The sequence below is a fragment of the Thalassospira australica genome (assembly GCF_000763295.1).
Taxonomy (GTDB): domain Bacteria; phylum Pseudomonadota; class Alphaproteobacteria; order Rhodospirillales; family Thalassospiraceae; genus Thalassospira; species Thalassospira australica.
In genome coordinates this window covers 230,009-287,679 of sequence record NZ_JRJE01000032.1, presented here as the reverse complement: position 1 = coordinate 287,679, position 57,671 = coordinate 230,009, and the positions used below count along the sequence as shown (strand labels likewise).

52 protein-coding genes and 1 riboswitch (2 of these 53 running past the window's edge) are annotated in these 57,671 nt (G+C 54.5%); of the genes, 25 read left to right on the top strand and 27 right to left on the bottom strand.

Annotation, left to right across the window (positions count from 1 at the left end):
• The 8 genes from infB to JF44_RS0117390 all read left to right on the top strand — a co-directional run.
• Positions 1-2,303: the 3' portion of a translation initiation factor IF-2 gene (gene infB, locus JF44_RS0117425; protein ID WP_033070637.1), read on the top strand. It extends 379 nt beyond the left edge of the window; only the last 2,303 of its 2,682 coding nucleotides appear in the window; its start codon lies off the left edge, out of view; its stop codon occupies positions 2,301-2,303.
• Positions 2,304-2,320: 17 nt separating this feature from the next.
• Complete coding sequence (gene rbfA, locus JF44_RS0117420; protein ID WP_033070237.1) at positions 2,321-2,740, top strand: 30S ribosome-binding factor RbfA; 420 nt, start codon at positions 2,321-2,323, stop codon at positions 2,738-2,740.
• Complete coding sequence (gene truB, locus JF44_RS0117415; protein ID WP_033070236.1) at positions 2,740-3,666, top strand: tRNA pseudouridine(55) synthase TruB; 927 nt, start codon at positions 2,740-2,742, stop codon at positions 3,664-3,666. The genes rbfA and truB overlap by 1 nt, the downstream gene beginning before the upstream one ends.
• A gap of 17 nt (positions 3,667-3,683) precedes the next feature.
• Positions 3,684-3,953 carry a 30S ribosomal protein S15 gene (gene rpsO, locus JF44_RS0117410; protein WP_033070235.1) on the top strand — a complete coding sequence of 90 codons (270 nt, stop codon included), beginning with the start codon at positions 3,684-3,686 and terminating at the stop codon, positions 3,951-3,953.
• A gap of 214 nt (positions 3,954-4,167) precedes the next feature.
• A complete protein-coding gene (pnp, locus tag JF44_RS0117405) occupies positions 4,168-6,291 on the top strand; it encodes a polyribonucleotide nucleotidyltransferase (protein WP_033070234.1) in 2,124 nt (707 codons plus the stop codon).
• 98 nt (positions 6,292-6,389) lie between these two features.
• A complete protein-coding gene (locus tag JF44_RS0117400) occupies positions 6,390-7,784 on the top strand; it encodes an NAD(P)H-dependent flavin oxidoreductase (protein ID WP_033070636.1) in 1,395 nt (464 codons plus the stop codon).
• A 180-nt stretch (positions 7,785-7,964) separates the two neighbouring features.
• Positions 7,965-8,405: an iron response transcriptional regulator IrrA gene (irrA, locus tag JF44_RS0117395; RefSeq protein ID WP_033070233.1), complete on the top strand. Its 441-nt coding sequence runs from the start codon at positions 7,965-7,967 to the stop codon at positions 8,403-8,405.
• A 214-nt stretch (positions 8,406-8,619) separates the two neighbouring features.
• Complete coding sequence (locus JF44_RS0117390) at positions 8,620-9,048, top strand: rubrerythrin family protein (protein ID WP_033070232.1); 429 nt, start codon at positions 8,620-8,622, stop codon at positions 9,046-9,048.
• Between the two features lie 125 nt (positions 9,049-9,173).
• Here JF44_RS0117390 and JF44_RS0117385 read toward each other — a convergent pair whose 3' ends face one another.
• The 5 genes from JF44_RS0117385 to JF44_RS0117365 form a co-directional block, all read right to left on the bottom strand.
• Complete coding sequence (locus JF44_RS0117385) at positions 9,174-10,160, bottom strand: TRAP transporter substrate-binding protein (RefSeq protein WP_081944492.1); 987 nt, start codon at positions 10,158-10,160, stop codon at positions 9,174-9,176.
• Positions 10,161-10,180: 20 nt separating this feature from the next.
• On the bottom strand, positions 10,181-11,521 hold the full coding sequence (locus JF44_RS0117380) for a TRAP transporter large permease (RefSeq protein ID WP_033070231.1): 1,341 nt from the start codon (positions 11,519-11,521) through the stop codon (positions 10,181-10,183).
• A 14-nt stretch (positions 11,522-11,535) separates the two neighbouring features.
• On the bottom strand, positions 11,536-12,066 hold the full coding sequence (locus JF44_RS0117375) for a TRAP transporter small permease subunit (RefSeq protein ID WP_052066016.1): 531 nt from the start codon (positions 12,064-12,066) through the stop codon (positions 11,536-11,538).
• A complete protein-coding gene (locus JF44_RS0117370) occupies positions 12,063-12,800 on the bottom strand; it encodes an HpcH/HpaI aldolase family protein (protein WP_033070230.1) in 738 nt (245 codons plus the stop codon). The genes JF44_RS0117375 and JF44_RS0117370 overlap by 4 nt, the downstream gene beginning before the upstream one ends.
• Positions 12,801-12,880: 80 nt before the next feature.
• Complete coding sequence (locus JF44_RS0117365; RefSeq protein WP_033070229.1) at positions 12,881-13,705, bottom strand: carbon-nitrogen hydrolase family protein; 825 nt, start codon at positions 13,703-13,705, stop codon at positions 12,881-12,883.
• Positions 13,706-13,831: 126 nt separating this feature from the next.
• On the opposite strand from JF44_RS0117365, the gene JF44_RS0117360 reads away from it, so the two are divergent.
• Positions 13,832-14,509, top strand: a complete 678-nt coding sequence (locus tag JF44_RS0117360; protein ID WP_033070228.1) for a GntR family transcriptional regulator — start codon at positions 13,832-13,834, stop codon at positions 14,507-14,509.
• A 26-nt stretch (positions 14,510-14,535) separates the two neighbouring features.
• On the opposite strand, the gene JF44_RS0117355 is transcribed toward JF44_RS0117360, so the two are convergent.
• Genes JF44_RS0117355 through JF44_RS0117345 form a run of 3 tightly spaced genes read right to left on the bottom strand, consistent with a single transcriptional unit; the run spans position 14,536 to position 17,545 of the window.
• Entirely contained in the window at positions 14,536-15,360 is an 825-nt protein-coding gene (locus tag JF44_RS0117355) for an ABC transporter ATP-binding protein (protein WP_033070227.1), read from the bottom strand.
• Complete coding sequence (locus JF44_RS0117350) at positions 15,354-16,415, bottom strand: FecCD family ABC transporter permease (RefSeq protein ID WP_052066015.1); 1,062 nt, start codon at positions 16,413-16,415, stop codon at positions 15,354-15,356. The genes JF44_RS0117355 and JF44_RS0117350 overlap by 7 nt, the downstream gene beginning before the upstream one ends.
• Positions 16,415-17,545, bottom strand: a complete 1,131-nt coding sequence (locus tag JF44_RS0117345; RefSeq protein WP_033070226.1) for an ABC transporter substrate-binding protein — start codon at positions 17,543-17,545, stop codon at positions 16,415-16,417. Before JF44_RS0117345 ends, JF44_RS0117350 begins: the two co-directional genes overlap by 1 nt.
• 182 nt (positions 17,546-17,727) lie before the next feature.
• On the opposite strand from JF44_RS0117345, the gene JF44_RS0117340 reads away from it, so the two are divergent.
• A complete protein-coding gene (locus JF44_RS0117340) occupies positions 17,728-18,522 on the top strand; it encodes a class I SAM-dependent methyltransferase (RefSeq protein WP_033070225.1) in 795 nt (264 codons plus the stop codon).
• A gap of 3 nt (positions 18,523-18,525) precedes the next feature.
• Here the strand turns inward: JF44_RS0117340 and JF44_RS0117335 are convergent, their stop codons facing one another.
• The 3 genes from JF44_RS0117335 to JF44_RS0117325 form a co-directional block, all read right to left on the bottom strand.
• A complete protein-coding gene (locus tag JF44_RS0117335) occupies positions 18,526-18,984 on the bottom strand; it encodes an OsmC family protein (RefSeq protein ID WP_033070224.1) in 459 nt (152 codons plus the stop codon).
• A gap of 40 nt (positions 18,985-19,024) precedes the next feature.
• Positions 19,025-19,633 carry a GntR family transcriptional regulator gene (locus JF44_RS0117330; protein ID WP_238318488.1) on the bottom strand — a complete coding sequence of 203 codons (609 nt, stop codon included), beginning with the start codon at positions 19,631-19,633 and terminating at the stop codon, positions 19,025-19,027.
• Positions 19,634-19,764: 131 nt separating this feature from the next.
• Positions 19,765-22,116: an alpha/beta hydrolase gene (locus tag JF44_RS0117325; protein ID WP_033070222.1), complete on the bottom strand. Its 2,352-nt coding sequence runs from the start codon at positions 22,114-22,116 to the stop codon at positions 19,765-19,767.
• A 288-nt stretch (positions 22,117-22,404) separates the two neighbouring features.
• Between JF44_RS0117325 and JF44_RS0117320 the strand changes: the two genes are divergently transcribed.
• Together JF44_RS0117320 and JF44_RS0117315 are read left to right on the top strand one after the other, a co-directional pair.
• Entirely contained in the window at positions 22,405-23,700 is a 1,296-nt protein-coding gene (locus tag JF44_RS0117320) for an MFS transporter (RefSeq protein WP_420340868.1), read from the top strand.
• Between the two features lie 27 nt (positions 23,701-23,727).
• On the top strand, positions 23,728-24,330 hold the full coding sequence (locus tag JF44_RS0117315) for a CHAP domain-containing protein (protein ID WP_238318487.1): 603 nt from the start codon (positions 23,728-23,730) through the stop codon (positions 24,328-24,330).
• A 477-nt stretch (positions 24,331-24,807) separates the two neighbouring features.
• Here the strand turns inward: JF44_RS0117315 and JF44_RS0117310 are convergent, their stop codons facing one another.
• From JF44_RS0117310 to JF44_RS0117260, 11 genes are all read right to left on the bottom strand, one after another.
• Complete coding sequence (locus tag JF44_RS0117310; protein WP_033070220.1) at positions 24,808-25,461, bottom strand: GntR family transcriptional regulator; 654 nt, start codon at positions 25,459-25,461, stop codon at positions 24,808-24,810.
• Between the two features lie 171 nt (positions 25,462-25,632).
• A complete protein-coding gene (locus JF44_RS0117305; RefSeq protein ID WP_033070219.1) occupies positions 25,633-26,385 on the bottom strand; it encodes a proteasome-type protease in 753 nt (250 codons plus the stop codon).
• A gap of 15 nt (positions 26,386-26,400) precedes the next feature.
• Entirely contained in the window at positions 26,401-27,219 is an 819-nt protein-coding gene (locus tag JF44_RS0117300) for a transglutaminase family protein (RefSeq protein ID WP_033070218.1), read from the bottom strand.
• A 1-nt stretch (position 27,220) separates the two neighbouring features.
• The gene (locus tag JF44_RS0117295; RefSeq protein ID WP_033070217.1) at positions 27,221-28,168 is read right to left on the bottom strand and encodes an alpha-E domain-containing protein; all 948 of its coding nucleotides are present in this window, start codon (positions 28,166-28,168) and stop codon (positions 27,221-27,223) included.
• A 17-nt stretch (positions 28,169-28,185) separates the two neighbouring features.
• The gene (locus tag JF44_RS0117290; protein ID WP_033070216.1) at positions 28,186-29,589 is read right to left on the bottom strand and encodes a circularly permuted type 2 ATP-grasp protein; all 1,404 of its coding nucleotides are present in this window, start codon (positions 29,587-29,589) and stop codon (positions 28,186-28,188) included.
• A gap of 176 nt (positions 29,590-29,765) precedes the next feature.
• A complete protein-coding gene (cobM, locus tag JF44_RS0117285; RefSeq protein WP_033070215.1) occupies positions 29,766-30,527 on the bottom strand; it encodes a precorrin-4 C(11)-methyltransferase in 762 nt (253 codons plus the stop codon).
• Positions 30,527-32,491 carry a precorrin-3B C(17)-methyltransferase gene (gene cobJ / locus JF44_RS0117280; protein ID WP_337587910.1) on the bottom strand — a complete coding sequence of 655 codons (1,965 nt, stop codon included), beginning with the start codon at positions 32,489-32,491 and terminating at the stop codon, positions 30,527-30,529. The genes cobM and cobJ overlap by 1 nt, the downstream gene beginning before the upstream one ends.
• The gene (gene cobI / locus JF44_RS0117275) at positions 32,488-33,225 is read right to left on the bottom strand and encodes a precorrin-2 C(20)-methyltransferase (RefSeq protein ID WP_052066014.1); all 738 of its coding nucleotides are present in this window, start codon (positions 33,223-33,225) and stop codon (positions 32,488-32,490) included. Before cobI ends, cobJ begins: the two co-directional genes overlap by 4 nt.
• Complete coding sequence (locus JF44_RS0117270; RefSeq protein WP_033070213.1) at positions 33,222-34,475, bottom strand: bifunctional cobalt-precorrin-7 (C(5))-methyltransferase/cobalt-precorrin-6B (C(15))-methyltransferase; 1,254 nt, start codon at positions 34,473-34,475, stop codon at positions 33,222-33,224. The genes cobI and JF44_RS0117270 overlap by 4 nt, the downstream gene beginning before the upstream one ends.
• A complete protein-coding gene (locus tag JF44_RS0117265; RefSeq protein WP_033070212.1) occupies positions 34,472-35,155 on the bottom strand; it encodes a precorrin-8X methylmutase in 684 nt (227 codons plus the stop codon). The genes JF44_RS0117270 and JF44_RS0117265 overlap by 4 nt, the downstream gene beginning before the upstream one ends.
• Before the next feature lie 33 nt (positions 35,156-35,188).
• A complete protein-coding gene (locus JF44_RS0117260) occupies positions 35,189-36,187 on the bottom strand; it encodes a sirohydrochlorin chelatase (protein ID WP_033070211.1) in 999 nt (332 codons plus the stop codon).
• A gap of 407 nt (positions 36,188-36,594) precedes the next feature.
• Here JF44_RS0117260 and cbiB point away from each other — a divergent pair, with 407 nt between their 5' ends.
• Positions 36,595-37,635, top strand: coding sequence for an adenosylcobinamide-phosphate synthase CbiB (gene cbiB / locus JF44_RS0117255; RefSeq protein ID WP_238318486.1), 1,041 nt, complete (start codon positions 36,595-36,597; stop codon positions 37,633-37,635).
• Positions 37,632-38,249, top strand: a complete 618-nt coding sequence (locus JF44_RS0117250; RefSeq protein ID WP_052066013.1) for a nucleotidyltransferase family protein — start codon at positions 37,632-37,634, stop codon at positions 38,247-38,249. The genes cbiB and JF44_RS0117250 overlap by 4 nt, the downstream gene beginning before the upstream one ends.
• Before the next feature lie 37 nt (positions 38,250-38,286).
• Here JF44_RS0117250 and rfaE1 read toward each other — a convergent pair whose 3' ends face one another.
• Together rfaE1 and JF44_RS0117240 are read right to left on the bottom strand one after the other, a co-directional pair.
• Complete coding sequence (gene rfaE1, locus JF44_RS0117245; protein WP_033070210.1) at positions 38,287-39,759, bottom strand: D-glycero-beta-D-manno-heptose-7-phosphate kinase; 1,473 nt, start codon at positions 39,757-39,759, stop codon at positions 38,287-38,289.
• Positions 39,760-39,813: 54 nt separating this feature from the next.
• Positions 39,814-40,398 (bottom strand): D-sedoheptulose 7-phosphate isomerase, encoded by a 585-nt coding sequence (locus JF44_RS0117240; RefSeq protein WP_033070209.1) that lies wholly within the window; start codon positions 40,396-40,398, stop codon positions 39,814-39,816.
• 360 nt (positions 40,399-40,758) lie between these two features.
• Between JF44_RS0117240 and JF44_RS0117235 the strand changes: the two genes are divergently transcribed.
• Positions 40,759-41,988 (top strand): EAL domain-containing protein, encoded by a 1,230-nt coding sequence (locus JF44_RS0117235; RefSeq protein ID WP_033070628.1) that lies wholly within the window; start codon positions 40,759-40,761, stop codon positions 41,986-41,988.
• A gap of 52 nt (positions 41,989-42,040) precedes the next feature.
• Here the strand turns inward: JF44_RS0117235 and cobT are convergent, their stop codons facing one another.
• The gene (cobT, locus tag JF44_RS0117230; protein WP_033070627.1) at positions 42,041-43,075 is read right to left on the bottom strand and encodes a nicotinate-nucleotide--dimethylbenzimidazole phosphoribosyltransferase; all 1,035 of its coding nucleotides are present in this window, start codon (positions 43,073-43,075) and stop codon (positions 42,041-42,043) included.
• A gap of 231 nt (positions 43,076-43,306) precedes the next feature.
• Between cobT and cobS the strand changes: the two genes are divergently transcribed.
• Both cobS and JF44_RS0117220 read left to right on the top strand, forming a co-directional pair.
• Positions 43,307-44,149, top strand: coding sequence for an adenosylcobinamide-GDP ribazoletransferase (gene cobS / locus JF44_RS0117225; RefSeq protein WP_052066068.1), 843 nt, complete (start codon positions 43,307-43,309; stop codon positions 44,147-44,149).
• Between the two features lie 37 nt (positions 44,150-44,186).
• Entirely contained in the window at positions 44,187-44,789 is a 603-nt protein-coding gene (locus JF44_RS0117220; RefSeq protein WP_033070208.1) for a histidine phosphatase family protein, read from the top strand.
• Positions 44,790-44,827: 38 nt separating this feature from the next.
• Here JF44_RS0117220 and JF44_RS0117215 read toward each other — a convergent pair whose 3' ends face one another.
• The gene (locus JF44_RS0117215) at positions 44,828-45,427 is read right to left on the bottom strand and encodes a hypothetical protein (RefSeq protein ID WP_238318484.1); all 600 of its coding nucleotides are present in this window, start codon (positions 45,425-45,427) and stop codon (positions 44,828-44,830) included.
• Positions 45,428-45,781: 354 nt separating this feature from the next.
• Positions 45,782-45,972, top strand: a riboswitch (cobalamin riboswitch).
• Positions 45,973-46,031: 59 nt separating this feature from the next.
• Here JF44_RS0117215 and cobU point away from each other — a divergent pair.
• From cobU to JF44_RS0117175, 8 genes are all read left to right on the top strand, one after another.
• Positions 46,032-46,586 carry a bifunctional adenosylcobinamide kinase/adenosylcobinamide-phosphate guanylyltransferase gene (cobU, locus tag JF44_RS0117210; protein ID WP_081944489.1) on the top strand — a complete coding sequence of 185 codons (555 nt, stop codon included), beginning with the start codon at positions 46,032-46,034 and terminating at the stop codon, positions 46,584-46,586.
• A gap of 44 nt (positions 46,587-46,630) precedes the next feature.
• Entirely contained in the window at positions 46,631-47,671 is a 1,041-nt protein-coding gene (cobW, locus tag JF44_RS0117205) for a cobalamin biosynthesis protein CobW (protein ID WP_033070206.1), read from the top strand.
• 223 nt (positions 47,672-47,894) lie between these two features.
• Positions 47,895-51,659: a cobaltochelatase subunit CobN gene (cobN, locus tag JF44_RS0117200; RefSeq protein ID WP_033070205.1), complete on the top strand. Its 3,765-nt coding sequence runs from the start codon at positions 47,895-47,897 to the stop codon at positions 51,657-51,659.
• Between the two features lie 184 nt (positions 51,660-51,843).
• Positions 51,844-52,545 (top strand): hypothetical protein, encoded by a 702-nt coding sequence (locus JF44_RS0117195; protein ID WP_033070204.1) that lies wholly within the window; start codon positions 51,844-51,846, stop codon positions 52,543-52,545.
• A 183-nt stretch (positions 52,546-52,728) separates the two neighbouring features.
• A complete protein-coding gene (cobO, locus tag JF44_RS0117190) occupies positions 52,729-53,355 on the top strand; it encodes a cob(I)yrinic acid a,c-diamide adenosyltransferase (RefSeq protein WP_033070624.1) in 627 nt (208 codons plus the stop codon).
• 38 nt (positions 53,356-53,393) lie between these two features.
• Positions 53,394-54,926 (top strand): cobyric acid synthase, encoded by a 1,533-nt coding sequence (locus JF44_RS0117185; RefSeq protein ID WP_033070203.1) that lies wholly within the window; start codon positions 53,394-53,396, stop codon positions 54,924-54,926.
• A gap of 215 nt (positions 54,927-55,141) precedes the next feature.
• On the top strand, positions 55,142-55,816 hold the full coding sequence (locus tag JF44_RS0117180; RefSeq protein ID WP_033070202.1) for a glutathione S-transferase family protein: 675 nt from the start codon (positions 55,142-55,144) through the stop codon (positions 55,814-55,816).
• Positions 55,813-56,625, top strand: a complete 813-nt coding sequence (locus JF44_RS0117175; RefSeq protein WP_033070201.1) for a class I SAM-dependent methyltransferase — start codon at positions 55,813-55,815, stop codon at positions 56,623-56,625. Before JF44_RS0117180 ends, JF44_RS0117175 begins: the two co-directional genes overlap by 4 nt.
• 38 nt (positions 56,626-56,663) lie before the next feature.
• Here JF44_RS0117175 and JF44_RS0117170 read toward each other — a convergent pair whose 3' ends face one another.
• Positions 56,664-57,671 carry the 3' portion of a substrate-binding domain-containing protein gene (locus tag JF44_RS0117170; RefSeq protein WP_033070200.1) on the bottom strand. It continues 21 nt past the right edge of the window, so only the last 1,008 of its 1,029 coding nucleotides appear in the window; its start codon lies off the right edge, out of view — the gene reads right to left on this strand; the stop codon is at positions 56,664-56,666.

Sequence of the window (57,671 nt, the reverse complement as noted above, 5' to 3'; positions counted from 1 at the left end):
AGGAAGCCGACGCTGAAATTCGTGCACGCGAAGAAGCTGCGCGCAAAGCCGAAGAAGAAGCCCGCAAGGCAGAAGAAGCCAAAGCAGCGGCAGAAGCAAAACAGAACGAAGCCCCTGCTGCTTCTGACAACGATTCTCCGTCTGTAGAAGACGTTGAAAAGCAGCTTGCAGCTTCAACGGCCAAAGGCAAAACCTCCAAGCCGAAACCGGCTGCGACGCCGAAGGCTGCGGAAAACGTTATTCAGGGCGAACCGGCTGAGCCGCTTGTACCCGAAGAACGTCGCCGTGCAGCACCGGCAGATGCCAAAGCCAAAAGCCGCAAGGAAATTGACGAAGAAAATGCCCGTGTGGCTGCGCGCAAGCGCGCCGAAGAAGAAGCCAAGGGCAAGGCTGCGCGTACCAAGGCAGATGACGGTCGTCGTCGTGGCAAGCTTTCGATCAACAACGCCATGAGCGGTGACGAAGGTGGTCGCCGTCGTTCCATGGCATCGATCAAGCGCCAGCAGGCCAAAGCCAAGGCCCGCGCCCAAGGCCCTCAGAAACCAAAGGAAAAAGTCGTGCGTGATGTGGTTATTCCGGACGTAATTACCGTTCAGGAACTGGCCAACCGTATGGCCGAACGTGCTGCGGACGTGATCAAGACCCTGATGAGCATGGGCGTTATGGCGACCATCAACCAGAGCCTTGACCCCGATACCGCACAGCTCGTGGTCGAAGAATTTGGTCACAATATGCGCCGTGTTTCCGATGCCGATGTTGAAGAAGCACTGGTATCAGCCGACGACAGCGAAGCACAGTTGGTTGGCCGTCCGCCGGTTGTGACCGTGATGGGCCACGTTGACCATGGTAAAACCTCTTTGCTTGATGCCCTGCGCGCAACCGATGTTGCCGGTGGCGAAGCTGGTGGTATTACCCAGCATATCGGTGCCTATCAGGTGACCATGGCAACCGGTTCGAAAATCACCTTCATCGATACCCCGGGCCACGCGGCATTTACCGAAATGCGTTCACGCGGTGCGAAGGTTACCGATATCGTGGTTCTGGTTGTGGCTGCCGACGACTCGGTCATGCCGCAGACGATTGAAGCCATCAGTCACGCCAAAGCAGCGGGCGTTCCGATGATTGTCGCGATCAACAAGATCGACAAACCGGGGGCCAATGCCAATAAGGTGAAAACCGAGCTGCTTCAGCATGAAGTTGTGGTCGAGGAAATGGGCGGCGACGTTCAGGCTGTTGAGGTTTCAGCCAAACAGCGTACCGGTCTGACCGAACTTGAAGAAGCCATTCTGCTGCAATCCGAGGTTCTGGACCTTAAGGCCAACCCGGAACGCGTCGCGGACGGTGTTGTTGTTGAAGCCCGTATGGAAAAAGGCCGTGGTTCGGTCGCAACCGTTCTGGTTCAGCGCGGCACGCTGCGCACCGGTGACATCTTTGTCACGGGGCCGGAATGGGGTCGTGTTCGTGCTCTGGTCGATGATCACGGTCAGCGCGTTGAGACGGCAATTCCGGGTATGCCGGTTGAGGTCACCGGTCTGAACGGTGTTCCGTCCGCGGGTGACGACTTTGTGGTTGTTGAAAATGAAGCCAAGGCACGTGAAGTGTCTGACTTCCGTCAGCGCCGCATTCGTGAAACCCAGGCTGCCGCGATGAAGAAATCCGCGCTTGAGAACATGTTCTCACAGAGCGGCGAGGTCAAAGAACTCCCGATCGTCATCAAGGGTGACGTGCAGGGTTCTGTCGAGGCCCTTATCGGCACGCTGCAGAAACTTGGTAACGAAGAAGTCTCGGTCCGCGTTCTGCACAGCGGTGTGGGGGGAATTAACGAATCTGACGTGACGCTGGCGCGTGCATCCAATGCACTGATCATCGGCTTTAACGTGCGTGCAAACCAGCAGGCCCGTGAACAGTCCCGCCGTGATAACGTTGATATTCGTTACTATTCGATCATTTATGATGTTGCTGATGACATCAAGAAGATGCTGTCGGGCATGCTGTCTCCGGAAGTTCGCGAGAAGTTCTTGGGCTATGCAGAAATCCGCGACATCTTCTCCATCTCTGGCAACAAGATCGCCGGTTGCATGGTCACCGAGGGTATCGTCAAACGTGGCGCGGGTGTCCGCCTGCTGCGCGACAACGTCGTTATTCACTCTGGCGAACTTTCGACGCTCCGTCGTTTCAAGGACGAAGTCAAGGAAGTCCGCGAGGGTTATGAATGCGGTATGTCGTTTGCCAAGTATAACGATATCCAGGCAGGCGATGTGATCGAGTGCTTCGAGAATGAGGAAATCGCCGTCGAACTGTAAGACGGTGATGAACTGAAATGGCGAAGCAACCGGCCAAAGCACCAAGTCAGCGACAGCTCCGAGTGGCGGAAGAAATCCGTCAGGCGCTGTCGCGGGCGTTGGAGCGTGGAGATATTTACGACCCGGACCTGACACGTCGCCCGGTAACTATTACCGGCGTCAGTCTTTCACCGGATATGCGTAATGCTATGGTATCCTTTACCCCGCTTGGCGGCGGTGAGGCAGAAACGTCGCTTAAGGCGTTGACGCGTCAGAAAGGACACCTGCGCGATCATGTGGCCCATACGGTTCACATGAAATATGTGCCTGCATTGCGTTTTGTCGAAGACAAGAGTTTTGATGTCGCCGATCATATTGGTTCCCTTCTGCGTGATCCGCATGTTGCGCAGGATCTTGCGGAAAACCGGTCCGGCGACCCGGAAGATGAGGACGACTGATGGCGCGTCGCCGTCGCGGTAAAAGCATTAATGGCTGGCTGGCGGTCGACAAGCCCCTGGAGATCACGTCATCGACTGTGGTCAATCAGGTGCGTCGTCTGCTTGATGCCAACAAGGCCGGACATGGCGGAACGCTTGATCCTCTGGCGTCTGGCGTTCTGCCAATTGCCTTTGGCGAAGCAACCAAAACGGTTGCATATGTCATGGATGGCAGCAAAAGTTATCGCGTGACGCTGAAATTCGGCGAAGCACGCAGTACGGATGATGCAGAAGGCGAGGTTATTGAAACCTCTGACCATCGTCCGTCTGAAGACGAAATCAAGGCTGTGCTGGGTGAGTTTATTGGCGAAATCCAGCAGGTGCCGCCAAAGTTTTCGGCAATCAAGGTCAATGGCAAACGTGCCTATGATCTTGCGCGCCGCGATGAAGATGTGGTGTTGCAGCCACGTCCGATTCTGATCAAGGATCTTCGACTGGTCGATATGCCAGATCGCGATCACGCCGTGTTCGACGTTGTGTCGGGCAAGGGTGCATATATGCGATCTTTGGCGCGCGATATTGCGCTGCGCCTTGGTACTGTCGGCTATATTGCCGCGCTGCGCCGGACTTCGGCGGGGCCGTTTTCAGAAGGGACTTCCATCCCCCTGCAGGAATTGCTGGAGATGGACCCGGACGAGGTGATGAAGAAACTGCTTCCGGTTGAGACCGCGCTGGACGACATCCCGGCGCTGGCCCTGACCGAAGTCGAGGCGCAACGCCTTTCCTCTGGCCAGCCTGTCGGGCTGTTGCCGGTGGCAAAGCGCAATGCCCTTGAAAACCCCGTCGTGCAGGACGAAATCGTCTGTGCCATGCTCAATGACCGCGCAGTTGCGTTGGCAGAGATCAATGGTGGCGAAATCCGGCCTGTACGTGTTTTTAATCTCTAAAGGCGAAAGGATGCCTGATGTCGATTACTGCTGAACGCAAAGCTGAGTTGATCAAAGAATACGCTCAGAAAGACGGTGACACCGGTTCCCCCGAAGTCCAGGTTGCAATCCTGACTGAACGGATCAAAAACCTCACCGAGCACATGAAAGAACATAACCACGACTTCCATAGCCGTCGTGGTCTTCTCATGATGGTTGGTCAGCGTCGCCGCCTGCTGAAGTATCTGCAGCGCAAAGACCAGTCGCGTTACGAGAGCGTTCGTGAACGCCTCGGTATTCGCCGCTGATATCGAACTGCGGCGGAGGGTGACCTCCGCCGTCGTTTTTTTTAATGTTCCGGTGGATCGGAGCACGAGAAGCAAGGTCGGATCGGCCGACCCGATGCTTACGCCGGACCCATTAATCATGACGCTATTGTTATGAAAGCCTCATGATTAATGTGTTCGGAACTCGTGTACACTTTCGGGTCCGCAAGAGGTTTGTAAGAGGAAGAGAAAAATAATGTTTAATGTCGTCCGCAAGGAAATGCAGTGGGGCAATGCCAAACTGGTTCTCGAAACCGGTAAAATTGCTCGTCAGGCAGATGGTGCCGTCAAGGTTACCTACGGTGAAACCGTTGTCCTGTGTACTGCTGTTGGCGCAAAGCAGCCGCGCCCGGATGTCGACTTTTTCCCGCTGACTGTTAACTACCAGGAAAAAGCATTTGCCGCTGGCAAAATCCCGGGTGGTTTCTTCAAGCGTGAAGGCCGCCCGTCGGAAAAAGAAACCCTTGTTTCGCGTCTGATCGACCGTCCGATCCGTCCGCTGTTCCACCCGCTGTATCGCAACGATACCCAGATTGTTTGTACCGTTCTGTCGCATGACATGGAAAATGACCCGGACGTGGTTGCCATGATTGGTACGTCCGCTGCCCTGACCATTTCAGGTCTTCCGTTCCTGGGCCCGATCGGTGCGGCACGCGTTGGCTACAAAGACGGTGAATACACCCTCAACCCGTCGACCGAAGACATCAAGGAAAGCGATCTTGATCTTGTTGTTGCCGGTACCCGTGATGGCGTGATGATGGTCGAATCCGAAGCATCCGAGCTGTCTGAAGACATCATGCTTGGTGCGGTCAAATTCGGTCACGAGCAGTTCCAGGGCGTTCTCGACCTGATCATCGATCTGGCTGAAGATGCTGCCAAAGAGCCGCGCGAAGTTGCAGGCCTTCCGGATGGTTACGACGCACTGGTCGAAAAAATCGGTGGTCTTGGTACCGACCTTCTGACCAAGGCATATGCCAATGTTGTCAAGCAGGAGCGTTCGGCTGCTGTTGCCGCAGCAAAAGCAGAAATCGTCGAGAAACTTGGTGATGACGTTCCTGATGAACTCAAAGGCAAGGTTTCCTCGATCATCAAGGATCTGGAAAAAGACATCGTTCGCGGTGCGATCCTGAAAACCGGCAAGCGTATTGACGGTCGTACCGGTGCTGACGTTCGTCCGATCATGGGCGAAGTTTCGGTTCTGCCGCGTTCGCACGGTTCCTCGATCTTCACCCGTGGTGAAACCCAGGCACTGGCCGTTGTCACCCTTGGTACCGGTCAGGACGAACAGATCGTTGATGCCCTTGACGGTGAATACCGTGAAAGCTTCATGCTGCATTACAACTTCCCGCCGTACTCGGTTGGTGAAGCTGGCCGTATGGGCTCGCCGGGCCGTCGTGAAATCGGTCACGGCAAACTCGCATGGCGTGCGCTGCACCCGCTGATGCCAAGCAAGGATGCCTTCCCCTATACCACCCGTATTGTTTCGGAAGTGACCGAATCGAACGGTTCGTCCTCGATGGCAACCGTTTGCGCAAGCTCGCTTGCCATGATGGATGCCGGTGTTCCGCTGGCACGTCCGGTTGCGGGTATCGCCATGGGCCTGATCAAGGAAGACGACGATTTCGCCGTTCTTTCTGACATCATGGGCGATGAAGATCACCTTGGTGACATGGACTTCAAGGTTGCGGGTACCGACAATGGTATCACCTCGCTGCAGATGGACATCAAGATCACCTCGGTGACCGCAGACATCATGCAGATTGCTCTGAAACAGGCCCGTGATGGCCGTCTGCATATCCTTGGCGAAATGTCCAAGGCGCTACCGGAAGCACGTGGTGAAGTTTCGGGCAACGCCCCGACCATCACCCAGTTCTCGATCCCGAAAGACAAAATTCGTGACGTCATCGGTTCGGGCGGTAAGGTCATTCGCGAAATCTGCGAAGAAACCGGCGCAAAAGTCGACATCGAAGATGATGGTTCGATCACTGTCGCACATACCGACGGTGCAAAAGGCAAGCAGGCAGTCGATTGGATCAAATCCATCGTTGCAGAACCTGAATTGAATCATATCTATGACGGTAAGGTCGTTAAGGCTGTCGATTTCGGCGCATTCGTAAACTTCTTTGGTGCGCGCGACGGTCTTGTTCACATTTCCGAGCTGGCACCTGAGCGTGTCAAACAGGTTTCGGACATCGTGAAAGAAGGCGATCAGGTTAAAGTCAAAGTCATCGGTTTCGATGATCGTGGCAAAATCAAACTGTCGATGAAACGTGTCGACCAGGAAACCGGTGCTGACCTCGACGCAGGCGACGCCGAATAAGCAAACGGGATGCCGGACGACGATAAAAACATGACGTCGTCCGGCTCTCTGAGCGATACCTTGGTGTCGCTGGCTAATGCCGAATGGGAGAGACGAATTTGAAAGCCCTTAAACCGCTCGTCATGTCGGGTAAAGAAGTCTTGCCGGTTATCGAAGGCGGCAAAGGCGTCGCTGTATCGACGGGTAAAAGTTCCGGCGCATGGGCTGCTGCCGGCGGTATCGGGACTTTTTCCGCCGTGAATGCCGATTCTTATGACGAAAACGGCAATCTGGTTCCGATTGTATATGAAGGTAAAACCCGCAGTGACCGCCACCAGGAACTGGTGGCATATGGTATCCGCGGGGGTATTGCACAGGCGCAAATCGCGCATGAAATGCGAAACGGCGAAGGCCGTTTGCATATGAACGTTTTGTGGGAAATGGGCGGTGCTGAACCCATTCTTCACGGTGTTCTTGAAGGTGCCAAGGGCCTTATCCACGGGGTGACCTGTGGTGCGGGCATGCCCTACAAGATCGCGCAGATTTCAGCCCAGTATGGTGTGCACTATTATCCGATCGTGTCATCGGCCCGTGCGTTCCGTGCTTTGTGGCTGCGTGCCTACAAAAAGATCCCGGAATGGCTGGGCGGCGTGGTTTATGAAGATCCATGGCGTGCTGGCGGTCATAATGGCCTGTCAAATTCCGAAGATCCGCTTGTGCCCGAAGATCCGTTCCCGCGTGTTCGTGCATTGCGTGAATTCATGAATTCCGTTGGTCTGAATGATGTCCCGATTATCATGGCCGGTGGGGTCTGGTTCCTGCGTGATTTCGAAGACTGGATCGACAATCCGGAAGTTGCCCCGGTGGCCTTCCAGTTCGGTACCCGTCCGCTCCTCACACAGGAAAGCGAAATTTCCGACGAATGGAAACAGCGTCTGACCAGTCTTCAGGACGGTGATGTTTCGTTGCATAAATTCAGCCCGACCGGTTTTTACAGCTCGGCTGTGCGAAACGACTTCCTTGAAGATCTGCATCAGCGTTCTGACCGTCAGGTCCGCTATTCCAGAACGGCTGAGGCCGATTTGCATGTTGGCATTCCGCTGGGCCGTCGTGGACGTCCGATCTATGTGCGTGAAGATGATGCCGATAAGGTACGTGGCTGGCTTGACGCTGGTTATACCGAAGGCATGCCGACCCCCGATGACACCATGGTGTTCGTCACCCCCGACAGTGCATTGACGATCAAAAAAGATCAGATTGATTGCATGGGGTGCTTGTCGCAGTGCCAGTTCTCCAACTGGGAACAGCACGAAGGCACAACGGGTAAGCGCGCTGATCCGCGATCCTTCTGCATTCAGAAGACGCTGCAAAACATTGCTCATGGCGCGAAAGTGGAAAATGAGCTGATGTTTGCCGGTCACAATGCCTATAAATTTGGCGAAGATCCGTTCTATGCCAATGGCAATATCCCGACCGTAAAGGAACTGGTCGACCGTATCATGACGGGCGATTGATTCTGTTGTCAGGAACAATTTTCAAAAGGGCCGGTTTTACCGGCCCTTTTGCGTTGGGACCTGGCTATTCCACGCCATGATTTAAGTTGATCAAAATCAAAGAAACGGGCTTCTTTGTTCTCTAGTTTGTTTCCAGAGGCCATCAGAGCCATGGTCCGATCATGTTAAAGGGGCAAAGCAATGGAACAGACGTCGCGTCCATATACCAACGCGCTCAATCGGCTTAAGGCGGCCAATCTTCGACCGACGCGCCAGCGTCTGGCGCTGGCACGTTTGCTGTTTGATGAAGGTCATCGTCATGTGACCGCCGAACAACTTCATTCCGAAGCCATGAGCAACAGCGTCAAGGTTTCGCTGGCGACGGTTTATAATACGTTGCATCAATTCACGGATGCCGGGCTTCTCAATGAAATCGTGATTGATTCGGGCCGGTCCTATTTCGACACCAATACCGAACCGCATTATCATTTCTATTGCGAAGAAGACGGCATGCTGTCCGATATTCCGGCTGAGGATGTCAAAATCGCCAGTATTCCAAATGCGCCAAGCGGCATGGAACTGGCATCGGTCGATCTGGTTTTCCGCCTGAGGCGCAACCGCGCAGAACGGGATGCAGCTTAACGCGGGTGAATGTCGGTTTTCCTTGGTTCACGCAGGTAACAGACTGATGAAATCTGGCATCGTATCAGGGTAAATTGCCCCTGCTCTGCTTGACGATGACGGATATCCAGACAAATAAGAAGGCGGTGGGACCTTTCGGTTCTGCCGCCTGGTTTTTGTCTACTCGCCAGCTACTCCATGACCATCTGGCACATAATAATAAAGGACAGCGCACATGGCGCTTAAGGGAACACGTACCGAGCAAAACCTGCGCGCAGCCTTTGCCGCAGAAGCCCAAACCAACCGCCGTTATCTGTATTTCGCCCAGCAAGCCGATATTGAAGGTGAGAATGAGGCAGCCGAGCTATTTCGCACTGCTGCCGAAGCCGAAACCGGCCATGCGTTTGGTCATCTGGAATTTCTCGAAACAGCGGACAACCCGTTAGCTGACAAGGCAATGCGCACGACGCGCCGTAATCTTGAATCCGCATACGAACAGGAAAAGGCCGAAGCTGAAAACAGCTATCCTGAAATGGCCCGTATTGCGCGTGAAGAGGGGCTGGAAGATGTTGCAGCGTGGTTTGAAAGCCTGGCTCGCGTCGAGGCCGCACATGCGGACCGTATCGAACGCTTGCTTGTCCGTCTGAACGGCACTTCGGATTAAGGAAATCCGTACTTTGGCTCACTGGTCGCGTTTGTGGCCGGTCGTCGGAAATCGCATCAATTCTGAACGTATCACATCGTTAAAACCGGCATCGCGTCATTTGAACGCGATGCCGGGAGAATCACTTACTGCGCATCAAATGCATCAAGAATCTGGTTCGCGCGATCGCCGGTCTTTTCTTTCCAGTCATCGATAATCGGCTGTGCGGCTTTGGACAATTTGGCTGCGAAGGCCGGGTCAACACTTTCGAAAACGGTCATGTCGTGGGCCCGAAGTTCTTCGTATTTTGCCGCCTGATTCTTGCGAACCTGCTCGGCGCGCCATTCGGTCGCTTCTTTACCTGCCTGCATTACAGCGTCTTTCAGATCTTCGGGAAGCGCGTTGTAGGTTTCGAGGTTCAAATGCACGAATGTGAGCGGCATGGCATAGTTAATCTGGGTAAAGGTATTTGTGTAATCCCAGAAGTTGGATGCCGCACCACCATCGACACCGGTGAGGACTGCGGAAATCGAGCCGGTCGCAAGCTGCGGCACAACATCAGACCACGAGATTTGCAGTGGCGATGCGTTCAGCGCGTTCAGAACACGCGTGCCGGTGGCGTCATAGGTGCGAATACGCAGGTTTTCGAGGTCTTCTACTGCAGCGATTTCCTTGTTGGCCCAAATCCCTGACGGGTCGATCCAACCGGCATGAATCAGTTTCTGACCGTATTTTTCGAAGACAGCTTCATAATGTGGGCGGGCAATTTCCCAAAGCTTGCGGACGTCATCGAAATCCTTTGCTGTGAAGGGCAATGAGCTTAGCAGGAAAATCGGGTCGACGCCGGCAAGGGTGCCGCTGACTGTTGTTGCAATTGGCAGAGCACCGTCAGCAACAGCAAACAGATGGTCTTTTTCACGGAAACCAAGTGATGCGCCGGAATGAATGGTAATTTCAATACGGCCGTCTGAAAGTTCACTCAGACGCTGGGCATAGAATTCATCGGTTTTGGTGTTGATCGAATTCGGACCATATTCAGTCGACTGATCCCATTTGAAGTCGGCCGCGTTGGCCACTTGTCCCAGGCACAGAGGTACAAGGGTGGCAGCGGTTACAAGTAGTGACCTGATCATTGTGAAGCCTCGTTATTTGCTTAGTTAAACAGGATATTCGGGAGATAGAGAACGATGTTCGGGGCGAAATAGAACACCGCAACGCACGCGCACATCAGGAAGCAGAACGGCAGGGCATAAAGCGCCATGCGCGAAATCGGCACCCCGTCAATGGCGTGAATGATCATCAGATTGAATCCGACGGGTGGTGTAATCTGACCGACTTCGACCATAATCACGAGATAGATGCCAAACCATATCAGATCGATTCCAAGGCTTTGGACAATCGAAAACAGGATTGGCAGCGTCATCACGATGATGGAAACACCATCCAGGATCATGCCAAGGAAAATAAAGAAAACTGACGTCAGAATGATGAACTGGCCGGGTGAGATGTTTGCGCTCACAATGAAGTTCGCCAGTTCGACCGGGATATGAAGATAGCCAAGAGCAGTTGAAATCAGTGACGCGGCAATAACCACGGTGAAGATCATGACACTGGTATGAAGTGCTGCCATTAAAGAGCTTTGGAACACATCCCAGCTCAGAGTGCGTGTCAGTGCTGTCAGTGCGAGAACGCATAACATGCCAATGCCTGCCGCTTCTGAGGGTGTTGCTATGCCGCTATAGATCGAGCCAAGAACCAGCGTGATGATGACGATAATCGGTGCCAAATCACGCAGACTGTCAAACCATCCATATCCTTCGGCAATACTGGCTTCAGGGGCAGGTGTCTGATGTGTGTTTTCAGGATTTTTTTCCCGGTCACCCGATATCAGACAGATAATAGCGACATATGCAGAAAAAGTTCCGGCAATAAAAAGGCCAGGCAGGACGCCAGCGGCAAACAGACGGTCGATCGGGACTTCGGCCAGAACGCCATACACAATCATGACAATGGATGGCGGGATCAGAAGACCAAGGCTGCCGGACCCGGCCAGAGACCCCAGTACAAGACTGCGGCGATAGTTGTTCTTCCCAAGTTCGGAGATGGTGATCTTGCCAACTGTTGCTGTGGTCGCAGCACTGGATCCGCAGATGGCCGAAAAAATTGTACAGCCCAAAACATTGGAATGGATGAGCCCACCGGGCAGCAAGCGCACGAGCGGGCCTAACCCGCGAAAAATGCGCGCTGAGATATCGGTCTTGAGAATCAGTTCACCCAACCAGACAAACAGCGGAATGGCCGCCAGTTCCCAAGACCCGGAACTTCGCAGAATGATTGAACCGAAAATATTCATGACTCGGTCGAGCGCCATGTCGCCAAAGACCATAAGTGAAAAAGTCGCGACCAGAATTAGTCCGACGTAAATCCAGATTCCGGATGCCAATACGACGAGAATGGCAGCCAGGATGATCATTGCTGTTGAAAGCGGATCCATGTTGCCTCACCTGATTACTGCTGGCTGTTTTCAGCCATGAGTGTTTTTTGGGCGTACAGCAGAATGTTGACCAGCAACCGCAGGAGGTAAAAACCCAGCCCCGCAATTATGAACATCTGCGGAATCCACAGCGGCGTTTCCGCGAAGCTTGCACTGGTAATTCCAAAGCGCCAGTTACGTGTGAAGATGTTGAACAATGCGCCAAACAGAAGGATGCCGGCACACATGGCAGCGATATTTGCGACGAGATCTGCAACAGCCTGTGTGCGTTTGCTGACCGCATCTCTCAAAAGTTTCACGCGGATCAACCGATCCTCGGTATGAGTTGCGGCGAGCGCCATGAAGACCATGGCACCCAACGCATAACCAACGAACTCCTCCAACACAAAAGTCGATGTATCGAAAAATGCACGCAGTACGATTTCGATTGAAATATGTACGAGCATGTAAACGATCAAAGCTGCGGCAAACCAAGATAACCAAAGGCCAATCTTGGTCATGACCCAGTCAATGCGCGATATGATGGAGTGGTTCTGGGTGCTCATTTTCCAATAATCTCGTTCATGGTTTGCTTTGCGGCATTCAGCCCCTGGAATAAGGCACCATGTTCCATGATCAGAACGGCATGACTGGCGCCATTCTGGGCTGCGAATTCCTTTTCTTCCGGGCTCCAGGCAGGCAGAGCCCAATCTTTGCCAACAGCACGTGCCGCAGCGGCAATCTTGCCAAGGTCGTCGAAGTCGCCGGGTTTGCGCGAATAGGCACCACGTTCACGACGTAAAGACAAATCCGATGGTCCAACGAATACGCCATCCACAGTTGGAAGTGCCAGAATGGCTTCGATTTCCTCAACCGCACCGTGATCCTCAATCATCGGATAGCAGCGCGTCTTCGTGTCTTGCTGCTTGACCCAGGCATCATCAAAACCGGCATAGTTCGATGTGCGACCGCCGGCAAAGCTGCGGTCACCAAGCGGGGGAAACTTGGCAAATGCGCAAACTTCCTCGGCGTGGGCGCGGCTCATGACATGGGGAATAACGACTGTGTCCGCGCCAAAATCAAGCGCCTGCTGAATCGGGCCGCGTTCAGGGCCAAGAACCTTGGCCAGTACTTCAAAGCCAATCGATTTGAGGAACGGGATAAAACGTTCAAGGTCTTGCAGATCAAAGGAGCCATGCTCGATATCAAGGGTGATGAATTCATAACCTGCCAAGCGTGCCATCTCGGCAGCGGCAAAACTTGGTGAAGACATCCAGAAACCGTGTTTCGGTGCAGACATTTCGTGGGGCTTTCTTTCTGTTTGGTCGTCAGGCGGCGGCCCCGAAAGGCCGCCTGTCTGTGGTGGCAGACGAGGGAGGTTTATGATTTTGCGCTGATCGAATACATGTCATCCCGGCGGTTTTTCAACGCGGGGAGTTCTTCGCGCACTTTGGTCTGCTGTGCAAAATCAAGATCGGCGATGGCATAGCCAACATCGTCACGCATGCAGGTCAGAATGGTACCCCATGGATCGATGACCATGCTGCGCCCGTTACAGGCACCTGCAGGGGGATAAGGTCCGACCTGTCCCGGTGCAATGACGAAACACTGGTTTTCAATCGCACGGGCACGGAGCAGGGTCTCCCAATGGTCACGTCCCGTGTAAAGCGCGAACGCTGCCGGGACGAACAGGATTTCGGCTCCTGAAAGTGCCTGCAACCGATAGAGTTCCGGGAAACGCACGTCATAGCAGACCGAAAGACCGACCTTGTGCCCGTTCACTTCCCCGGTAACGATTTCACTGCCCGGTTGAACGGTGTCGGATTCGTGGTAGGTGATACGCCCCGGCAGATCGACATCATAAAGATGCAACTTGTTGTATTGCGCGTTGATCTGGCCGTCGCGGCCAAACAGGATGCTGCGGTTCGAACAACGATCGGAATCACTGTTCTTGATGCGGATCGAACCCAACAGGATCGACACATCAAGTTCCTTTGCAAGTGCAGCAAAGCGTTGGGTGGTGGGGCCACCTTCTGCTTCGGCGGCTTCGAACGCTCCATCCTTGGGGCCTTGATATTCGGAGTATTCCGGCAAGGCGATCAGATCGGCTTTGTCTGCAGCTGCTTCGCGCACGAGGCGTTCTGCAGTGGCAAGGTTCTTTTCCTTGTCGTCTTGTGAGTTGAGCTGGCAAACGGCGACGCGCATTTTAGTAGCCTCAGTTGTTGTTATTTCTCGTGTATACATGACATGTACATAAGAAATATTTCGTTGTCTAGGTCGAATTTCTTGTATAATTGTGTGACTAACAAGCGACAACCCACACGAGGCACGATGTCAAAACCTGCGGAATCCGTTGAAAACGAAACGGAAAAGACCAAGCGACCAGCAAAGGAGCTTGTCTACAGCTATGTTCGCCGGAAAATTTTGAACGGTGAAATGCAGGGAGGGGACTTCATCGAAGAAAAGGTCGTGTCGGAGGCGGTAGGCGTTTCACGCACGCCTGTACGTGAAGCCTTACACCGTTTGCAGAATGATCATTATATCACTCTAACACCGCGTCGTGGTGCTGTGGTACGTCAGATCACGGCCAAGGAACTTGCCGAAGTTTATGAAAGCCGGCGTCTGATCGAAAGCCATGCGATGGCACACATATGTCGCGAAAAGCTTACGCTGCCGTCGGATTTGCGTGTTCTATATGACAAGATGTGTGTGACAACCGACAGCAAGGACTTCGTGGAACGCGCTGAATACGATCAGGCTTTTCACCGTGCAATTGTTGCAACAACTGACAACCGGGTGCTTGTAGAGCTTTACGATTCACTTCAGGTGCGTCAGCAACGGGTGGCGATCGCCGCCATGCGTGTTCATCCGTCCAGAGCCGAAACCATCGACCGCGAACATTTACAATTGATCGAAGCTCTTGAAAATTACGATGAACAGGCAGCTGTCGAGATTATCTCAAAACACCTGCGCCCACTGGCAGACGTAATCACACGTCTGCCAGTCTAGATCTTTAGCCCGTGGTGATCTCGCGCCTATTGCGCGGCGCGGGTGGTTTCGGTTTGTGTATTGTGACCGACTGCGATGTTGTGGCGGCTGTTGGTTTCATCGCTTGGCCCGCGCAGTACGATATGGGGATGGCCAAGTGAATTCATCTCAACATGGCCATCGACCTGATAGACATCGCGCAGAAGATCGCTGTCGATCACATCCGAACACGGACCAAACGCCACCATCCTGCCATCGCGAATCGCCATCGCCTGGTCACAATATTGCAGCGCATGGTTCAGATCGTGAATGGCAATCAGAACAATGATGTTCTGGCCTTTGGCGATATCGCGCATGAACGATAGAACCTCCATCTGGCGATGCAGATCAAGGGCCGATGTCGGTTCATCCATCAAAAGAATCTTGGGGTCGCGCACCAGCGTCTGGGCAATGGCAACCAACTGGCGTTGTCCGCCGCTGAGTTCGCCCAGATTACGCCCGGCCAGATCGGAAATGCGCAAGGCCGCAAGGATGTCATCAATCCGGGTCAGTTCATCGTTCTGCACACGCAGGCTTGATCCCTGTTTGGCAGCAAGAATGACAGACTCATACACCGACAGAACGGCAGTCGATCCAGTATCCTGAGGCATATAGCAAATCGTATTGCGTTCTTTGCGATGCGTTCCAATATCGACTTTGCCGCCACCTTTCGCCAATCCGGCGACGCGGCGAAACAGGCTTGATTTGCCCGCGGCATTCGGGCCGATAACGGCGGTTACAGTGCCGGGCTGAATGGTTGGTGTTGTAACACCTGATACCACCTGCACCTTGCCATAGCGGGTCCCGATATCTTCAAGACGCAGCGTTACCATGATTTCCTCCGACTTGCGAAGATCAGCGAGAAGAAGAAGGGAACACCCACAAGGGCGGTAATCACCCCGATCGGAAGGATTGCACCCGGGATCAGCAATTTGGATAGAACCGAGGTGGCCGACAAAATGAGCGCCCCGCACAGAATTGATGCGGGCAGGAAGAAGCGTTGATCTTCACCGACCAGCATGCGGGCAATATGTGGCCCAACCAGCCCGATAAATCCGATCGTGCCGACAAACGATACCGGAATGGCTGCCAGAAGGCTGACAATCAGCATGGTCCGCAAACGAAGCCCCTGCACATTGACGCCAAAGCTTTCCGCCTTGGCATCCCCAAGACGCAGGGCGGTCAATGCCCATGCCTGACGGGTAAAGAGCGGAATGGCGATCATGACAGCTGCTGCTGTTACGGCGACCTTGGTCCATGTTGCCTTAACCAGCGACCCCATGGTCCAGAACACAACAGCGGCAAGCGCCTGTTCACTTGCGAGATACTGCAAAAGGGCCAGAAGCGCGTTGAAGGTAAACACCAGTGCAATGCCCAGCAAAACAATGGTTTCGACCGTCACACCGCGCAGGCGGCTGAAGAAATGAATGATCAGTGCCGTGCCCATCGCCATGATAAAGGCATTGAGCGGAATGATGAAATCGACAAAGGCTGGCAGCAATGCAACCCCAAGAACCAGTGCCAATGCCGCACCAAACCCGGCCGCAGCCGAGATGCCCAGTGTAAACGGGCTGGCAAGCGGGTTGGCAAGGATGGTCTGCATCTGCGCCCCGGCGGTGGAAAGTGCTGCGCCCACGGTCAGCGCCATCAGGGCAACCGGCATGCGGATATCCCATATCACGACGCGCAATTGATCGGTCGCCGACCAGGGATCAAGCAGGGTGGCGATCACGTCCGATAGCGGATAATTCGCCGGGCCCGTTGCCAGATCGACAGCAAACGAAATGAACAATGCCCCGCCCATCAAAAGCAGGAGCAAGAAACGACGCAGGGAGCGTGCCTTGTAATGCACGCTCCCGGCTTCGACGCTGATGGGGTTGGTCGTCATTAGTTTGTGACTGTGTCGCTGATCGAGATGAAGTAGCCCGGCTGATAATCCAGCGGCAGGAAGCGTTCGTGCAGTTCCTTGAAGGTTGCTTCGGCGTCGATGTCGGCAAACAGATCCGGGTGGAACCATTTTGCCATCTGTTCGATCACAACGAACTGATACGGGCTGTTATAGAACTGGTGCCAAACCGCATGGATTTCGCGATTCTCAACCGCTTTGATGCCGGTAAATGCCGGACGTTCCATCAGGGCAACCAATTTGCGCCGCGCTTCGACCATATCGGCATCCGGGCCAAGACCAACCCATCCGCCGCCCGGGGAATATGCTTCCCAGCTTGCACCGGTCCCAACGAACTGATCGGGGTTGGAAGCAACAACCTGTTCCGGGTTGATGGTGCCAAAGGTGCCCGGGATGATTGATGCTGCGATGTTCACACCACCAGCCATTTCAACCATGGTGCCGAAATTCTCGTTGCCAAACGACATGCAGCATTCATCGGAATAGCCCGCTGCGCGTTCAATGAAGACTTGCGGTTTTTCCGGATTTGCCTTGGCGATGCGGTCAGTGACGTTCTTGATGCTGTCAGAACGGAATTTGATGAATTCCGCTGCGCGATCTTCCTTGCCGGTCAACTGACCCAGGATTTTCATGCTGGTGTCGGTGTTTTTCATCGGCGCTTCACGGAAGTCGATATAGACCAGCGGAATACCAACGGCGGCAAGTTTTTCATCAAAACCACCATCTTCGGTGGCGGCTTTGGCTTCGAGGTTCATGATCACGACGTCAGGATTGACCGAGATGGCCTGTTCAATATCGAACGTGCCGTCTTTCATGCCACCAAAGGTCGGAATGTCGTCAATGTGGGGGTATTTTGCAGCATAGATGTTGTAGGTCTGCGGATCGGCTTTTTTCAGATCATCGCGCCAGCCAACAACACGCTGGAAAGGGTCTTCGCTATCGAGCGTTGCCAGACCATAAAGCAGGCGACCTTCCCCCAGAATAACCCGTTCAACAGGCAAGTTGACCGAAACCTCGCGACCGGCAACATCCGTTACCGTGACGGATTCCGCCGCCTGTGCAGCCCCTGCCACCAACATGGTCAGTGCTGCAAATGCACCAAAGATTTTCATTCCCGTTCCCTCAAATTACAATTGCCTGAGCGCCGGATTATCAGCTATTGAGAATGCAAATCAATATTTTTCGCATAGAAATTGCAAATCAATCACATATTAAGTTGTTGTGATGTTGTGCGATAAAGCAGGAAAAACCTGTAGAGAATCGCAGAGTAAAGCCAGAGAGAGACCCGACCACCATGCATCAGGCTAGCAATTACAATCTGCGTGAAGAGATCAAGGAATACTGGTCAATGCGGGCTGCCACCTTTGACGAGCAACCCGGTCACGAGATTTTTTCAGAAACCGAACGTGTGGCCTGGCATGCCCTGTTTGAACGTCATTTTGGCAAGGGTGACGGCCGCAAGGCGCTTGACCTTGCCAGCGGGACAGGCGTGATCAGCCACCTGATGCATGATCTCGGATTCGCGGTGACCGGTATGGACTGGTCCGAGGCGATGCTTGAAAAGGCGCGTGCGAAGTCAAAACAGCGCGGATCGAAAATTCGTTTTCTGTTGGGCGACGCCGAACGCACGCTTGAAGATGATGACAGTTATGATGTGATCATCACCCGCCATCTGGTCTGGACGTTGGTTGACCCGGTGGCGGCATTCACGGAATGGTTCCGTGTGCTCAAACCCGGTGGCAAGCTTCTGATCGTTGATGGTGATTTTGTCTCGCCGACCTGGGCGACAAAACTTAACAAGGCGCTGGCGGGTTTGTTTGAACGGCTTGGCATGCGCAAACCTGTTGCGGCCGTCCCGCACATGCAAACCCATCACGACATTCTGGCGCGGGTGCATTTTTCTGACGGTGCGCGTGCCGATGAAGTTTCCAAAATGCTCCGCCAAATTGGCTTTGACCCGATTGCAGTTGATTTCAATCTGAAGAAAATCCATTCAGCGCAAAAGAAACACATCAGCCTTGCCAAGGGGTTGGAACGCGGCGCGCAGCATCGCTATGCCATTTGTGCGCAAAAGCCCTTGGTCGATTGAGTGCTAGACAGGGTCGACCAGAACCGCACATTTAACTGAATTGGCAAGGAAGCAGGCTTCGTGGGCACGGTGATGAAGGTCTGCTTCCAGTTCACTGTTCGGGGCCTTGTCGCCATAGGTAATCTTCGGGCGCAAGGTGACCTTGGTGATCATGGTTTTGCCCGCCACGATTTTCATTTCGCCGATGGCATTATCGGCATATTGATCCACGACCACACCCGCATCAGATGCAAAATGCAGGAAAAACAGCATGTGGCAGCTTGAAAGGGCTGCGACAAAGGCCTCTTCCGGATCGACATTGTCCTCAACAGAATAGGGCAGTGGCACGACATGTGGCGAAGAGGATGCCGGAACCTCCGCCCCGCCATCAAAGCGCCAGACATGCCCCCGTGAATAGCGGCGATCGGTAAAGATTTCGGCTTCTTTACGTGTCCAGATAACTTCTGCGCCAAAGCTGCTCATTGATGGGGCTCCTGTCAGGGTGGGCTTATGTCAGGGGGATTTATAGGATCTCAACTGGGATCAATTTACCGACGGTGTCGCCGATATGGGTGGAAAGAACATCACAGGCGGCATCGATGTCATTGGCGCCAAGGGCCTCAAGGATCAGGCTGTGTTCCTCGTAAAAGGCACTTCGGGTTTGTGATCCCATTGGCTGCATGGCGTAGGCCCGTCTGGTTTCACTGCGAAATTCACTGATCATGCCAAGTAGCCGCTCATTGCCGCAGGCACCATAAAGTGTCTGGTGAAAATCCTGATCAAGTTCAGCCAGAATTTCGGGTTCTTCCTCTTCAATCAGATCTTCATTGAGGCGGCGCGCCTTGCGCAGGGCCCCTGCCGTCAGGTTGGGCGCGGATAGCTTAAGGGCTGTGATTTCAAGCGAGACACGAATTTGGCAAAGTGCCCGGACGTCCTTGGCCATAAGGGCGGTGACGGCAAGGCTTCGGTCAGAACGTTTTTCAAGTAAACCAGAAGCATGCAACCGTTCCAGTGCATGGCGGACCGGTTGGCGGCTTACGCCAAAGCGTGCTGCCACTTCTTCCTGCTTAAGGACCGTACCGGGCGCAATCAGGCCGGTTTCAATGTCAGCGCGCAGTGCGTCTGTGATCATGTTTGTATCCATGGATCCAAAGTATGTTGACGCAACGGCCCCGTCAAGGCCATTCTGGCTCTGGCTCTGGCTCTGGCTCTGGCTCTGGCTCTGGCTCTGGCTCTGGCTCTGATGTTGTTCGTTGAGCAGGTTTATTCTGCGGGGATGGCGTTTGATTTTGCGGGTTGGGCTTCGCAGTGGCTTTGCACAAAATCGATGATGCGTGCATGTGCGCGGTCGATATCTTCGTTCACAATGCCGTGGCGATCGGATTTCAGCATCTGAACATCAATCTCGGAGGCGTTGGTTGCAAGTCGCCGGATCATATTTGCACTGGCGGGATCGACCACTTTGTCACCATCACCCTGCAAGATCAGGGTCGGGCATTCAAGTTCTGCCAGCCGGGTGTGCATTTTCGCCACGGCTTGGCGCAACTGATGCAGCCCCCCGATCGGAATGTTGCGGTAATTGATTTCAGGATGTTCGGACTCATTGGGGCGAAACCCCAGAAGCTCCTGTGCGGATGGCATCCATCCCATCAATTTGTTCGCCCCATATAGCAGCGGCACAAACATAAGATTGCGATTGCGGAATTTAACAGGCGTTCCTGCAAGGACAAGTGCGCGGAGTTTATCGGGTTTATGGGCCGCATGAATGACCGAAAGCGCCCCACCGGTTGAAAAGCCGACCATCACCACCTGATCGCAAAACGGTGCAAGTATTTCATATCCGCGTCGGACGGATGCCAGCCAATCTGTCCATTTTCGCTTTTGTAACTCATGGGGCGATGTGCCATGACCTGCCAGGCGCACGCCCATTACGGCATGGCCCATGGCGGCAAGCTTGTCGCCCAATTCGCGAAGTTCGGCGGGCGATGCCAAAAAACCATGCACCAGTAATACGCCACAGCCAAATTGGGTTTGCCCATTGGGCAACAGCAAATACGGGCGGCTATCGGCTGTTGCGGTTTCTTGTGTGTTGATCGCGTCATATCTGGGTTTTTGGTACCTCGCGTGGTTCCAGGACCAGGCTAGGATTTCATCGTCAAAGCGTCGGCGGGCGATATCGGTCGGGCTTAGGTGGTCAACTTCGATCCGTGCACGTTCAAGCGCCTGCCAGCAGGCATGGATTGGCGCCATTTCATTGGCATAGACCATGATCGGATTGCCCATGCGGATTTCGTCAAACGCTGCTTCGGCCTGCAATTTGGGCAGGAAACAATATTTCTGATCGCGCCGTTCAATCAGACCAAGCGCAACCGCACTATCGATAAAGAACCGGATCTGCGGGCAATTCAGTTCAAAGATGCCAACATAGTCGGCGGGATTGCGCATGCCGCGATGCAGGTGCACATTTTCGGCCTGCTGGATGTTCTTGATGGCCAGATAAAGCGTCCTGTCAAAATGGCTGATATCGACTTCGGTTACGCCATCGTCCAGCCACATCATGATCAGCCGTGATGCCAGATGGCTGACATTGATGGTCAGGTTGGAATACATCACCGACATGCATTGATCACGCAGGGGTTTAATGTTTCGTGTGATGGCAAACTGCGGCACACGTTCGGTAATTTTTCCAAGGGTTTTGAGCGGTCTGAACAGATCATCAATGCACCGCGCCTGTTCGACCCGTTTGGCCAGAAGGCGCCGATCAAGCCAATTGAACTGACCGCGTGGATTTACCGGGTCACCAAGACGGATGTCCATATCGGTCTTTTTGAACATCAAATTGCCTTCGATGATCATTTCCTCGGCCATTTTGGGGCTGAGCCCACCGGTAAACATGTCGGCGGCCCGTGCCAAAAGGTTCTGATCCACCCGAAGCGGATGGAAGGTGATATTGGCCGGAAACATCAAGGTCGGCTTGGCAAGGGTTGCCCGCAAATCGTCTTCGTTGCGTTCAAGGAGTGCTGCCCAGCGTGTGAGTTCCCCGTCATTGCCCTTGTTGATCAGGGCAGATAATCCGATCTTGAAACCGTCGATACACAGGCCAAGCAGCGCGGCCCCGGTGTGATGGGCGCGTCGTATATCGGCTGATCGTGAATAGACACTGTAATCAGGGCGTTTGGGATGGGGGCGGTCGTTGGCGATGACCCGTCGGTCCTTGACCATGCCGCCTTCGGGAAACACCACAACCTTGCCGCCGCGCAGGATTTCCTCGGCCAGAAATGGCAATAACCGTTCATAGTCGTTGGGCACCCCGCCAAGGGCACGCAGATAGCGTGAAAAGGTATTGTCCTGGGCAAAAAACTCGCCCGATGCGATGGACCGGCAATACACCCCGGTTTCCAGTGCGATCAGGAATTGCGGGATGAATGTTTCAAACCGGGCGAAATGATTGAACATGAAGATGTCGCCCTGCGACATGTGGTCGCGTGATCCGTGCATCTTGATGTTGATGTCGATATTGGCCCGCAAGGCGGTCATCGCGCGAATGGTCCATTCGCACGTTTTGGGATTGATAGCGAACTTTTCACGTTCAATATCGCGAAATGTCGGAACCATGTATGGCGTTACCCCGGCCTGATATAAGATATTGGTTTCTTGGAGCGTTTCGTCGATTTTTTATTGTGCAGTGTGTAAAATACATATGTGTCGTAGGTTCCGGTTTTGGAAGGCACCGTTTGGCCGATTTACGAAGATTTGATGCCAGGTCGGCCTGTCTTTCGTATAATCCGTGATCTTTGGGGTGCGCGACCGTGCACCCGCCTGACCCAAATACGCATCGCTAACGCCACCCCAACAGCGATGCGTGGGTGTGACAAACCCGACAGACCCAAGATTGGAGGCCGTGTGCCCAGTCCCGCCCCGGACCAAAATACGCCTGACCCTGACACAGCGCAGCCCGCGAATGGCGACGGGCAAACTCGGTCGATTTTTTCCGACCGTAACTTTCTTTTGTTTCTGGCCGGGCAATGCATAACGACCCAAGGCCTTTGGATTCAAAAAATCGCCATGTCGTGGTTGGCCTGGTCTTTGACCGGCTCGGCTTTCTGGACGGGGGCTATTGCGGCACTCAATTTCGCACCGGCCTTTTTCCTTGGCCCGATTTTCGGTGTGATGGCAGACAGGGTTGATTTGCGGCGCACCGCCATGGCGATCAATCTTGGGCAGGCGGGGGTATCATTCCTTTTGATGGGGTTATCCTTTGCTGGCATGATGACCCTGCCCTGGATGGTGGTTCTTGCTGGTGCGATGGGGGTATTGGGCAGCGCGATGACGCCTGTGCGTCTGTCGCTGGTGCCGGTGATTGTACCGCGTGAATTCATGAGCCGTGCGGTGGCCTATGCGGCGATGAATTTCAATATATCGCGTTTGGTCGGCCCTGCTGTCGGGGGTGTGGTGATTGCCACCTGGGGCACGGGGGCCGCATTCATGATCAATGCGTTGACCTATCTGCCGATGATTTTTGTCATATCGATTGTCACCCTTCATATGGAACGCGCGCCAGACGCCAAAAGCAGGCGCATCTGGACGTCGCTTGTTGACGGGGCGCGCTATGCCATGTCCCACTCGATGATCCGATCCGTACTGGCGCTGTCGTGCTTTGTATCGCTGGTCGGGACCGGCATGGTTGAACTGATGCCGGTCTTTGCCGAGGCGGTCTATGAACGTGGCGTGACCGGGCTTGGCATGCTGGCATCGGCAGCCGGGATCGGGGCGGTAACGTCGACTTTTATCCTGTCGCGAATGACATCTGATGCCATGGCCTATCAACGGGTGACCATTATCGGGGCCTTTACCGCATCAGTTGGAATGGTCGGGCTTGGCTTTGCGCCCTGGTACGAACTTGCAGTCGTTCTTGTTGCCATTGCAGGCGGGGGGCTGACGCTTGTGGGGGTTGGGTCGCAAACCGCCCTGCAGTTGACCGTTGATAACCGTCTGCGCGGCCGGGTCATGAGCTTTTGGAGTGCGGCCAGTTTTGGTGGCATGGCGCTTGGCGGGACATTGTTGGGCGCGATTTCCGAGGCGGGCGATATTCAATATACCGCACGCGGGTCTGGCATTCTGATTCTGTGCGCGGCCTGTGTCGGATTGTGGCGGCTTTATCGGATTGGTGCACTGCCACGGCGCACGGCACTGCGGTAAAGGATTCTTAAGGCATCAGGCCATAAGGTGATCCATCGTGAGATGATCGGGGATTTCCAGATGCGCTTGGTTGGTATTGTTGGACTGTGCTTGTTGCTTTCGGCGTGTTTTAGCACCGGCAACACCGCGCATAAATCAGAAGGGCCGATGCCAAGCGACACGGTCCAGTCCCTTGCCAGTGTCAGTATTCCGTCATCACGGCTGAACTCTTTCACCCCGACCAACAAGTTCCTGCAATGTGTGCCTTATGCCCGCGAAGTGTCGGGTATCCAGATTTATGGCGATGCCTGGACGTGGTGGGGGCAGGCGGGCAAGAAAAGCTTTCAGCGCGGCAATCGGCCGCAAGTTGGGGCGGTGCTGGCATTGCGGAAAACATCGCGTCTGAAGCTTGGTCATGTTGCGGTGGTGTCTGCGATCCTTGATGACCGCAAAATTCTGGTCAATCACGCCAACTGGGGCAGTGATTCGCGCACACGCGGCAAGGTCCACTATCGACAGCCCGTGGTTGATGTGTCGCCGGGGAATGACTGGTCGGAAGTTCGGATGATGAACACGCTTGGCAGTTTTGGCAGTGTCTATCCGGCGCACGGCTTTATCTATCAGCCGACCGAAACCGCCGAGGTTCACTAGAGCGTTTTCTGTTTTGCCTGACGCAATCCCAATGAAAAGTGGCGAAGCCCCCACGGATAAAGAGCTTCGCCAATTAAACCCGTGCGGGCGGCACGGGTTCGGGGGTTGAACCCGACAAGCTTGTAAAAGGATGGTCGTTGGCAAATGCGCCTACGCCCTGCGAGAAAGATACTTCTCAAACCCGTTGGCGTTACGTTGAACGAATGCCAGATGACCTTTTCACCGCTTGAATTCATAATTATCTATAAAATAACATAAGATATATTAATTACGCCGCGAACGAGCGGTGAAATCAACGCCAAAAATGACCTTTCCGGCATTTTTTAGGATTTCTCTTGGGAACCGTCAGTTATCTATTTGTTTTTAATTAATAAATATTATCTATAAAATCGACGTTCACGCACAGATATCTTTGCCGAAACGCGTTTTCGCTACCGCCTCAGATAGGAAATTTGAATTTACTGATTTGAAGAAGGATCAGGGGGTCGTTTGCACGCGCATCCGATTACCGGATTTATTGCCGATCCATTTTACATGGCGGGCCAGTGTAGCAGCAGCGACATCGATCTGATTGCTGCGCAGGGCCGTCAGGATCGCCCGGTGGTCCTGGTCAGTCGGGGCTTCCCATTCCATCCGAAATCCGGAAAACAGGAACCGCGCACTGGCAGCATGCAGGTCATCAATAGAAGACAGCAAACGCGGCATGTTGCAGGGTTCAAGGATGACGCGATGGAATGCCTTGTTGGCTTTTTCCCAGGCATGGACGTCCGAGGCATTTTCGCCTTCGCGGTTAAGGGCTTCTGCGTCATCAAGGATGGCGGGGGTCAGGTGCGGGGCCGCATTGCGCAGGGCCAGAACTTCAAGAGATGCGCGCATTTCAGCAACTTCGCGCACCTCGGCGATATCAAAACTTGCAACACGCACACCCCGACGGGGTTCACTGACGGCAAGGCCCTGGGCCTCCAGCCGGCGAAAGGCTTCGCGTACTGGCACATGGCTGGATCCGAATTCCTCGGCGAAATGATCCTGACGTAACTTGGTGCCAGGCGCGAATTCACCGGAAATGATCCGATCTGCCAGGGCGCGTGTGATGCGCCCGGCAACAGTGGTATCTGTGCTGCTGTTTTTCATGTTTTATAGATAATTTGTTGCCAGCGGTTTGTCGACCAGATTGATCCATGTGTTTTTGAATGGATCAATCTGGCAAAAGGCGCATCACCTTTGCCAAAAACAAAAGCCGGGACCAAATCGTTCCGGCTTTCATTGGGCATCTAAGTGGTGCAAGTGCCGGGAGCCAAGTCGTTATTTCGCGGCTGCTGCGTCGTTGTGTTCGTCGGGCATATCGGCAAATGCATCGCGCAGCGCGTTTGACCATGCATTGGAAAGCGCATGAAACCCTGCGTCATCAACATCGATCCGGCGCATCTGGGAAAATGCGCAGCTGTCATCGGGAAGAACGGCAAGATCAAGGGGCATCCCCACCGACAGGTTGGAGCGCAGGGTCGAATCCATCGACAACAGGACCGCTTTTACACCGTCTTCTATCGGGGTGTTCGGGGTGATGACCCGATCAAGGATCGGCTTGCCGTATTTATGTTCGCCAATTTGCAGATATGGTGTGTCGGCGGTCGCTTCGATGAAATTGCCCGCTGCATAGACCAGAAACAGACGTTGATCCCCGCCCTTGCGCTGTCCGCCGATCATGATCGTGGCAGCGCTGCTTTCATGATGCTGTTCAAGTGTATCGTGGTATTTTAGCTGGACTTTCTGCATGGCTTCGCCAACCAGTTCGGCAACACGAAACATGCTCGGCGCACTCAGAATGCAGTCACCCGGCTTGGTGTCCGGGTCATCGATTGCTTCATGAAGGGTGCTCATGACGGCTTGTGTAATGGCAAGATTACCTGCTGATAGCGCGACAATCGCCCGTTCGCCGGGGACTTCCCACGTGAACATCTTGCGATAGCGCGAAATGTTGTCCAGGCCCGCATTGGTCCGCGTGTCCGACAGGAAAACCATCCCTTCGTTCAGCATCAACCCGACACAGTAGGTCATCTTATTGTCGTCCGATTATTGTTGTGATTGCGCAATGACGACTGTTACATCCAAATTCTCGTTTGCGCCACCAGTATGTACGCCCCTTACAGGTGCGGCAACCTGCCCATCAAGGCCAGACCCCAGACGAATATAGAAATCGGTCGGGCAGCATTTATTGGCCGGATCAAATCCAAGCCAGCCAAGTTCAGGCAAATGCAGCTCTGCCCAGGCGTGGGATGCCTCATGGGTCTTGCCTTCGTGATCGGCAAACAGATAGCCCGATACATAACGGGCCGGAATGCCAAGATGCCGGGCAGCAGCAATCAGCACATGTGCATGGTCCTGACAAACGCCTTTGCCATCTGCAAGGGCGTCGGCGGCTGTGGTATGCACGTGGGTCGTGCCCGGCGCATATTTAATGGCATCTGATACAGATTCTGCCAGTGCGTGGGCGCGCTCCAGAAGCGACCCATCCTTGGTTTTCTTTGCCGCCTTGTCTGCGAGTTTACGGATGGCGGCACTGCTTTTGGTCATCGGGGTTGTGCGCAGGAAAACAGCCGGAAAGGCACGTTCCTTATGGCCACGCAGCACCCCGGCGGTGTCTGTGGTTTCAACTTCGCCCTTTACGACGATTTCGATGGCCTCAACGGCGCCATTTGCCGTGAGCGTACTGATGATGTCGCCGTTGCCATCGGTAAATTCCGATCCGATGGTGCAATTATCAGCGCTGATCGACCAATTGATGATTTTCTGCCCCTCGAACTCGGCCGGGGTCAGTTTAAGACTTTGCACCGCATGACGTGCGGGCGAGTCATACCGGTAATGAGTTCTGTGTTCGACGGTGAGCCGCATCTTACTGTCCCCCGAAATGATAGTCGTTGGCGATCGCGTGCGACAGGGCCCGGTTGCGCACCTGAAAATCGCTCAGGAATTCATGCAGACCGGTGGAAAAGATTTCATCCATCTCGCTTTGGGTCAGCAGCGAATAGGTCTCGACCGCCAGATGATGCACGCTGTGGCGTTGACCATAATGACGCGCAAGCCTTTCAAGATGCTGGGTGATCTGTTCTGCGCAATGGGCCAGTGATCGCGGACTGAACGGATTAAGGATCAGGAAATGTGCAATGCGATGGGGGGAATAATCATCACGATACACCCAGTGGAAGGCGCGCAAAGACGACGCCGCACGCAAAACCGTAGTCCATTGGTAATTGTCGACACCATCGCCAACCATGCTGGTTTCAGGCAGCAGAACGTAATATTTCACATCAAGCAGGCGGGCCGTATTATCAGCCCGCTCGATAAAAGTACCCAGACGGATGAAATCATAACCGTCATTGCGCAAAATGGTGGAATCCGTCGCCCCGCGAAACAGCGCGCCCTGTTTTTTGACCCAATCAATGAATTCCGGCAATTCGTTCTTGGCAAGGTTATGCATTGACGGGCGACGCAATTCCATTAAGGCATTGTTCAATGCTTCCCACATGTCTGCGGTAATCGCGGTGCGCATGGCACGTGCATTGGCGCGTGCATATTCAAAACAGTTGATGATCGACGATTGATTGTCGCGGTTAAAAATCAGGAAGTTGGCAACTTCCTCCTGACGGAGTGGCGCATCCGGGTCATATCCCGATGCACATCCCGATGCGGAAAGGACAGATTCCCATTCCGACCGGTTGCCGTCGCCTGCGGCTGGCATCAGGGCCATGCGATAGCCCATTTCCATCAGACGGGCCATGTTTTCAGCCCGTTCAACATATCTCGACAGCCAGAAAAGGTTGTCTGCGGTACGACTAAGCATCTTTCAACCCTTTCCTATTAATCGCTCATGATCCAGGTGTCCTTGACCCCGCCGCCCTGCGACGAATTCACGACAAGCGACCCTTCGCACAATGCCACACGCGTCAGTCCGCCCGGTGTCAGGCGGACATCATCACCGACAAGACAGAAGGGCCGAAAATCGACGTGACGCGGGGCAATGCCGCTTTCAACAAAGGTCGGGCAGGCCGACAGAGACAGGGTCGGCTGGGCGATGAAGTCACCCGGATCCGCCTGGATGCGCTTGGCGTAGGCCGCCTGTTCCGCCTTGGTCGAGGCCGGGCCGACCAGCATGCCATATCCACCAGATCCGTGAACTTCCTTGACCACCAGTTCATCAAGATGTTCGAGGACGTATTGCAGATCATCAGGCTTGGAACATTTCCAGGTTGGAACGTTTTTCAGGATTGGCTCCTGACCCAGATAGAACCGGATCATGTCAGGGACATAGGTATAAACCGCTTTGTCATCGGCAACGCCTGCTCCGGGTGCCGAACAAATCGCAACCCCGCCGGAACGATAGACATTCATCAGGCCGGGAATGCCCAGTACCGAATCACTGCGGAAACACAGCGGGTCGATATAGGCGTCATCAATGCGGCGATAGATTACATCGACCCGGGCCGGGCCGCGTGTGGTGCGCATGTAAACCCGGTCCTCATGGACAAACAGGTCCTGACCTTCCACCAGTTCCACGCCCATCTGATCGGCAAGGAATGAATGTTCATAATAGGCACTGTTCATCGCACCGGGTGTCAGCACCACAATGTTGGGTTCGCGGTCGCATTTGCGTGGTGCAATGCTTTTGAGCGTCTTAAGCAACATGTCCGGATAGCTTTCCACCGGCTCGATACGAAGGTTTCTGAACAGGTCGGGGAACATGCGCATCATGATTTCACGGTTCTCAAGCATGTAGGACACGCCCGATGGCGTGCGGCAATTGTCTTCGAGAACATAAAAATCGTCGGGCCCGGTGCGTACGATATCGACACCGACAATGTGGCTATAGACATTGCGTGGCGGATCAATGCCGATCACGGCGGGTTCAAACGCGTCGTTGCGAAACACCAGATCAGCCGGAACGATCCCGGCCTTGATGATTTCGCCATTGTGGTAAACGTCATAGAGAAACGCGTTTAACGCACGCGCACGCTGTTTGACACCGCGATCAAGCTTGCGCCATTCCATGGCGGTGAAAATTCGGGGGATCAGATCAAAGGGAATCAGGCGTTCGGGGTCCCCGCCTTCGCCATAGACGGCAAATGTGATGCCGATCTTGCGAAACAGGGTTTCGGCTTCAAGGCGCTTTTGTTCGAGGACCTCGGGGCCGTTTGCTTCCATCCAGTCAACCAGTGCGCGATAAGGTTCGCGAACCTGGTCGTTCACTCTCATCTCGTTGAACATACATACTCCCCTTTATGAACCTTCGATTAAAGGCGTCCGGGTGGGGGAGGGTCAAGAATGTTCGCGGTTGAAATGATATATTTTTCAGCAAATTGGAAATGTGCTGAGAAAATAAACGTTGTGCCTAGGGGGTTTGTCTAAAAAACGGGCGGATTTTAACATCCGCCCGAACGTGCTTATGTTTTTGCCGGGCGCAGAACGTGGGTGTGATCGGCGGCATAAAGCCGGGAGTCGGTAAAATCCTTCCGGCCAAAGACTTCGCCAACCATGATCAATGCGGTGCGCGTAATGCCACTGCCTTTGACCTTTGCGCGGATGTCGCCAAGCGTGCCGAAAATATACTGCTGATCCGGCCAGGTGGCACGATAGGCAATCACAACCGGGCAGTCTTCGCCGTAATGGGGCGTCAGATCGCGGACCACATTGACCAGATTATTGATCGACAGATGCACGGCCAATGTCGCACGTGATTTGCCAAGTTCCTTAAGGCTTTCACCATCGGGCATGCTGGAAGACCGCATGGCGGTTCGGGTCAGGATTACGGTCTGGGAAATATCGGGCAGTGTCAGCTCCGCGCCGATTTCAGCTGCTGTCGCGGCATAGGCCGAAACACCCGGTGTGATGTCATAGGCAATGCCAAGATCATCCAGACGTCGGATCTGTTCGGCAATTGCGCCATAAATTGACGGGTCCCCGGAATGAACGCGCGCAACATCATGCCCCTTGGCGTGGGCGGCCTCGATCTCGGCCATGATTTCATCAAGGTTCATCGGGGCGGTATCAATTACACGCGCGCCATCGGGGGCGCTGGTGACGATTTCTTCGGGTACCAGTGATCCGGCATACAGGCAGACCGGGCATTTTTCGATCAGGCGCAAGCCGCGCACAGTGATCAGGTCCGGGGCACCGGGACCGGCGCCAATGAAATGAACAGTCATTATTCTGCCCCGTCTTTTATGGAGATGTCGTTTCCGGAAGTGTCAGTGCTGCTGTGACCGGATGTGCTCTGGACCGGGGCCTTGGCCGCATCCGGGCCCTTTTTGGCATAGCCGCGCGGAGTGTAGACCCATTCGTTTTCGCCGCGTGTGATATGGCGGCTGTTGCTTGATCCGACCAGAACCGTTGTCAGCATATCAACCATGTCGACTTCTAATTTCGATAACGGAACGACCGTGATTTCCTCGTCCGGGCGACCCAGCTGGCGACCCAAAACTACCGGTGTATCGGCCTCGCGATGGTTAAGCAGGATATCACGGGCCTTGGCCAGCAAATCGCGGCGGCGTTTGGATACCGGGTTATAAAACGCAATCACGAAATCACCTTCGGCTGCGGCTTTCAGGCGACGCAGGATATCTTCACGCGGGGTCAAAAGGTCCGATAGCGAAATCGCACAGAAATCATGACCAAGCGGCGCACCGATCCGCGATGCCGCCGCCTGCAGGGCGGAGATACCCGGTGAAACCTGAACCGCAACCCGATTCCAGTCGGCGCGATCTTCACGATCAAGCAATTCAAACACCAGTGTCGCCAGTGCATAGATGCCGGCATCCCCGGACCCGATCAACGCAACGTCCTTGCCGGTCGCGGCCAGTTCAAGCGCATGACGCGCGCGGGCTTCTTCGGCACCCAGATCGGAATGATGGCAATCCTTGCCGTCAATCAAAGGCCCAAGCAAATCAAGATACATCTGATAGCCGACGATATCGGTTGCGCGACCGATAAGCGCGGTGGCCTCGGGGCTGCGCCAGCCGATCTGACCCGGCCCGATGCCAACAATCGAAAGCCTGCCCTGTGCCGTTCCGACCTTCTCGGGGATGATATCATCCTGTGACAGGGCAATGGCACAGGTAGATTTTCTGGTCTTGTGTTTGGGAACGATCAACTTGCCCTTGGCACCGACTGTGGCCAGTGCCGCACCCTCGGCAACACCGTGGCAGCCGGTTTCGGCAAAGACGACGTCAGATGGCGTCACAAGACGATCTGCCTCTGCCTCAAGGGTTTTGGCATCAAAGAACCTTGCCGGCACACCAAGCCGGTTTGCCAGTTCGTGTACAGCGGCTTCGTCGGCCTTGAGGTCGATTGAACTGACACAGGCAATGGCCTTGGGGCTAAGGCATTGCCCCGCCAGTGTTTCCATCACAAGATCATAAAGATCATCAACCGGGCAGCCGCGTTCACAGCCGACACCCAGTGCCAGAACCGGCGGGTGATAGGTGATCGCGGTTTCCGATCCTGTATCGCTATCGGCAGGGTCATCGGTGGTCCGGGCGGTGGTGGTAATGACCACGCTGCCATCATCGGATTGGGCAATGGCGCTGTTGGTGAGCCAGGCGGCTGATCCGGCCTCGAACTCAAACCGTGCGGAGGCACCTGCCAGCAGGGCGGCGGTTGCCGGTTTGACAGTTTCAGGCGTGCCAAGCGTCCAGCCAGCCGGCGGCTCATCCAGTGCAAGGCCCAGCATCGCATCACCCGGTGTGGTGATGGCGGCAAAACCACCCAGCCGATCCGCAAGGTCACGTGCCAGCCGGTTGCCCCCGTGATGCCCCCCCAGAAGCGGAATGAAGGTATCACCGGCTTCATCAACGGCAATGACGGCGGCGTCCTGCCACTTGCCACTTAGCAACGGGGCAAGGGCGCGGATCAGGATGCCGGATGCGCAGACACCGATAATGACATGCCCGGCTGAAAATGTTTGTTGCAGATGTGCAATGGTATCATCAAAGGCGATATCGACATCACGTGTTGAAACGCGCGTGCGCAGGCCATGCACAGTCGCGCCTTGCAGGCTTGATGCGATTTTGCGCGCTGTCGGCAGGGCACGCTGCGTCAGGCAAATTACTGCAATCGGGGCAATCGGATCGGTCGGCAGTGCCGGATTGTTATTGTTGTTTTGGGCGGTCATCGCCATGCGTCTCCGCGACGGTGGATCAGGATCATGGAAAAATACGGTGCCTTGGCATCACTCGGCAATTCGCCAAGCGGGACCATTTTCTGGGTTTCAAGTGTCGCGCGTTCGATATAGCGCGCCCGGTCTGTCAGGCCCATTTCATCAATGACGTCACGCACCTTGGCAAAATGGCGGCCCAGTTTGATGATTGCCGCCGCATCAGTTTTGGCAAGCTGTTCGCGCAGGCGATCGGCCTCAAGCGGGCCGGGGATGACTTGCAAAACATCGTTCTTGGCGGCCAGGGGTGCGCCAAGCTGCGCTGCACAGGCCATCATGGAACTGACACCGGGCACGGTTTTGACCGGATGACCGGCTTCTGCCAGTCGGCCAAACAAATACATGAAGCTGCCATAAAAGAACGGATCACCTTCGCACAGCACGGCGACGGTTTTGCCATCTGCCAGATGCTTGCCAATTTCAATCGCGGCGGCGTCATAGATCGGATCGGCGGGCTTGCCCATTTCAATGCGAATGGCGATTTCAATTCGGCCTTCGGGAATATGCGGATCAACGATCTGACGCGCCAGACTGACGCCATCTTCAAGGGCGGGATAGGCAATCACATCGGCCTTCTGCAGGATGTTATAGGCCTTGAGCGTGATCAGGTCCGGTTCGCCCGGCCCGATGCCAAGACCATAGGCCGTTCCGGGTGCCGGAAGGCGTTCTGCGGGAAGTTCCGCACTGCTCATGCTTTTACTCCGAGGTAATGGGTGACCGGGGCAAGGTTGCTCCAACCCTTGAACCCGCCGCGCGGAACCAGCCGGGAAACCGACAGGCGCGTCAGACTGCCACCCTTTTTATTGTAAAACCGTAATAATTGTTCTTCGCCTTCAAGTGTCACCGTATTGGCAACCAGTCGGCCATGGCTTGGCAACAGATCCCAACAGGTTTCAAGCAGGCCATCAATGGTAATTCCGCCACCGATAAAAATGGTATCCGGCTTGGGCAGGCGATCGGCAAAGGCGAGTGCATCTTCAATTGATTTCTGCATGACTGTTAAGGTCGGCACGCCAAGCCGCGTGGCATTTTTGCCGATCAGCGCACAACGTTCGCCATCGCGTTCAATCGCAATGGCCCGTCCACCCATGCGTTGCCATTCAATCGAAATGGAACCGCACCCTGCCCCCAGATCCCACAAAACACCGTTTTCAAACGGGGCAAGTGACGAAAGGGTCTGGGCGCGAATTTCCGATTTCGTGATCATCCCGTCATGGATAAAGGCATCATCGGGAAGGCCGGGGCCCTTGGGCAGCGGTTTGGCATTGGGGCCAGCTTCGAGATCAATCATGATCAGGTTAAGCGGATCAATCGGCTTGATATCGGGCATGGATGTTGCCCGCGCCTGCCAGGTTTGTACGCTCTGGGTGGTGATGCGTTCTTCCGGACCACCAAGACGTTCGCAGACCGACATGCGGCTTTGATCAAACCCGGCTTCGCATAGCATGACAGCGACCAGTGCCGGGGTCGATCCATCGGCACTCAGTGCAATCAGCTTGCCATGCGGGCGCAAATGGGCGCGGAGGTTTTCGGGATCGCGACCATGCAGGGTAATGACATCACATTCCGCCAACGGCCAGCCAAGGCGCGATGCCGCCAGTGAAATGCTTGAAGGTGCCGGGATGGCATAAACCGGTTCGGGTCCGAAATAATTGATCAGGGTATTGCCCACCCCGAAATACATTGGATCACCACTGGCCAGCACGACCGGGTTTTGATCAAGGCAATCTTCGATTATTGCCAGATTGGCCTCAAACGGTGTGATCCATGTGTTGCGGGTCGCACTGTTACTTTCGGGCAGCATAGTAATATGGCGCTTTCCGCCAAAGATGACGCTGGCATTTTCAAGGATCTGGCGGGCATTGGGCGCAAGCCCGTCATAACCATCCTCGCCAATGCCAATCACGGTGATGCGCCCCTTGATCGGTGATTGTTCATTCATGACAACCCGCCTTTCGTGCGATCATCTGTGCCGTCCGGCGTGGCATCATCGCCTCGCGCCATGCGGGCCAGTGCATTGACGGTTGCTGCTGTTACAGCACTGCCGCCAAATCGACCGCGCAATGTGACAAAGGGGATGCCGTGGGCATGCGCAATCAGGGCATCCTTGCTTTCAAGCGCACCCACAAAACCGACCGGCATGCCAATGATCACCGCAGGCTTTGCCATGCGACCGTCGTGAATGGCTTCAAGCAGATGGAAAAGGGCGGTTGGCGCATTGCCTATGGCAATTATTGCATCTTCGATATGATCGTGCCAGCCCTCGACCGCGGCGGCGGATCGGGTGGTTTCAAGCTCTGCCGCCAGACCGTGCGTATTGCCGTCATTCAAGGTGCATAGCACCTGATTGTTGGCAGGCAATAGCCGGGAAATAATGCCATGCCGGACCATTTCCGCATCACACAGGATCGGTTTCCCGGCTTGGAGTGCCGTGGTGGCCGCCGCGATCACATCGCCGCCAAAGGCAATGTGATCGGCCATTTCCACCATGCCACAGGCATGAATGATACGGATGGCAACCGGGCGTTCGTCTTCTGAAAAGCGCGCAAGTTTTGCCTCGGCCTTGATGGTGGCAAAGCTTTTGGCATAGATTTCCTGCGGGTCACGCAGATAGTCAAACATTACCGCGCCTTTCACGGGACAGGGGTCGACCGGTCACGAACCGGTCGGCTTTTTCGCATCATTATGATCGTGGGCATGGCTGTGACCATGATGATGGTGATGTCCGTGACTATGACCGTGATGGTGGTGGCCGTGGTCATGGCTGTGCCCGTCTGTGCCGATGCCCATCACATGGTGGTGGTGGCCAACCTGCGGGGTGGCTACATCGCCTTCATAACCAATGATCTGCTCGCGGTATTTGCACAGCTGGCAGTTCATGTTGTTATCGCCGGTATCAATCTCGGTCAGGCGTTCGGCAAAGCTTTCAAGCACCATCGGATGATCCTTGAGATAGCCTGCCTTGATGAATTCGACATCGCCAAATTCAGCGGCAACTTCGTCAGTGTGGCTATAGATACGATCAATCAGAATGCCGGCAAACAGGAAATACGGAAATACGACAACGCGCTTGTAACCAAGTTTCATCGCTTCGCGCAGGCCGGCATTCACGCGCGGATGTGCCACCCCGGAATAGCTGATTTCAGTCCGGCCAAAACCCAGGCCTTCCTGAAGCATGCGTGCGACCTTATAGACGTTTGAATTGGCGTCCGGATCGTTGGTGCCACGTCCGACCACCATCAAAAGCGTGTCTTCACGCGACACACTGTCGTCCACGTCTGCCAGTGCTTCTTCGATACGGTCTTTTGCCGCCATCAGAAGTTTGGGATCAATCGCAAGATCGCGGCCAAACAGGACCTCGATATCCGGGTTTTCGTGGGCGAAATTGTTCACTTCGCTCGGCAGGTCGTTTTTGACGTGGCCGGCGGCAAAAAGCATACCCGGCAGGGCATAGATTTTTTTGTGACCCATGGCTTTGAGCTTTTCAAAACCATCACGCAGGATCGGGTGGGCAAATTCGAGAAAGCCGCTTTCGACATCGTAGTCGGCCAAATGGGTCTGTTTCATCGTTTCAACCATCGCGTTGAACTGTGAAACCGCGCGTTCGTCGCGCGAACCGTGACCGCAAATCATTACTGCGCCTTTGGGGGACATAAAAGGCTGCTCCTTTGTCTCTCTCTGATGGTGTTCTTCGCACGGCATTTTGCCATGCGGTACCCGATGCCACCCCCGTTTTCACCGATTGGCCTGCGGAATGCAAGCGGCAGGTAACAGAAGATGTATTGCAAAGGGTACAGGGGTGAAAAATACTACTTATTGTGGGCAGGGGGCGAAGGGGTATCGAATATATTGTGGCTGGGCACTGTTGCTTTCGGGTTGGTGGAATTGTCGGGCGTGCAGGAATGGCATACGTAAATCCTGCTGCACAGGATTGCTCGACAGGTAGTATGACAAAATAAAAATTAGTATGAAAGCGTTCTATCAAAGCCAGATACAGATGGCAAACCCTGTTACCGCAAAAGGACTTACCGACAATCTCTGTCATTCCGATTGACGGTTTGGTGATCACCACGCACATTGCCGCCATGGAACCGACACTGACCGATTTTCTAATCCCCGAACCTGCATTCTTCGGGCCGATTTTCACAATACTGGTGCTGGCACTGCTGTTGGATGCGGTGTTTGGTGATTTTCCATGGCTGTTTTCGCGCATCGGCCATCCGGTGGTTTGGATTGGCAATCTGATTGGATGGTTTGAGAAACGCTTAAATCGTCCCAATTACAGCAACGCTGACCGGCTGTTGCGTGGTGCGGTCACCAGTCTTGCCGTCATCTTTGTTTCTGCAATGGTTGGCGGGTTGGTGCAGGTGATATCTGATTTTGGCGGCATTCTAATCGGAATTGAGGTCCTTCTGGTTGCGATTCTGGTTGCCCAGAAGGGTCTTTATCAGCATGTCAAAGCCGTCTCAAATGCGCTTAAAAAGGATGGCATTGCGGGTGGGCGCCAAGCTGTTTCGATGATTGTCGGGCGCAATCCCGATACGCTTGACGAGGCCGGTGTCAGTCGGGCTGCAATTGAAAGCTGCGCGGAAAATTTTTCGGACGGGGTGGTCGCACCGATATTTTGGTATGTGGTTGGCGGGCCAATCGGCATTTGCGTCTATAAGGCGATCAACACCCTGGATTCGATGATTGGCCATCGCAGTGATCGCTATCTTTATTTCGGGCGCTTTGCCGCCCGCCTTGATGATGTGGTGAACTTCATCCCTGCCCGTGTTGCCGGTGTGGTGATCTGCCTTGCTGCGGTGATTGGTCGACGAACCAACGGGACCGCAGCGTTTCGCACCATGTGTTCGGATGCAAAAAAGCACAAATCCCCCAATGCCGGATGGCAAGAGGCAGCCTTTGCCGGGGCGCTTGAAATCGCACTTTCCGGGCCGCGCCAATACGGCAGCGAGATGGTCGAAGATCCTTATATCGGAACGGGGCGGCGTGATCTGGGGGCAGCGGATATTGATCGTGCGCTCAAGCTCTTTACGACCTCGTGTCTGCTCAATGCCGCGTGGCCGGTTGTGATCAAAATCCTGTGGGTTTGGGTATGAGTTCTGGCTGCCGCGTTGGTGATATAGCCCATGGTCGGGCATTTCTGGATGCTACCCTGCAAAACCCTGTTACCTGCACCATTCTGGATCGATTTGCGCAATCTGGCATCGAAGACTGGTGGCTGACGGCCGGGTGTCTGGCCCAGACGATCTGGAACATGCGTGCCGGTCGAAAACCTGATGCCGACATCGCAGATTACGATCTGTTTTATTTCGACCCTGATACATCCTGGACGGCAGAAGATCATGTGATCGGTCAAGGTGATGAATTGTTTGCGGATTTACCAGCCCCGGTCGAAATCCGAAATCAGGCACGTGTGCCGATCTGGTATCTGGAAAAGTTCGGTTTGGACTATGGCATGGTCACTGCTGCAAGTGACGGCATTGACCGCTTTGCCTATAAGACAACAGCGATTGGCCTACGCAAGAAAGCCGGGAGTAAGGGAGACGAGGCATATCGGATCTATGCGCCGTTTGGTCTTGGTGCGGTGATGGCAGGTCGCATCATCCCGAACCCGGTTTTGCCAGTAAGGGCTGTTTACGAAGCAAAGGCCGCCCGTTGGCAGAAAATCTGGCCGGATCTGGATGTCAGGCCTTGGCCTGATATGGACTAAGTATACGAGTTCTGCGTGCGGAGCAGGGCTGGGCGGATTAATCCTTGCCCTCATTCATCCGTGCGATGGTCGAGGTGGTTGAAAACCCGTCTTCAAGGTTGGCCAGAACCACCTTGCCGCCATAGCCGTGAACGATTTCCGCACCGACAACCTTGTCGATGGTGTAATCCGCACCCTTGACCAGAATATCGGGTTTGATCGCCTTGATCAGCTCAATCGGGGTGTCTTCACCGAAAATAACCACACCACTAACGGTTTCAAGCGATCCCAGTACGGCTGCACGGGCGGCTTCGGACTGAACCGGGCGAGAGTCCCCCTTAAGCCGTTTGACCGATGCATCGGAATTCAGCCCGACAATCAAACGGTCACAGCTTGCACGCGCCTGTTTTAGCAGGCTGAGATGGCCGGGGTGTAACAGATCAAAGCAGCCATTGGTAAAGCCGACTTTGTATCCCTTGCGCCGCCAGCGTTCCGCACGGTCGACCATGCGATCAAGCGGCATCAGTTTGGCCTCCCCAATCATCAGGTCATGATGATGAAGTGTTGAAACCAGCTCGTCGGGATAGACAACCGCTGTGCCGATTTTGCCAACCACGATGCCCGCTGCGACATTTGCAATGCGCGCCGCATCGGCAAGGCTTGAACCCGCAGCCACAGCAGCGGCAAGGCAGGCAACGACCGTGTCGCCGGCCCCGGAAACGTCAAACACTTCGCGGGCTTCGGTTGGCAAATGCAGTGCTACGCCATCCTGGGTAACAAGGGTCATGCCATCCTGACTTCGTGTCAGAAGCACATTTTCGATGCCGCATTCGGTAATGATCTTGGTTGCGGCGGCAACGGCGTCCTCATCGCTGTGAATGGCGATCCCGGTTGCGGCTTCTGCCTCTGCCCGGTTAGGCGTTACCACCGTAGCTCCGCGATAAATGCTGTAGTCACTGCCCTTTGGATCGACAATTACCGGTTTGCCTGCCTTGCGCGCGGTTGCAATGGCCGCAGCTACAACATCGGCATGCAAAACACCCTTGCCATAGTCAGACAAAATGATCGCGGCGACATCCGGTGCAAGTTGCCCGGCCAGCGCGGAAAGATTGCTGATGGTGGCAGGTGCGATGTCAGCCGTTGTTTCATTGTCAGATCGCAACAACTGCTGCCCACCAGCAATATAACGGGTTTTGATCGTGGTCGGGCGGTTGCGCTCAGTCTGGATATAGGGCTCAACACCCGGATCGCTGGCGACATATTCCATGACCTCGCGACCGGGCAGGTCATCACCAACCAGTGACAGGAACTGAACCGACGCACCAAGGGCGGTGGCATTACGCGCAACATTTCCGGCCCCGCCCAGCATGGCGCTTTCGCGTTCAACCCGAATGACGGGTATTGGTGCTTCGGGCGAGATGCGATTGACCGACCCATAAACAAACCGGTCGAGCATCACATCACCAATGCAAAGAACCTTTGCGTGGATCAAATGTTCAACCTGTTGGGCCAGGTGGCTGAGATCGGTCATTGTGATGTTTCTTCGTTCTGTCTGATCGGTCAGGCGGCGGGTAGGTGGTATAGGTTACTTTTGGGTCAGGCCAAGGGTGTGCTCAAGTGCCCCAACCAGCATCTGACCAATCTGGATATGCATTTCCTGGATGCGTGCGGTGGTGTTGCTTGGCACGATCATCACCGGATCGCACAGATCGACCATATCCCCACCGGTTTTCCCGGTCCAGCCGGTGGCAATCAGGCCCATTTCACGTGCCTTGGCCAATCCGAGATTGACGTTTTTGCTGTTGCCTGACGTTGAAATGCCAATCGCAACATCATCGGGGTTTCCCAGTGCCTCGATCTGGCGTGAAAAAAGGTGATCAAAGCCAAAATCATTGCCAATCGCGGTCAGTGCCGAGCTATCGGTTGTCAACGCAATCGCTGGCAAAGCGCGGCGATCATTGATGTATCGGACTGTAAATTCGGTTGCGATATGCTGGGCATCGGCTGCTGATCCACCATTGCCAAAAAACAGCAGTTTGTTGCCGTCATTGAGCGCGTCGGTGCAAATCTCGACCAGTTCAATAAAGGCATCACGCGTGGCTTCGCGGGTCTTGTTGACCAGATCAAGATGCTCGTCAAACTCTGCGTCGAAAAAGGCTTTGATATCCATGGTCTATCCAGATCCTGCTCGCTAAATCGTCTCAGCCGTGTTTTGACATCAGATTGCGGAATGAATTCTTAACAACGGTGCGCGAAGCATATCGACCCGTTACCAAAACGCACTTGCGTCGCCCGCTTATCGTCTTCAATCGTATCGCCCGGATATCAAAACGGGCTGAAACTAGCAGCTTGGTTGGTGGAAAGCTACGACTTATGTTTTCCGCAATATGTCTGAAAATGCCTGATATTCACGTTTGGTTTCAACGTTTATGAGTGATAAATACATAACCTGTTAATGGACGGGCGTTATCGTGGAGCGGGCAGGTTCACGGCTCTGATTCCGCACAACATTCATCTGGTCATTGCATTTATGTCTGATAGTTCACTTCCATCGCCAGAAGCCTTCCTCGTTGATTATGTGCGACGCCTTGAGCGGCGCAAGGAAGGCGTTGGTGCGATCCATGTGCATTTTTCAAAACTGTTGGCATTTAATCGCCGTGATCACCACATTCGTACAGCGATCGGGGCGTTCGAAGAAATTGTACCCGAAGTTACCGGGCGCATTTTCACCCTGTCCAATCAGGATCTGATTTTCATCTTTGATGCGGCAGAGATGGATGAAGTCAATGCGGTTATCTTCCGCCTGAAATTCCTGTTTAATGATGATCCGTTGATTGCTGAAGGCAAGGACGAAAGTGGTGCGCCCGCCAGCTTCACCGATTATTTCGATGTTGGTCAGCAATATAAGGACTTCCTGCATCTGACCCAAACGCTGGTGCGGGCCAATGCCAACCGTCCCAAAGTCGTCAGCAAGGCAGCAGAACGCCATAACGACCATCCCGAACTCAGCGATGATCGTGCCCCGCTGACCCCCAAAATTCTTGGGCGCATTGATGAATCGCTTCGGCGTGCGGATTTGTCGAACCTGATGCGCCGCCAGGCCATCTGTGCTGTTGTCGGGGATGCCAACCCGACGCCGGTTTTTCATGAATTGTTCATTTCGATCAAGGATTTGCAGGAAACTCTGCTGCCGGATGTCAATGTCTTGTCGAACCGCTGGCTGTTTCAGCATCTGACCGAAATTCTTGATCGGCGCATGTTGTCACTATTGACGCGATCCAATGACGCGTCGGTGACCGGGTCTGTCAGTATCAACCTGAATGTATCCACCCTGCTGTCGCCCGATTTCCTGACATTTGACAGCAATGTTAAAGCCGGGCAGCGCGGCACAATCGTGCTTGAGCTGCAAAAGATTGATATTTTTGCCGATCTCGGGGCGTTCTTCTTTGCGCGTGATTTCTGTCGTGATCGTGGGTATCGCATCTGTATTGATGGCATTAGCCATCTGTCGCTGCCTTATATCAACCGCAACAAAATCGGTGTTGATATGATCAAGATGCTGTGGGATCCGGAAATGGAAAACATGGATGACGAGCACCGCGAAATAATGCGCGCAGCCGTCGCAGAATCAGGCGATACGCGCGTTATCCTGTGCCGTTGCGATGATGAACGCGCAATCAAGTTCGGTCATTCGATCAACATCACCATGTTCCAGGGACGTCACGTCGAACACCTGATGAACGAACGAACAAAAAAATAGCGCCAGTTTGTCTGGCGCTATTTGGTAGGTCTTTTACAGATCAAGCGGGCGTTCAAGCCCCTTCCTTGCCATCAATGCCAGCCTTGTCAAATGTTGCCATACCGTTATGACATTCCGCAGCTGCGCGTAAAAGCGGGATGGCAAGTGCCGCCCCCGACCCTTCGCCAAGGCGCATGCCGAAATCAATCAGGGCTTCCTTGCCAAGTTTTTCAATCAAACGTGTATGCCCAGGTTCCGCTGATACGTGCCCAACCAGACAGTGATCAAGTGCATCCGGGCGGATCGCGGCCAAAACGGCCGCTGCAGCACAGGAAACATAGCCATCAAGCAACACCGGCACGTGTGAAAAGCGTGCCGCGATGATGGCGCCTGCCATGGCGGCAATTTCGCGACCGCCGACACAGCGCAGAATTTCAAGCCCGTCCCCCATCTGGTGTTTGTGCAAAATGATGGCGTCACCCACCACCCGGGTTTTCAGATCAAGGGTCGCGTCATCAATTCCGGTACCCCGGCCAGTCCAGTCGGAGGCATTCCCACCATAAAGCGCGTGGGCAATTGCCGCCGCTGATGTGGTGTTGCCGATCCCCATTTCGCCGGGCACAAACAGATCAATACCCTTTTCAATCGCGCTCATGCCAAATGCCATGGCTTCTGCACAGCCTTCATCATCCATCGCGGGTTCGCGTGAGAAGTCGTTGGTTGGTATTTCAATCGCGACTTCCATCACGCGCAGTTCCGCATCAACCGACTTGCAAATCTGGTTGATCGCAGCCCCGCCGTTAATGAAATTCTCGACCATCTGCTGGTTAACGCTGGCAGGAAAAGCCGAAACACCTTGTGCAACAACACCATGACTGCCAGCAAACACCGTAACGCGCGGGCGTGTCATGCGCGGGCGTGACGTCCCCTGCCATCCGGCAAGCCACAGGCTGAAACTTTCAAGACGGCCAAGCGATCCGGCCGGTTTGGTCAAGGTCGGTTCACGTTCAAGCACGGCGTCTTGGGCCTTGGTGTCGACATCCGGAAGTTCGGCGAGAAGGGCACGAATTTCCTCAAGACTTTGTGGGGGGTGCTTGGGATTGAACATGTTGGTCTCCGGATAACGGCGATATGTGTTTGATGCGTTCCGCTTGGCTTCTGGCAAGGTTGGGATTAGGGTCAGAAACCAATTGTATCGGGCGTCTCACCGTAATGTGCTGCTTACAAAGGGCCATGGCGTTGCTGGGCGGCCCTGACCCTAGGCCCATGCGCAACAGATTGCCAGTTTGAAAATCGGAAATTTACGGTGCCGGAAGATCATAACCAAAACGAAACAAATATGCAAAGTGCGGATTCAAAGGTGCTTACCGGGGCCACCTCATCAAACGATCGTGCTGCCCTTGATGAGAACACAGATACGACCGCATCTTTGATATCAGACTTTTGGCGTGCCTTGGCTTTGTTGAGTCGGGTGCCTGTTATGGGTATTGATGATTTTCGAGCAACCCTGATCGCAAGATCGGTTTGGTCATGGCCCCTGGTTGGCTTGCTGTTGGCAGGTTTTGCGGTGTTGCCCGCGCTGCTGGTCTATGAGCTGACAGGCAATATCCTGATTTTTGCCATTGTAGCACTGGCAGCCATGGTGCTTCTGACCGGGTGCATGCATGAAGATGGTATGGCTGATTGCGCCGACGGTTTTGGCGGCGGTTTTGAGCGTGCACGCAAACTTGAAATCATGCGTGACAGCCACATCGGAACCTATGGGGTTACTGCCCTGATTTTGTGTTTTGGTCTGCGCCTGGTCTTGCTTTCGGCGGCAGGAAGCGCCGGGCAAGCAGTAACCCTGTTTCTGATCCTGGCGGTGACATCGCGTGCGGCCATGCCTGTGGTGATGCATATCCTGCCTCCAGCCCGCGATAATGGTTTGGGCAAGGGCGCCGGACATCCGAAATTAATTGCTGTTGGTATTGGCGTGGCCATCGCAGCGGTGGTTTCGGTCATTCTGTCTGGGGTGATCGCAACCGCGGTCATTGCGGCTGGTGCGATGCTGGCAATCACACTTGTTGTGGCGGTGGCAAAATGGCAAATCGGCGGGCAGACCGGGGATGTATTGGGGGCGACCCAACTCACGACGGAGCTGTTCGTCGGGGTCGCGTTCATCGCTGTGGTTACCAACGCCTAAGCAGGGTTTGAATATTGGCTTTTGGGGAGCGAACACAATGAAAACAACACGCTGGTGGCTGGTCCGCCATGCCCCGGTCGAAAACCCCGAACGTCTGGTGTATGGCCGAAGTGACATGCCTGTTGACCTTTCTGATGAAAAATCCCTGCGTGCCCTTGCCCGTCATTTACCCCGCGATGCCGTCTGGGTGACAAGCCATCTTTCACGTACGCTTGATACTGCGCTAAAGCTTCAGGAACTGATGGATGAAGACGTCATTCCACAACGCGAAAGCGGTTTTGCCGAACAGCATTTTGGCGCGTGGGAGCTGCAGCACTGGAATGATTTGCCAAAGGGTGAAACAACAAAGTTCTGGACCGATTTTGCCCGCCAACAGCCCCCGAACGGAGAGAGTTTTTCTGATATGGTCGGGCGTGTCGGGCCGCTTTTGCACCGCTTAAACCGTTACTGGGCCGGACGGGATATTGTTGCGGTCGTCCATGGCGGTACGGTGCGGGCATTGATGGCCAATGCACTTGATTTGTCACTGGAATCGGCCCTGGCATTTCACATCGATACGCTGGGCCTGACCACACTCGAATATATTGATGGTGTCGACGCGCCGGGCTGGCGGGTAACTGCGGTAAACCAACGCTTTTAAGCTGGTCTTGAAGCGTTGTGGGGTGTGGTAAACGTGACTTAGACTGATGCCAGTTCGATTTCTGCTGTCATATCCGCAAGCGCGTGCTCGGCCAGATATCGGTCAACCATATCGGCGTCAAGATCATGCTTTTCACAGATATCAAGAACATCGCGAAGATAAGCCTGATAATAGGGCATTGGACGACTGCGTGATTTACCACGTACTGCTGCGACATTCGGGAAGTCGCCTGCAAAATATGTACTTTCGATCACCTGAATGGCGGTGTCATCAATGATTGCTGCAGGCATCTTGCAATAGGTTTTGCCGCACGCCGAAAGCATCTTGCTTGCTGTTGGAACCGATATGCCGGGCTGGGACAGAAGTTCGTTAAGCTCTTCCTGCCCAAAGTCTTTTATCGACATCAGGGTAACCAGTGTTGGCATATCACGCACAAGAAGCGACAAGGCATTCACACGAATGCCGCGCGCATGTGACCAGATGATGGTTGCAATGACACCTTTTGAGGCATCCTTGGCAAAGATCTCTCTGACGTCGCGTCGGGCAAGCGTGATTTCACCGTCGGTTGCATATTCTTTGATAAAGGTCTGGAACGTCCGATCAGAGCTGTTCAGCCGTTCAAGCAGGCCCAGCCACATATCTTTCCGTGATGATGTGACCCAGGTGGGTGAACTTGGCTGCCGGATTTTCGATAGGTGCGCGCTAATAGCCATTTGTTTTCACAAAATTCCATTTAACCCCAAGATTTTCGGCACAGCTTTTCCTGTACCCGGCCGGGTGATGATTTTTGTGATCCCGGCGGCTTTGCTGGTTGCGCGGTTTTTCCGTCTCTGACACCAACAAGACGGTTTTGATGTTCTCTTAAATGATATCCCCTCTCAAGCAGGCAATTCTTACAAATACTGACAAATGCTAATCTTCCAGTTAGGGACGGTTCATACCAACTGCTCATACCAAGTGCTCAAAGACATAGAATGGCCTTTGGGTTAACGGGCAAACCTGTTAGGTTCGGCGCACCGTTCGGTGATGGGAAATCGGTGCGATGCCGATGCTGCCCCCGCAACTGTATCGGGTTGGGAGATCCGGGTCGGTGCCAACGCGCCAGACCAGCCACCGGGCAACCGGGAAGGCGGATCGCTTTCATGCCCGCAGCCAGGAAACCTGCCGAAGGTGTCACTATTCTTATGGGTGGTGGCGACGCAATCGGGCCTCGGTGGGAGGCCATGGCGAGGAAATAACGGGATGACCCAGACTTTACCCCCCTCTGCACCCCCCCCTTCTGCACCCCTTGGCGGGATGCATCTGATCCTGGGTGGGGCGCGATCCGGCAAAAGCCGGTTTGCCGAAAACATCATCAATCAGGCTGGCGGTGGTACCTATATCGCAACCGGACGGGCCTGGGATGATGAAATGGCCAATCGCATCGATCTTCACAAACAATCACGCGGCGACCTTTGGCAAACACTCGAAGAACCGGTCGAACTCTGCGCCGCACTTCAGACCTGCAATATCGCCGGCGGGAAGCCGGTTCTGGTCGATTGCCTGACCTTGTGGCTGACCAATCTGATGCTTGAAGATCGCGATATCGATGGCGCAATCACAGCTCTTTGTGATTTGGTGCCGAAACTCGTCGTGCCGGTGCTTTTTGTTTCAAACGAGGTCGGTTTTGGCATCGTGCCGGAAAATGCGATGGCGCGCGCCTTTCGCGATCACGCCGGACGCTTGCATCAACGCGTCGCCGAACTGGCTGACAAGGTCACCCTTGTGGTTGCCGGCATTCCGATGCAGGTCAAATAGCAACAAATCGCAACATAAAGAATTGAGTTTTAAGGATTTTAGAAATGGCACAATTGGGCAAGATCCCGGCAACCGTCATTACCGGTTTTCTGGGCGCAGGCAAAACAACCATGATTCGCAACATGCTGGAAAATGCCGATGGCAAACGCATTGCGCTGATCATTAATGAATTTGGCGATCTGGGTGTGGACCGCGGCATCATCAATGGCTGTGGCATCGAAGGTTGCGCAGAAGATGACGTGGTCGAACTTGCCAATGGCTGCATCTGCTGCACGGTGGCAGATGACTTTCTGCCAACCATTCAAGGCCTGATTGATCGCGACACGCCACCAGACCATATCGTTATCGAAACATCGGGTCTTGCCCTGCCAAAACCCTTGGTAAAGGCGTTTAACTGGCCCGAAGTCCGGTCGCGCGTAACGGTCGATGGTGTGGTGGCCGTTCTTGATGGTGCAGCCCTTCGCGATGGTTTGTTTGCCCATGATCATCATGCGGTCCAGGCCCAGCGCGAAGCCGACGACAATCTTGATCATGAAAGCCCGCTTGAAGAACTGTTCGAAGAACAGCTTCACTGTGCCGATATGGTGGTTTTGAATAAAACCGACCTTCTGACCGATGCCGAACGCGCCAAGGTCGAAGCCGATATCCGGACTGAGCTGAAAAAGCCGTCGGTCAAGATCATCGCAACCGAACATTCCCGCGTTGAAAATGCCATCCTGCTGGGGCTTGGTGCTGCGGCCGAGGATGATCTTGATAGCCGCCCAAGCCACCATGACGATGGTCACGAACATGATCATGACGATTTTGACAGCTTTGTTGTCGCCCTTGATACGATCAGTGATCCGGCAGCACTTGAAAAGCGCCTTGTCGATGTTGTGCGGCAGTTTGATGTTCTGCGGATCAAGGGGTTCCTTGATGTGCCAGGCAAACCGATGCGCCATGTGGTTCAGGGCGTTGGTGAACGGTTCCAGCGCTATTTCGATCGCCCATGGGCGGATGGGGAAACCCGCCGGTCCGAACTGGTGGTGATTGGCTTGCATGGTCTCGACCGTGCTGCCATCGAAGCGGCGATCAAGGGGGCATAAACCGGTTTGTTCACGTTTTGTTTCACGTGAAACATCATCTTTCCATCATCAGAGGCTTATCTGGTGACGGGAAGATGATCCTTTGATCCAGGCATCCCCGCCAACAAAATTGCGGGCGGGGATGTTTAATATTGCTGTTCGTTAGGGTCGAAACCCTGAAAGGTCATCTGAAAAGTGACCCAAAAAACGGCCCTAAAAATGGCCCGAAAAACGGAAAGAACCGATGCATCTTTTGGCAGCCCAGCCCGGAATGGTTACCGATGGCAGTGAGGCCGTGGACCTTGGACAGCAACCTGGCGATGTGGTGATCCTGTCGGCGGCCGAGTCTGAGCTGGCCTGTCTTGCCGGGGCGCAGGGGCGTCTGGTGGATGCATTTGGGGGCGCGGCCCCGTCCTTGCGTTTGGCAAGCTTGCTTCAGCTTGGTCACAACATGTCGGTGGATCTTTATATCGACGATGTTGTGTCGGATGCCAAATTCATCATCGTGCGCATTTTGGGCGGACGGGGATATTGGGATTATGGCATTGAACAGCTGGTTGCCCTTGCACGCGCCAAAGACATTCCGTTGGTCCTGTTGCCCGGGGATGACCAACCCGATGCAGAGCTTCTGTCACTTTCGACCGTCAAAGGCAGCGATTACCAGAATATCTGGCGTTATCTGATTGAAGGTGGCCCGCAAAATTCAGAGAATTTGCTGCGCCTGATATATGAAAAGCTCAATTCAGACGTAAACTGGAACTGGGCACCTGCAGCCCCGCTGGTCAAGGCCGGCGGCTATTGGCCCGGAACATCACAGGCAGGCCTTGATGAAATCCGGGGCCACTGGGATGCCAATCAACCGGTGACGCCGATTGTTTTTTATCGATCATTGGTACAGGCCTCCAATCTTGATGTAATCGATGCGCTGGTTGAGGAACTTGTTGCCAATAACCTGAATCCATTGCCGATTTTTGTCGCCAGCCTAAAGGATCCGTTGGCCGCTGCATTGGTCGATGACTGGCTGGCCGAAACCAACGCCGATTTGATCCTTAATACCACCGGCTTCGCGATATCCGTTCCGGGATCAGAACGAAAGAATGGTCCGTTTGATGCGGTGGATGCACCGGTGTTTCAGGTGGTGCTTTCTGGCGGGGGCGAGAATGCCTGGCGTGACGGTGTCAATGGATTGGCCGCGCGTGATATTGCAATGAATGTCGCCTTGCCCGAGGTCGATGGCCGTATCCTTGCGCGCGCCATTTCGTTTAAGGGATCGGCAGGCAAGGATGACCTGACGCAGATCGATCTGGTCAAATACATCCCGGTGCGCGATCGCGTGGCCTTTACCGCCAAACTTGCCGCCAACTGGGTACGCCTTCGGAAAACCGATGCAAGTACGCGCAAGGTGGCGTTGGTGATGGCCAACTATCCCAACAAGGATGCGCGTCTTGGCAACGGGGTCGGGCTTGATACCCCGGCAGGCATGATCGAAACACTTCGTGCCATGCAGGGCGAAGGATATGCGATTAATGATCTGCCCGCCGATGGCGATGCCCTGATTGCTGCGGTCAAGGCCGGACCTACCAACGATTTCAAATCGCTTGGCAGTCGCGAAATTCGCGTGACCCTGAAACGCAAAGATTACCAATCCGCGTTTGATACCCTGCCCCAAACCATCCGCGATCAGGTGGTTGAGGCCTGGGGCGATCCGAAAAACGATCCGTTCTATCTGGCGGATCGCGATGCCTTTGCCCTGTCGATCCTACCGATGGGCAATGTAGTGATCGGTCTGCAGCCAGCGCGTGGCTATAACATTGATCCGCTTGAAAGCTATCACTCGCCCGATTTGGTGCCGCCGCACAATTATTTCGCCTTTTATATCTGGCTGCGTCATGTGTTTGGCGTTGATGCCATCATTCACTTTGGCAAGCACGGCAATATGGAATGGCTGCCGGGCAAATCGTTGGCCCTGTCCGAGGATTGCTTTCCCGAGGCCGTCTTTGGCCCGACCCCGCATTTTTATCCCTTTATCGTCAATGATCCGGGCGAAGGCACACAGGCCAAGCGCCGGGCACAGGCCGTGATCCTTGATCACCTGACCCCGCCATTGACGCGCGCGGAAAGTTACGGGCCGCTCAAGGATCTCGAAGCGCTGGTTGATGAGTATTATGACGCCGCCGCGGTCGATCCAAGGCGCCTTGTGATCCTGAAACGCGATATCCTTGAACTGGCGATCCGCATCGGTCTTGATCGTGACTGCGGGATCGAAGCCGACGAGGATGAAGAAAGCGCGCTGGCCAAGCTTGATAACTATCTGTGCGAGCTTAAGGAACTTCAAATCCGCGATGGCCTGCATGTCTATGGCAAGGCCCCGGAAGGGGATCTTTTGACCGATCTTTTGGTGGCCCTTGCCCGGTTGCCACGCGGTTCGGATAGCGGGCCCAAGGCATCCCTGCATCGCGCGATTGCCAAGGATATTCTGGGGGATCGGGCATTTGATCCGCTTGATTGTGCCTTTGCCGAGTTTTGGCCGGGTGCCAAGCCCGATGTGCTGGCGGCTTATGACGCGGAGGATATCGGACCATGGCGCACCACCGGTGATACCGTGGAGCGGATCGAGCTTCTGGCCCGTGATCTGGTCAGGGGCACCGTTCAGGCCGATCCGGCATGGTCGGCCGTATTTGACGTTGTTTCTGATATCGAAACGGATATTCGCCCCGCCGTCACCGGCTGTGGCCGAGCCGAGATCGAAGGTCTTTTACGTGGCCTTGAGGGCAAGTTCGTTGAACCCGGCCCGTCCGGCGCCCCGACCCGTGGGCGTCCGGATGTGTTGCCGACGGGGCGCAATTTCTATTCGGTTGATACCCGCACTATCCCCACCCCGGCGGCTTGGCAGTTGGGGTGGAAATCGGCCGAACTTCTGCTTGAACGTCATGTGCAGGATCACGGCGAATGGCCAAGTGCGCTGGGTCTTTCTGTCTGGGGGACCAGCAATATGCGCACAGGCGGCGATGACATCGCACAGGCATTGGCCCTGATGGGCGTACGTCCGACCTGGGATAGCGCGTCACGCCGGGTGACCGGGTTTGAAATCATGCCAGCATCCGTTTTGGGCCGTCCGCGGGTTGATGTGACCTTGCGGATATCGGGTTTCTTCCGTGATGCCTTTCCGGGTCTGATTGACCTGTTTGACAGTGCGGTGAGGGCGGTGGCCGACCAGCGTGACGAACCCGAAGATATGAACCCGATTGCCGTTCGGATCGCAGCCGAGGCCGCCAAACTCCGCGCAGAGGGCATGGCAGATGATCAGGCCGACCGGCAGGCAGGATTTCGTGTGTTCGGTTCCAAACCCGGCGCGTATGGTGCCGGGCTGCAGGCCATGATTGACGAAAAACTCTGGGAAGATGAAGACGATCTTGCCGACGCCTACCTTGCCTGGGGAAGCTATGCCTATGGCAATGGTGCAGAAGGCACGGCTGCGCGTGATCTGTTTGAAACCCGTCTCGCCAAGGTCGATGCGATTGTCCATAATCAGGATAACCGCGAACATGATCTTCTGGATTCCGATGATTATTATCAGTTCGAAGGTGGAATGACATCAGCAGTGCGGAGCCTTTCGGGCCAGCAACCGACTGTCTATCACAGTGATCATTCCCGCCCCGAAAGCCCGAAAATCCGTACCCTTGAAGAAGAAATCGCCCGTGTTGTACGGGCCCGCGTGGTGAACCCGAAATGGATCAATGGCGTGATGCGCCATGGCTACAAGGGGGCGTTTGAAATGGCGGCAACGGTCGATTACCTGTTTGCCTTTGCCGCGACCGCACGTTGCGTTGCCGATCATCACTTTGATCTGGTCTATGATGCCTATCTTGGCGATGCGGACGTTCGCGATTTCATTGCTGATCATAACCCCGATGCGCTGCAGGATATCAAGGATCGCCTGCGTGAAGCCATCGAACGCGGGTTATGGCAGCCGCGCCGCAACAGTGTCGCTGTCGATCTGGAAGGGTAAGGGATCAACTCTTCCTTGTTATTGGAATCACAGTAATTTTACCGTGGGAACAATGTGGGGAGTTGAAACGTTACGTTTTCGCACCATATCTTAATTAACCAACTGTTAAGAAGTTGGGGGACGGGGCACACCTTTCGTATCGCCTGCATGGGAAGCAGGGTGATTGAAAAGATCGGAGGCCGCAATGGATATCAAGACCAACGTCCGTTTGCCTGATTATCTGCAAACTCCAGTGCCCGCGCATGACCGGCACGCCGATATCGTAAACTTCCTGCTTTCTGATTTTGACATGCCCGACTGGCTGCTGTCCGATTTGCAGGGCACCGGGCGATATCGCCCGGCACGCGGTGCCATTCGCGCTGTTTTGGAGGCGCGTGAACGCTTTAACGGTGTTCATCGGCCCGTGACGTTCGAAGAATTCCACGATGGCATGACAGAACTCGCCCATCATCTTCCCGGTCCCGATCAAACAAAGTTCGAAATCAATGCCAAGGTAAAGATTTACTGGCGCTACCTGCAAGGGGTTGAGCGTCAGGTCTGGCGCACGGCCATTGCGGTTGCCCATCTGCGTCTGGATCATTTCCCGGTGGTGAGTGAATTCAAAACCCTGATCGAACAGGTCGCGATCAGTCGCGATTGGCTGGAAAAGCGTCTTGAGGTGATCGAGAAAAGCTTCCAAAGCCCGACCGGAGTGCGCAACGATGCTGTTCGCAAGGCGCTGCTTCGTTTGCGCCGCATGTCGCCCGGTGATCGCCTTCAGCTGTTTAACAAGGCGCGCATGCGGCGTCCGGAACTGCGCAATATCGATATGCGCGAACCCGATAAATGGGCTGATCTGGTCACCGGTGATCTCGGCCTTTCAACACGGGACGGTGCAAGTTGGTAATCTTCTGATTGCCACGTGTTACCACGCCAGCACACAGTAATTTGCATATCATCCAAAGCGCGGCCGGACGGGCCGCGTTTTTTATGACCACCCATCGCGAACTTGATCAAAACCCCCAAAACGGCCCTTGATCCGGGGGGGCTTTCACCGCATTCTGGGGCGGCATTTCAAAGGGAAGAAACAATGTCCGACAAAAGCCAGCCAGATGTCGATATCAATGCGCGCCACGATGAGAAAATGAAGAAAATCAAGGCCGCACGTGACAAGATGATGGCCCAGAAGATTGATAAAAAGGGCCTGATCATTGTCCATACCGGCAAGGGCAAGGGCAAGTCATCCTCGGCCTTTGGCATGGCGATGCGTTGTGTCGGGCATGACATGAAAGTCGGCGTTGTTCAGTTCATCAAGGGCGGTTGGGAAACCGGCGAGGCAAAGCTTCTGAAAAAATTCCCGGAACTGTGTGAATTCCATGCCATGGGGGCGGGCTTTACCTGGGAAACCCAGAACCGTGCACAGGATGTGGCACTGGCCCGCGAAGCCTGGAACAAGGCATTGGAAATGCTGCGCGATCCAAGCTATTCGATGGTGATTTTGGACGAAATCAACATTGTTCTGCGCTATGACTTCCTGCCGCTTGATGACGTGCTTGAGGCACTCGCCAATAAACTGCCTGATCAGCATATCGTTCTGACCGGGCGCAATGCCCCGGATACATTGATCGAGGCGGCCGATCTGGTAACGGAAATGACCATGGTCAAACACCCGTTCCGCGAACAGGGGATCAAGGCGCAGATCGGGGTTGAATTCTGACCTCGCGTCGATCTTTGCAAGAAAGTTTTGAACCCGGAATGAGTGTGCAATCTGTTCCCGCCCTGATGTTGCAAGGTACCGGTTCCGATGTCGGGAAATCCTTGCTGGTGGCCGGATTGTGCCGCGCCTTTGCGCGTCGGGGTTTGCGTGTGCGCCCGTTCAAGCCGCAAAATATGTCCAACAATGCTGCTGTCACCGATGATGGCGGTGAAATCGGTCGGGCGCAGGCACTGCAGGCCCGCGCGGCCGGTGTGCCGACATCGGTGCATATGAACCCGGTTCTGCTTAAACCGCAAAGCGATATCGGCGCCCAGGTCGTCGTGCAGGGCAAGGTCATCACCAGTGCCAGGGCGCGCGATTACTATCGCCTCAAACGCGATCTGTTGCCCAAGGTCGTCGAAAGCTTCAAGGTCATGGCACGTGATGCTGATCTTGTCCTGATCGAAGGGGCCGGGTCGCCTGCCGAGGTCAATCTGCGCGCATCTGACATCGCCAATATGGGCTTTGCCGAAGCCGTCAGTGTCCCGGTCATTCTGGTCGGCGATATTGATCGCGGCGGGGTGATTGCCTCTATCGTGGGCACGCATGCGCTGTTGTCCGAAGATGATCGCCGCTGGCTCAAGGGCTACGTCATCAACAAATTCCGTGGGGATGTATCGCTGTTTGAACCGGCAACCGGCATCATTCACGACACCTGTGGTCTTAAAAGTTTCGGTATCGCAACATATTGGCCGAATGCCTATAAACTGCCTGCCGAAGATGGCGTTGCGCTAGAAAAAGCCGGGAAGTATCAGCGTTCTGGTGATCCCGATGCCGATCATGTTCTTCGTATCGCTGTCCCACATTTGCCACGCATCGCCAATTTCGATGACCTGGATCCGCTGGCGGCTGAGGACGATGTCGATCTGCTGATGATAAAGCCCGGGCAGGTGATCCCGGCGGATTGCGATCTGGTGCTGTTACCCGGTTCGAAATCAACCATGGCCGATCTGCGCTTTCTCAAAGAACAGGGCTGGGACATCGATATTCTCGCCCATCATCGCCGTGGTGGGCATGTCATTGGCATTTGCGGTGGTTATCAGATGCTGGGCCGTATGGTGCATGATCCGGACGGGGTTGAAGGTGCGCCCGGTAGCGAGGCAGGGCTTGGGTTGCTTGATGTTGAAACCGTGATGGCCGGTGACAAGACCCTGCGCAAGACCAAAGGCCATACGACCGATATGGCAGCGCCACTTGATCACGGTGTTTCTGTAATCGGTTATGAAATCCATATGGGGCAGACTGAAGGCCCGGATCGCGTGCGAAGTTGGCTGGACCTGAATGGCAATCTGGATGGTGCAAGAAGTGCCGATGGCCGCATATTGGGCTGTTATCTGCACGGGTTGTTTGGCAGTGATGATTTCCGCCATGTCTTTTTGGCATCACTTCGCAGCGATGGCACCCATAGCCCTCAAAGCACCCGTAATTTTGAAGCCGGAATCGACGCTGCCCTTGATGAACTGGCCGATCATCTTGAAGCCTGCCTTGATCTGGATGGTTTGCTGGAACTGGCAAAAACGCGCGGGAAATAGCCCGAACTGACGTTTTCGATTGGTCCTGTTGTCAAGATGGGTGGAAATTGTATCGCGGGCGTGCAGAAGGCCTTTACTTCACCCGCGTCGCATGGTTTGAGATAGCTGCAGTTCCGGGTTGGAAACGAACCGGGTGATTTGCGATTTATGGAATGTTTGCCCCGCTGGGCGGGTCTTTGCAAAACGTTCATTCTTGATCGGGTATCTTCACTCTTATGCGTCAGTTACATCATTTTTGGCTATCACCGTTTTCACGCAAAGTGCGCTTGGTTCTGGCCGAGAAAAAGCTGGATTTTGAACTTAGTGCAGAACCTGTTTGGGAACGGCGTGACGAATTCCTGCTGCTTAATCCAGCCGGCGAAGTACCTGTGCTTGAGGAAGAAGACGGATCGGTCCTGTGTGATTCGACCGTGATCTGTGAGTACCTCGACGAAGTTTATACCGACGAACCGAAATTGTTTGGCGATACCCCAAAAGCACGGGCCGAAATCCGCCGCCTTGTTGCATGGTTTGATGGCAAGTTTAACCGCGAGGTCACCGAACACTTGCTTGGTGAAAAGCTGCTTAAACGGTTCTTTTCCACCGGGACGCCTGATACCAAGGTCCTGCGTGCCGGGCGCACCAATGGTGCCTATCACATGGACTATATCGGCTGGCTGTTTGAGCGTCGTAATTGGCTGGCAGGCGATCATTTGACCATGGCCGATCTGGCAGCGGCCGCACAGGTTTCCGTCATCGACTATATGGGCGATATCAACTGGTCCAAACATCCGCGCGCCAAGGATTGGTATATGCGGATCAAAAGCCGCCCGGCCATGCGCGATATTCTGGCCGATCGGCAGGCCAGCTTCCCGCCATCAAGCCACTACGCGGAACTGGATTTTGAATGACGAATTCATCCCAAAAAGATGAATTCTACCCCCAAGGCGGATTAAATACCGCCAGTTACGATCTTCGTGCTGATCTTGATCGCCAGATTTTTGACGACCCCATTCCCTTTTATACCCGTCTTGCCACAAGCCTGGCCCATGAAAATGGTGTGCTTGAACTGGGTTGTGGCACAGGGCGAATCAGTGCTGCCATTGCCAAGTCTGGCATCCCGGTCGAGGGGCTTGATCTGTCGCCTGCCATGCTCGATCAGGCGCGGACCAAATATCCCAACCTGACATGGCATCTGGGTAATATGTGCGAGTTTGATCTGGGTCGGCAATTTGATCTGGTTATCATCCCGTTTCGCGGTCTTCAGGAAGTCACCGATGCCGACGATCAAAGGCGGGCGCTGGAACGCGCCTTTGCCCATCTTAAACCGGGTGGGGCCATCGCACTTGATCTGATGGATCCTGATCTTCGTTATTGCCTGCCCGAAGGGGACCCGGAATTTGTCGAGCTCCCGCTTTTTCCGATGCCCGATGGTATTGGCAAGCCCGGCAGTCGACTTCGCATCACCGCCATGGAGCGCACCAACGATCCGCTGACCCAGAAGTTCAGCGAACATTGGCGGTTTGAGGAAATCAGTGAACAGGGAGATGCCATTCGGCGTGAAGATGCCTGGCATCATCTGCGCTGGGTCCATCGCAGCGAAATGCGCCTGATGCTGGAAATTTCCGGATTTGTTTCGATGTCGGAATTTTCAGATTTCGAGGGTAATCCGCCGAAATATGCCAGCAATCAGGTCTGGATGGCAAAACGGCCGGACTGATGCCCGGTCGTCTCACGATTGGATGACTATATAGCGGGTCAGTTTCCGGCGAATTTCGCAGCCTGCGAAAGAGTATCCTTGCGCTCTTCTGGCGGCAGCGGCACCAACCCGTTTTCGGCAAGCAAACCGTCTTCGCCAATGACCGCGTCGGACACATAGGTCGAAACAAATGCGCCAAGGGATTGAACAAGCTGTTCGTGATCGTCCTTGACGTACAGGTAAAGCGCACGTGACGCCGGATAGCTGCCATCAAGGATGGTTTCATAATCAGGTTCGACGCCGTTAACCGGAATGCCCTGCAGCCTGTCGCGGTTACGTTCGAGGTTATTGAAACCCATCACGCCATAGGATGTCGGGTCTTTTTCAAGTTTGCTGATGACAAGACGGTCATTCTCGCCGGCTTCGATATAGGCCCCGTCGTCGCGGATGGCCCGGCACAAAAGACGGAAGCTTTCTGGGTCAGATACCTCAAGGCTTGCGATATCAGAAAATGTCGCACATCCCTTATCAAGAATAAGCTGCCCCAACAGGTCGCGTGTGCCCGATGTCGGTGGCGGGCCATAGACCCGGATTTTCAAATCCGGTAGGGACGGGTCGACATCGGACCAATTAACGTTTGGATTTGGTACGCTGGCCCCATTGATCGGAATGGTGCGCGCCAGAGCCAGATAAAGTTGGCGCGCGCTCAGCGACATGCCCGGTGCGTCGCGCGATCCCAGCATGACGATACCGTCATAACCGATCTTGATCTCGCTGATATCCTGTACTGAATTGGCAGCACAAATCGCTGTTTCCGATCCGGTGATCTGACGTGATGAATCGACAATGTCGGGGAATTCTGAACCAATGCCACCACAAAACAGCTTGAAGCCGCCACCTGATCCGGTGCTTTCAACCACGGGGGCCGGTTCACCGGTTGTTTTGGCGAAATGCTCGGCGACCTTGGTGGTTAATGGAAAGATCGTCGATGATCCAACAATTCTGATCTGATCGCGGGCCTGTGCGGTGGTCGGTGCTGTAAGCCCGATCAAAGCAGCAAAGGCAGT

What these genes read in the sequence shown, in the direction of transcription:
- rbfA (WP_033070237.1), top strand. Translation starts at nt 2,321, where the DNA reads ATGGCGAAGCAACCGGCCAAAGCACCAAGTCAGCGACAGCTCCGAGTG.
- truB (WP_033070236.1), top strand. Translation starts at nt 2,740, where the DNA reads ATGGCGCGTCGCCGTCGCGGTAAAAGCATTAATGGCTGGCTGGCGGTC.
- rpsO (WP_033070235.1), top strand. Translation starts at nt 3,684, where the DNA reads ATGTCGATTACTGCTGAACGCAAAGCTGAGTTGATCAAAGAATACGCT.
- pnp (WP_033070234.1), top strand. Translation starts at nt 4,168, where the DNA reads ATGTTTAATGTCGTCCGCAAGGAAATGCAGTGGGGCAATGCCAAACTG.
- irrA (WP_033070233.1), top strand. Translation starts at nt 7,965, where the DNA reads ATGGAACAGACGTCGCGTCCATATACCAACGCGCTCAATCGGCTTAAG.
- JF44_RS0117390 (WP_033070232.1), top strand. Translation starts at nt 8,620, where the DNA reads ATGGCGCTTAAGGGAACACGTACCGAGCAAAACCTGCGCGCAGCCTTT.
- JF44_RS0117385 (WP_081944492.1), bottom strand. Translation starts at nt 10,160, where the DNA reads ATGATCAGGTCACTACTTGTAACCGCTGCCACCCTTGTACCTCTGTGC.
- JF44_RS0117380 (WP_033070231.1), bottom strand. Translation starts at nt 11,521, where the DNA reads ATGGATCCGCTTTCAACAGCAATGATCATCCTGGCTGCCATTCTCGTC.
- JF44_RS0117375 (WP_052066016.1), bottom strand. Translation starts at nt 12,066, where the DNA reads ATGAGCACCCAGAACCACTCCATCATATCGCGCATTGACTGGGTCATG.
- JF44_RS0117370 (WP_033070230.1), bottom strand. Translation starts at nt 12,800, where the DNA reads ATGTCTGCACCGAAACACGGTTTCTGGATGTCTTCACCAAGTTTTGCC.
- JF44_RS0117365 (WP_033070229.1), bottom strand. Translation starts at nt 13,705, where the DNA reads ATGCGCGTCGCCGTTTGCCAGCTCAACTCACAAGACGACAAGGAAAAG.
- JF44_RS0117360 (WP_033070228.1), top strand. Translation starts at nt 13,832, where the DNA reads ATGTCAAAACCTGCGGAATCCGTTGAAAACGAAACGGAAAAGACCAAG.
- JF44_RS0117355 (WP_033070227.1), bottom strand. Translation starts at nt 15,360, where the DNA reads ATGGTAACGCTGCGTCTTGAAGATATCGGGACCCGCTATGGCAAGGTG.
- JF44_RS0117350 (WP_052066015.1), bottom strand. Translation starts at nt 16,415, where the DNA reads ATGACGACCAACCCCATCAGCGTCGAAGCCGGGAGCGTGCATTACAAG.
- JF44_RS0117345 (WP_033070226.1), bottom strand. Translation starts at nt 17,545, where the DNA reads ATGAAAATCTTTGGTGCATTTGCAGCACTGACCATGTTGGTGGCAGGG.
- JF44_RS0117340 (WP_033070225.1), top strand. Translation starts at nt 17,728, where the DNA reads ATGCATCAGGCTAGCAATTACAATCTGCGTGAAGAGATCAAGGAATAC.
- JF44_RS0117335 (WP_033070224.1), bottom strand. Translation starts at nt 18,984, where the DNA reads ATGAGCAGCTTTGGCGCAGAAGTTATCTGGACACGTAAAGAAGCCGAA.
- JF44_RS0117330 (WP_238318488.1), bottom strand. Translation starts at nt 19,633, where the DNA reads ATGATCACAGACGCACTGCGCGCTGACATTGAAACCGGCCTGATTGCG.
- JF44_RS0117325 (WP_033070222.1), bottom strand. Translation starts at nt 22,116, where the DNA reads ATGGTTCCGACATTTCGCGATATTGAACGTGAAAAGTTCGCTATCAAT.
- JF44_RS0117310 (WP_033070220.1), bottom strand. Translation starts at nt 25,461, where the DNA reads ATGAAAAACAGCAGCACAGATACCACTGTTGCCGGGCGCATCACACGC.
- JF44_RS0117305 (WP_033070219.1), bottom strand. Translation starts at nt 26,385, where the DNA reads ATGACCTACTGTGTCGGGTTGATGCTGAACGAAGGGATGGTTTTCCTG.
- JF44_RS0117300 (WP_033070218.1), bottom strand. Translation starts at nt 27,219, where the DNA reads ATGCGGCTCACCGTCGAACACAGAACTCATTACCGGTATGACTCGCCC.
- JF44_RS0117295 (WP_033070217.1), bottom strand. Translation starts at nt 28,168, where the DNA reads ATGCTTAGTCGTACCGCAGACAACCTTTTCTGGCTGTCGAGATATGTT.
- JF44_RS0117290 (WP_033070216.1), bottom strand. Translation starts at nt 29,589, where the DNA reads ATGTTCAACGAGATGAGAGTGAACGACCAGGTTCGCGAACCTTATCGC.
- cobM (WP_033070215.1), bottom strand. Translation starts at nt 30,527, where the DNA reads ATGACTGTTCATTTCATTGGCGCCGGTCCCGGTGCCCCGGACCTGATC.
- cobJ (WP_337587910.1), bottom strand. Translation starts at nt 32,491, where the DNA reads ATGACCGCCCAAAACAACAATAACAATCCGGCACTGCCGACCGATCCG.
- cobI (WP_052066014.1), bottom strand. Translation starts at nt 33,225, where the DNA reads ATGAGCAGTGCGGAACTTCCCGCAGAACGCCTTCCGGCACCCGGAACG.
- JF44_RS0117270 (WP_033070213.1), bottom strand. Translation starts at nt 34,475, where the DNA reads ATGAATGAACAATCACCGATCAAGGGGCGCATCACCGTGATTGGCATT.
- JF44_RS0117265 (WP_033070212.1), bottom strand. Translation starts at nt 35,155, where the DNA reads ATGTTTGACTATCTGCGTGACCCGCAGGAAATCTATGCCAAAAGCTTT.
- JF44_RS0117260 (WP_033070211.1), bottom strand. Translation starts at nt 36,187, where the DNA reads ATGTCCCCCAAAGGCGCAGTAATGATTTGCGGTCACGGTTCGCGCGAC.
- JF44_RS0117250 (WP_052066013.1), top strand. Translation starts at nt 37,632, where the DNA reads ATGAGTTCTGGCTGCCGCGTTGGTGATATAGCCCATGGTCGGGCATTT.
- rfaE1 (WP_033070210.1), bottom strand. Translation starts at nt 39,759, where the DNA reads ATGACCGATCTCAGCCACCTGGCCCAACAGGTTGAACATTTGATCCAC.
- JF44_RS0117240 (WP_033070209.1), bottom strand. Translation starts at nt 40,398, where the DNA reads ATGGATATCAAAGCCTTTTTCGACGCAGAGTTTGACGAGCATCTTGAT.
- JF44_RS0117235 (WP_033070628.1), top strand. Translation starts at nt 40,759, where the DNA reads ATGTCTGATAGTTCACTTCCATCGCCAGAAGCCTTCCTCGTTGATTAT.
- cobT (WP_033070627.1), bottom strand. Translation starts at nt 43,075, where the DNA reads ATGTTCAATCCCAAGCACCCCCCACAAAGTCTTGAGGAAATTCGTGCC.
- cobS (WP_052066068.1), top strand. Translation starts at nt 43,307, where the DNA reads ATGCAAAGTGCGGATTCAAAGGTGCTTACCGGGGCCACCTCATCAAAC.
- JF44_RS0117220 (WP_033070208.1), top strand. Translation starts at nt 44,187, where the DNA reads ATGAAAACAACACGCTGGTGGCTGGTCCGCCATGCCCCGGTCGAAAAC.
- JF44_RS0117215 (WP_238318484.1), bottom strand. Translation starts at nt 45,427, where the DNA reads ATGTGGCTGGGCCTGCTTGAACGGCTGAACAGCTCTGATCGGACGTTC.
- cobU (WP_081944489.1), top strand. Translation starts at nt 46,032, where the DNA reads ATGACCCAGACTTTACCCCCCTCTGCACCCCCCCCTTCTGCACCCCTT.
- cobW (WP_033070206.1), top strand. Translation starts at nt 46,631, where the DNA reads ATGGCACAATTGGGCAAGATCCCGGCAACCGTCATTACCGGTTTTCTG.
- cobN (WP_033070205.1), top strand. Translation starts at nt 47,895, where the DNA reads ATGCATCTTTTGGCAGCCCAGCCCGGAATGGTTACCGATGGCAGTGAG.
- JF44_RS0117195 (WP_033070204.1), top strand. Translation starts at nt 51,844, where the DNA reads ATGGATATCAAGACCAACGTCCGTTTGCCTGATTATCTGCAAACTCCA.
- cobO (WP_033070624.1), top strand. Translation starts at nt 52,729, where the DNA reads ATGTCCGACAAAAGCCAGCCAGATGTCGATATCAATGCGCGCCACGAT.
- JF44_RS0117185 (WP_033070203.1), top strand. Translation starts at nt 53,394, where the DNA reads ATGAGTGTGCAATCTGTTCCCGCCCTGATGTTGCAAGGTACCGGTTCC.
- JF44_RS0117180 (WP_033070202.1), top strand. Translation starts at nt 55,142, where the DNA reads ATGCGTCAGTTACATCATTTTTGGCTATCACCGTTTTCACGCAAAGTG.
- JF44_RS0117175 (WP_033070201.1), top strand. Translation starts at nt 55,813, where the DNA reads ATGACGAATTCATCCCAAAAAGATGAATTCTACCCCCAAGGCGGATTA.